This is a genomic window from Mycobacterium sp. 852002-51613_SCH5001154 (assembly GCF_001667425.1).
Classification (GTDB): Bacteria; Actinomycetota; Actinomycetes; order Mycobacteriales; family Mycobacteriaceae; genus Mycobacterium.
Genome location: NZ_LZII01000080.1, coordinates 1 through 57671, shown reverse-complemented (window position 1 = coordinate 57671; position 57671 = coordinate 1). Strand labels below are relative to the sequence as shown.

The window sequence follows — 57671 nt, the reverse complement described above, 5'->3', positions numbered from 1 at the left end:
CTCGCGCCGGATGGCCCACAGCGTTCCCTTGCAGATGGCCTCTTTGATGGACGCGCCGGTCCGGCCGCCCAGCGCCATGTTCACCGGGGTGTCGTCGGTGCGCGACAGCTGCACCGTGCCGTAGGTGCGGCCGAGGCTGATGCACTGACCGACGAACGCCTGACTGAGCGGGGCCGGGGCGGTTCCGGCGATGCGGTTGAGCACGGTGTTGGCGGCTTGCGCGCCCAACGGCCCGGCGGCCTGGCAACTCATCCGCAGGGGCTGTCCCGACGGCGCGGCGGCGTCCCCCGCCGCGACGACGTAGGGGTTGTCCACACTGGTCAGCGTCTCGTCGGTGAGCAGCCGGCCCACCGCGTCCGTGCTCAGCCCGCTGCGCGCGGCCAGGTCCGGCACCGTGAATCCGGCCGTCCAGATGGTCGCCGCGCTCGGCAGCACGGCGCCGTCGGCGAGCACCACCGCGTCCCAGCGCACCTCGGTCACCATCGCGGATTCCAGCACGATGACTCCGAAGCCGCGCAGGCGCTTGGCGACCGAGCGCCTGCCCCGCTTGCTCAGCGACGGGCCGAGCGCGGCGCCGCACACCAGGGTCACTTGGCGGCCCTGTTCGGCCAGCTCGGCGGCCGTTTCGATGCCGGTCAGGCCGCCGCCGACGACCGTGACGGGCGCGGCCAGCGGCAGGTCGACAAGCGCATAGCGCAACCGCTGCGCGCTTTCCAGGTCGGACACCGCGTACGCGAAGTCCGCGAATCCGGGCACCGCCACCGGCGTCGCGCCGGTGCTGCCGACCGCATAGATCAGGTAGTCGTAGTCGAGCTCGGCGCCCGAGGACAGCAGGACCCGCCGCGCGGTGGCCTCGATGCGGTCGACGGTGTCGACGACCAATCGGATGCCCTCGCCCAGCAGAGTGGCGTAGTCGGCGGTCGCGGCGCCGGTGTCGGCCACCAACTGATGCAGGCGGATTCGCTCCACGAAGACGGGGCGGGAGTTCACCAGGGTGATGTCGATGTCCGGACGTTGACGTAGATGGTTGGCGGCCAGTGTTCCGGCGTACCCGCCTCCGACCACGACGACATGAATTTTCTGGGCGGTCACCTCGGTCATTGCTGTCTCCTGTTCTCACGGGCCTGATGCCCTCGAGACACCGCAGGCCGGCCGAGCGTGACAGGCCCGCCCACATTGTGACGCGTCTCACGGGAGCCGCCTCCCGGGCAGGACCGCACTGCGTCGGACCGGGGGCGGCCCAGGCCGTGCGTGTTACGCTGCGCTACGCCAATTCGTGACCTGCCCCGCGTCGGATACACGCACCGGAAAACCCAGGCAGTATGGGCCCACTTCAGTGAGCACCGGTGTGTGTTGGGAGAAGCAAGCGTGAAGACGAGGAAGAGCGCGCTGGCCGCTGTCGCGTGCACGGCGATGGTGCTGAGCGGATGCGGTGGCAAAAGCGACCCCGGCCCGCTGTCCGCGATGGTCAGCCCGCCCATTCCGCCCACCGCTCAGGAGATCCCCAACCCACTGCGCGGCCAGTACGAAGAAGGCTTGAATCCGCTTTTCCCACAAGGCAATTCGGCGCAACAACGGTACGCTGCCTGGCCCGCGTCGGATGACGCCAGCTTGCGGGTTTCGTGGCGGCAGTTGCAGCCGGTCGACCCGCGCACGCTGCCCCCCGACGCTGCCGACGATCGCAGGTTCGACTTCAGCGTGATCGACGACGCGCTGACGAAGCTCGGCAGCCGGAACATGCGGCTGACCCTTGGCGTGTACGCCTACAAATCCTGTTGCAACGATTCCTATCCGGACAACACCAACATCGCGATTCCGGACTGGATCCGCTCCGCGGCCACCAGCTATTCCGGCGCACCGAACGGTTCCGGACCCGGTGTGGCACAGGTGGTCCCGAATTGGAATGACGCCGCCTACCTGAACGGTTTCGAGCAGCTGCTCGCCGCGCTCGGGCGGCGCTACGACGGCGATGAGCGCCTCAGCGTGTTCGAGTTCTCCGGATACGGTGATTTCGGCAAGACCAGCCTCGCGTACGTGCGTGACGCGCTCGGTGCCCCCGGACCGGCGCCGGACGACAGCGTGCCGAAGTTGGGCTATTACAGCCAGTTCCGTGATCAAAGCATCACCAAAGCGTCCATCGGGCAACTGGTCGCGGCGAACGTCGGCGCGTTCCCCCATACCCAACTGGTGGTCACCGGCGAGAATCCGGAGATCGTCCGCGAGTTGTTCGCCGACGACGTGACGAAAAAGCTGTCCGCACCGATCGGCGTCCGCGCGGATTGTCTTGGGGTGCAGTCCCCCCTGCCGGAATGGGCCGAGTCCAGCGACTCGCACTACGTGCGGTTCAACGACGCCGCCGTCAACGCGATCAAGCAGCGGCTCACCTCGGCGCTGGTGATCAGCCAGTGGTGCCGGTTGCCTAACGGGACCGACCCGCGGTCGTACTACGAGAAGGCGCTGCACGACGTCGTCAGGTATCACGTCTCGATGACGGCGAGCGCCGACTTCCCCGACCGGGATGCGACGTCGGCGATGGACCCCAAGCTCTACCTCCTGTGGGCCAAGGCGAACACCTCGGCCGGTTACCGGTATTCGGTGGAGGCCAAGCCGGGATCGCAGTCCATCCAGGGCAAGGTGGCTTCCATCTCGGTCGTCTGGACCAACTACGGCTCGGCGGCGGCCACCGAGCAATGGGCACCCGGTTACAAGCTGGTCGATTTCTCGGGAGCGGTGGTGCGCACCATTCCGGCGACGGTCAATCTCAAGACGCTGTCGCACGACGACTCCAGTCAGTCACGCGAGGAGGCGGTTCCGGAGTCGTCGACCGAGTCGGTGCGCGTCGACGTCACGGGCCTGGCGCCCGGGCACTACACGCTGCGCGCGTCCGTGGAATGGCAGCAGCACAAGCCGGGCGCCTCGCACGTGGTGAACTACACGCCGATGGCGCTGGCCCGCGACGGCCGCGACGGTTCCGGCCTGTATCCGATCGCCACCCTGGACATCGCGAGCGACGCCTCCGGTCAATGACGCGCAGCGGCCCCGCGAGGACCGCCTTTGTCACCGTCAACCAGCGCCGCGGGAAGTTGCTCGTTAGCCCGGATGCCACGGGTACTGCGTGATACGTTTTGCTGACTGAAACCGATCGTGACCTGCCCGGGTCCGCGTAAACACGGGATCCGCCCCGAGACCGTCCCCCGCCCGGCTGGGATGCATGCCCGTATCGGAGGAGACCGTGCCGCGCAGCCTGGACCTGGTCGTCACCTCCGTCGCCACGCAGCTGATGGAAGCCACGGCAGCCACGGCCACCCTCGTCAGCCAGAAGGTGCTCGCGCAACTCGTCGAGCAGTTCGACGTGGACGCCAGCTTCCTGCGTCACCACGACCCGCAGACCCGGGCCTCGGCGCTGGTCGCCGAGTGGCCACCCAGGACGGACGCCGCGGATCCGGATCCGACGACCTTCGCCCAGCTGGACATCGCGGAGTCGGTCCTCGCGCAGTGCGGGCACGGCCGCAAACCGGTGGTGATCCGGCCGGCGCAGTCGAAACGCTATTTTCGGCGCCGGCCGGGCAGCGCCAAAGTGGCCGCCTCGCCCTCGGTGGCCGCCGCACCACTGGTCTCGGGTGAGACCACCACTGGCTTGCTCGGCTTCGTCAAGTTCGGCGCCCGCAAGTGGGAGCAAGATGAGATCAACACGCTCGAGGCCGTCGCCGCGCTGTTCGCACAGGTGCAAGCGCGCATCGCGGCCGAAGAAAAGCTCCGCTATCTCGCCGAGCACGACGATCTGACCGGCCTTTACAACCGTCGTGCCCTGGTCGCGCACCTGACCGAACGGCTGTTGGCGGGAAACCCGGGGCCCGTGGCAGTGCTGTACCTCGACCTCGACCGGCTCAAGCCGATCAACGACTACCTCGGGCACACCGCCGGTGACTGGTTCATCCGGGTCTTCGCGCAACGCATCCGGATCTGCGCTCCCAACAGCACGATCGCCCGGTTGGGCGGGGACGAGTTCGTCGTCGTGCCCGACCAGCCGATGACACCGGAAGCCGCGGAGTCGTTCGCCCGTCGCCTCTCGGCGATGCTGTGCGAGCGCCTGGCCGTCGGCGGCCACGTGATCAGCCGGACGGTCAGCATCGGGCTGGCGGTGGGTGCTCCGGGGCTGGACAACTGCACCGACCTGCTCCGCCGGGCCGACGAGGCGGTGCTGACGGCGAAACGCGGTGGCGGTAACCAGATTGCGGTGTCCACCGACGACATGTCCCTCAAACGCGCGTTCCGCAACGACATCGAGCTGCATCTGCAGGGCGACATCGGCAGCGAGGCGTTGCTGCTGCACTACCTGCCGGAGGTGGACCTGTCGACGGGCGCCATCGTGGGCGCGGAGGCGCTGGTGCGGTGGCGGCACCCGATTTGGGGGCTGCTGCTGCCGGATTCGTTCATCGGGATCGCCGAATCGACCAACCTGGCGATGGAGTTGGGCCGCTGGGTGCTGCGCAGCGCATGCGCCGAGTTCAGTCGCTGGCAGGCCAACGGTGTCGGGCGGGAAGCCGTCATGCGGATCAACGTGTCGCCCATCCAGCTCATCAGCCGCGGGTTCGTGCGCGACGTCGCCGACACCATCGAGGAGTTCGGCATCGAAGCCGGCTCGATTTGTCTGGAGATCACCGAGCGCGCCGTGGTCCACGACATCGATACCACTCGAAAAACCCTGGCGGAGCTCAAGGAAGTCGGGGTCCAGCTGGCCATCGACGACTTCGGCACCGGTTATGCGGTGTTGTCGCACCTGAAATCCCTGCCGGTCGACATGCTCAAGATCGACACCGGATTCGTGCGCGATCTGGGCAACAACGCCGGTGATTTGGCGATCGTTCGCGCGATCATCGGGCTGGCCGAGGCGTTTGGCCTGGAAGTGGTGGCCGAGGGAGTTGAAACACCGGACGCGGCAATGATTTTGATGCAGCACGGGTGTCGCCGGGCGCAGGGTTTTCTGTTGTCGCGCCCCGTCCCCGGCGATGAGATGGAAGCGCTGCTGGCCGCGCGGTGGCTGCCGATGCCCTTTTTGGCCGACCTCAAGGCGTTGCCGACGAGCGCCATCTAGCATCGCACCGATGGTCGGAAAACTGAGGAACTGCGCGGCGGTGATCGTCGCGTGCTCGGCGCTCGTGCTGAGCGGCTGCGGTGGCCGCAGCGACCCCGATCCACTGTCTGCCGTGATCAGTCCCGCCATCCCGCTCAGCGTTCAGGAGGTACCGAATCCGCTGCGCGGGCAGTACGAAGACCTGATGATGCCGCTTTTCCCGCAAGGCAATTCCGCGCAGCAGCGGTATCCGGCGTGGCCGGCGTCGTACGACGGCAGCTTGCGCGTCTCTTGGCGGCAGCTGCAGCCCACCGACCCGAACACGCTGCCCGCCGACGCGCCCGACGATCGCAAGTTCGACTTCAGCGTGATCGACGATGCGCTGGCGAAGCTCGCGAGCAGGAACATGCGGCTCACGCTTCGCGTGTTCGCCTACAACTCCTGTTGCGACGCCACCTATGCGAACAACACGAACATCGCCATCCCGGACTGGATGCGCTCCGCGTCCACCAGCTACACGGGGCCGCAACGATACTGGTGGACACCCGGGGTGGCGCACGTGGTGCCGAACTGGAACGACCCCGCGTACCTGAACGCCTTCGGGCAGCTGCTCGCCGCGCTCGGTCGCCGCTACGACGGCGATGAGCGCCTCAGCGTGTTCGAGTTCTCCGGTTACGGGGACTTCAGCGAGAACCACGTCGCCTATCTGCGCGACACGCTGGGGGCACCGGGTCCCTCCCCGGAAGAGAGCATCGCAAAGCTCGGTTACTACAGCCAGTTTCGCGATCAAAGCATCACCAAAGCGGCCATCGCACAGCTGGTCGCGGCGAACGTGAACGCGTTCCGCCATACCCGATTGGTGACCACCGCGCTGAATCCCGAGATCGTTCGCGAGCTGCTCGCCGACGATGTCACCAAGAAGGTGTCCGCGCCGGTGGGCATCCGCTCGGATTGCCTCGGCGTGTACGCGCCGTTGCCGGTGTGGGCGGAGTCGGATGGCTCGTACTACGTGCACACGAAAGATCCGGTCGTCGGCCAGCTGAAAGACCGGTTGGCCTCAGCATTGGTGATCACCGAATGGTGCCAGCTGCCCGATGGGACCACTGCGCAGTCCTACTACGAAAAGGCCCTGCGCGACGTGGTGAAGTACCACGTGTCGATGACGTCGAGTTTCAACTTCCCGGCCGTGGATTCGAACACCCCGATGGACCCGGCGTTGTACCTGCTGTGGGCACAAGCCAACGTGTCGGCCGGCTATCGGTACTCCGTGGAAGCGCGGCCCGGTTCGGAATCGTTCCGCGGCCGGGTGGCGACCATATCGGTGGTTTGGACCAACTACGGCAGCGCCGCGGCGGTCGAGAAATGGGTGCCCAGCTACCGGTTGGTGGATTTCTCCGGCGCGGTGGTCCGCACGCTGCCGACCACCGTGGCCTTGCCCAAACTGGTCCCCTCAGGGGAGAACTCGGGTAATCAACCTGTCCCGGCGTCGTTCACCGAATCGGTGACCGTCGACTTGGCGGGGTTGGCGCCCGGGCACTACACGCTGCGCGCATCCGTGGATTGGCAACAGCACAAGCCGGACGCGTCGCACGTGGTGAACTATCCGCCCATGCTGCTGGCACGCTCCGGACGCGACGAATCCGGGGGGTATCCGCTCGCAACCCTCGACATCCCGCGCGAGGCGCTGACTTCCGCCCCGCGCCAATGATCGTGGGCGCCAGCAAATGCCTCCAAGCGTGGGGCGAGAACGCATTGCGATTAGGACGATGCTGCGTGGCGAGTGCTGCATAATGTGCACTGGGCTTTGCGCGGCGGGTGTAAGGCAAATCAATTCGACGCTATTGGCATGGCGTCGCCCCAGAGAGGTTAGTGGATGGATTTCCGCACCTTTGTCCGGACTCTCCTCACGCATTGGAAACTCGCCTTGGGGGCATTGCTGGCGTGCACGATCGGCGCCGCGGCGGTCACGGCATTGCAGACGAAGCATTACCAGTCGACGGCCACCATCCTCATTTCCTTTCCCGGTGCCACCGACCTCACCGAGTTGTACAACGGCACGCTGACCGCGCAGGAACGGTTGTCGTCCTACGCGCAGATCGCGGGCGGCCGGACGGTCGCCGAGCGCGCGGTCAACCAGCTGCAAGCCCCGATCAGCGCGGACGCCCTGGTGACCCAAACCCAGGTGAAATACACCGCCAAGTCCCAGCTTTTCACGATCACCGTCAAGGACACCGACCCGAACCGCGCCGCGGCCCTAGCGGGAGCGATGGCCGATCAGTTCGCCGCGCTGGTGCCCACGCTCGGCGCGACCACGGGTCCGAACGGCCGGCCCGTTCCGGTGACGCCCGGTTCGCGGCCCGACGTCGGCGAGCCGAATCCACCCGCGGCCCCGCCGTCGGAAGCGCCCGGCCAACCGGCGGCCAAGCCCATGCCGGTGGCCAGAGCGCGGGTGGTGGAGGCGCCGCGGGTGCCCGACCACCCCGTGACGCCGGTGCCGGTGCGCAACATGGCGATGGGATTTGTCGCCGGAATACTGCTGGCCATCGCGGTTGCGGTGGCCCGCGAGGCCAGCGACCGCACCGTGCGATCCCGGGAGAAGCTGGAACAGCTTTCGGGACTGCCGACTTTGGCCGAGCTACCCGGCAGGCGCGGGAACACCCCGCGGTTCGGCGTCGACTCCGCCCTCGATGACGCCGTACGGGGCTTGCGCGCCCGGCTGCTCAGGGCGATGGGCTCCGACGCCCGCCGAGTGCTGGTGGCGGCGCCGTTCGGTGGGGAGGGGACCACGACCACGGCACTGAACCTGTCGCTGGCCCTCGCCGAGATCGGCGAGGACGTCCTGCTTGTCGAGGGCGATACGCGCCGGCACGTGATCGCCGGTCTGCTGCGGGTCGAGTCGGGGGAAGGGCTGGCCAACGCGCTGGCCAGCCCCGAGATCGCCGCGGAAGCCGTGAAGCCGACGCCGATCGCCAAGCTGTTCATCCTTGCGTCCCGGTCTGCCCGCCGCGAGACCCCGCCCTGCAGCGCGTTTCTGCCGGAGGTGATCGACAGGGTGATGCTGGACTTGTCGTCACGCTTCGACCGGATCGTGGTCGACGGGCCGCCGGTGCTGGCGACCCCGGACAGCGGCCTGCTGGCGGGCGCCGTGTCGGCCACGGTGCTGGTGGTGCGGGCGCGCCGGACCACCGTCGACGAGCTCAACGACGCGCTGAGGGCATTGCGCTCGGCCGGTGCACAGGTGGTCGGCACCGTGCTGACCGACGCCCGTCCGTCGCTGCACATCAGGGCCGCGGCCAAGACCTATCGGACGAAGGTCGGCGGGCCGGCGTGATTCCCTACCTGCCCGGTCGCCCCCGCCTGGCAGTAGACGGCGTCCTGCTGACGGTATTCCTGTTCGGCTGCTTCGTCTTTGGCGTGCTCTCGGTGCGCCGAACCACCGAGGGAGTGTTGCTCATCGCGGCAACGTTCTGCCTGGTCGTCTACTGGGTGAAGCGCGAGGCGCTGGCGGGGGTGACGCTGTTCCTGGCGTTCGCGGCGCTGCCGGAAGGATTGCACATCGGCAAAGTGATCGGGCCCGCGGCGATCTATGCGTACCAGGTGGCCGCGGTGCTGGCGATCGGCTACCTCATGCCGATCGTCAGACCGCGGTTCAAGGATTTCCTGCTGCCGGGGATGTTCGTGCTGACGGTCGTGTACTTCACCGCGGTCGGGTTTCAGATGGGACATGACGCCACGATGGTGCTACACGAATCGACGACTTTGATCGAGATGGTCATCGGGTTCGTGCTGGCGCTGTTGATCGTGTACGGCGGCTACCTGAAGTTCTGCATGCGCGTGATGGTCGTGACGCTGTGGTTCTCGGCGGCGATGGCGATCTTCAGTTCGTTGCATGCCATCCGACTGGCCGGCCGGGCCGAAAGCCTGGAGGGCGCGACGGGCGCAGGTCAAGCCCTCCGCATCGTCCTATCCACCCAGACGCCGGCCACCGCCGCGCTCACCGCGCTGGTCGCCGCGTCGATCATCGGTCGCGTCCGGCCGATGACGTACCTCGCCTTCGGCCCGCCCGCGCTGATCATCTCGCTGCTGGCCTTCTCGCGGAACACGCTGATCGCCGTGGCGGTGGGTGCGACCGTCGCCTTCTTCGCCAATTTCGGCTGGCGGGCCCTGCGGCGGACGTCCGCCGTGGCCGCTGTCAGCGCGGGCGTGGCCGCGCTGATATTGCCGGGGTCGCTGTTCCTGCTGCAGCAGTCGGAGGCGGGGTCGTGGCTCAGCGACCAGTTCACCGCGTTCAATCAGCGAGTGTTCGGCGGGGTTTCGGCCAGTGCGCTCGCCACCGACGAATCGACACTGGACCGGCTGCGGGAAGTCGCGCGGCTCAACGCCGCAATCGCCCAGGCGCCGGTGTTCGGCCACGGCCTGGGTTACGCCTACCAGCTGCCGTCCGGCAACGATCCGAAGGCCTTCGCCTGGACGCTGGGTCCCACCTACTCCCACCTCTTCTACCAATGGTGGCTGGCCAAGGCCGGGGCCGTGGGCATGGCGGCGTTCGCGTGGATCGCGTTGACACCGATCGTCCGGGCGCTGCGCTGCGCGACGATGCCGGCGAAGATCAGCGCCGCGGTCTGCGCCGGTCTGCTCGCGATATCCGCGGTCTGGCCACTACCCGAAATGCCCATGGACGCACTGGCTTTGGGGCTGGCACTCGGAACGGCCATGGGATTCGCCGGCCTACGGCACAGGAACTCCGAAGCGGACCAGGCGGACGCCGACCCGGCGCCGGCGCTGGCCGCTGCCGGCGGAAAATGATTGCGGTCACTCACGTCGGGCCCGACATATACAGCTTCGGCGGCACGCAGTCCGTGATACGAGTCATCCGCGACAACAGGATCGGTGCCGACGAAATTCGCGTCCTGTCGACGTGGAACGGGCGCCACCACGCCAAAAATCTGTGGCTCACCGCGCGTGCGGGGGCCGCGCTGGCTAGGGCGCCGCGCGGGAGCGTCGTGCACTTCCACATGTCGAACGGCGGCGCCTGGCTGCGCGAAGGGCCGCTGATCCGCCTCGCGCGGGCGCGAGGCTTCCGGGTCGTCGTGACCATCCACGGCTCCGACTTTCCGCAATTCTCCCGGTCGCACCCCCATTTCGTGGGGTCGACGCTGACGAAGGCGGACCATCTCATCGTCTTGTCGGAGGAAGCGCGTGCCGCCGCGAAACGGGTTGCACCCGGGGTGCCGGTGTCGATCGTGGCCAACCCGGTCGTCATCGATCGAGACGCGCCCGGGGCCGGCTCGACACCGCCCGTCGTGCTTTTCGCCGGCACCATCGGTCGCCGCAAGGGCGTCGACACGCTGGTCTCGGCCTGGCGGCTGCTGCTGGCCGAGGGCGTCGAAGGGCGTTGCCGCATAGTCGGTGTCGTCGACGACTACACGCCGCCGCCAACGGAGCGCCTCAGCGTCGAGCCCCCGGTACATCCGGATCGGGTCCGCGAGCTACTCCGCTCGGTCCGCGTGGTGACGCTGCCGTCGTTCGCCGAGGCAATGCCGATGATCCTGACCGAGGCCCTCGCCGGCGGGCGGCCATTCGTGGCGACCCCGGTCGGCGGCACACCCGAGATCGCCTCGGACCCGGGCATGCTCGTCCCCGCCGGTGACGCGTCCGCGTTGGCGGCGGCGATCGGCCGGTACCTGCGCGACCCGGAGCTGGCCGAGCGTGACGGGCGTCGCGGTCAGGAACACATCGCCGCGACACGGAGCCCGCGGATCATCGACGCGGAGCTGCGCCGGATTTACGAGGGTTGCGGTGTTGGAGCAAGTTGAGCTCGACGGGCCGCAGCTGAGAGTGAGCGCGGTGGGCTTCGGATGCGGCGGTCTGATGCAGTCGCCGTCCCGCCGGGAACGGATGGCCGTGCTGGGTGCCGCGGTGCACAGCGGCATCACGCACTTCGACACCGCACGGATGTACGGCCTGGGCAGGGCGGAGGCCGAGCTTGGGGCGTTCCTGCGGACGGTCCCGCGCGACACCGTCACCGTCGCAACCAAATTCGGCATCAACGTCGGAGGGATGGCCAGGCGCCTCGGCCAGTTTCAGGCTCCGGCGCGGGCGCTGCTGCGCAAGGCCCCGGCGCTGCGGCGCGCCGTCAAGCGGCAGCAGGCGACACCCGAAACCGCCCGCCTGTACGACGCGGCCACCGCGGCCCGCAGCCTCGACGAGAGTCTCGCGGCGCTGGGCGTCGACTACGTGGACATCCTGTTCCTTCACGGCCCGCGGCCGGGGGACACCGTGGCCGGCGGCGAACTTCGCGAATTCTTCGAACGCGCTCGCCAGCAAGGCAAGATACGCGCCTGGGGTGTCTCACAGGACGAGGGGCTCGACACGGACTTCGCCGCCTCCTTCGCGCCGGAAGGGGTGAGCCAGGTGCGCGCCGACCTGTTCCATCCCCCGCCGCGCCCAGCGGATCTCGCATTCGGCGTGTTGCAACGTTCGTACGCGGTGCTCTCGAACGCTTTGCGGGCCGACGCGGAGTTGGCGCGGCGCTGGCGCCAGACCCTCCACCTCGATCCGCTCGCTCCCGGGGCGCTGCCCAAGCTGATCCTCGGCTCCTCGGCCGTCGCAACAGGTTGCCGCGCAATCCTTTACAGCACCACCGACCCGCTCCGGGTCGCCGAGGCGGCCGGCGCGGTCTCGGCGCCGCCGGACCCGGAGACCCTGGCGCGGTTCCTCGCTCTGGTGGCGGAGGTGCCCGGGGGTGCTGCCGCGTGATCCGTGGACCCCGAGAGTTCGCCCCGAACACGACGATCCGGACCGACGTCGTGGTCGTCGGGGCCGGCGCGATCGGCATTGCGACGGCGCTGGAACTCGCGCGATCCGGCGTCCAGGTGGCGTTGATCGAGAGCGGCCTGGAACGCAAAGACGAAGCGGCCCAAGAGCTGTCGGCCCTAGATTCCCGGCAGGACGACGATCTCCATGCGCGTAGTGAGCTGATGATCCGCCGGCAGGTTGGCGGGACAACGGCGCTCTGGGGTGGTCGCTGCGTCAAGTTCGACCCCATCGACTTCGAGGACCGCCCGCTCACCGCGCAGGCGCCCTGGCCGATCCGATACGACGACGTCGAGCCCTACCTGCAGCGTGCCTGTGATTGGGCGGCGTGTGGCCGGGCGGCATTCAACGCGCGGGAGGTTCCGGAGCTTGCGCACCGCGACCTGATCGCCGGGCTGCCCGACGGCGACGTGCGCACAACCGATCTCGAGCGCTGGGCACTTCCAACGCGTTTCGGCCACGAGTACCGGGCGGCGCTGCGCGACGCGACTTCCCTGATCGTGTGGACCGGACTTACCTGCACCGAGATCGTGACGACACCGGCCGGTGATTGTCTTGACCACCTCGTGGTCAAGACGCTCGACGGCCGGCAGGGGAGCGTGGTCGCCGCGGACTACGTCATCGCGACCGGCGGCTTGGAGGCGACCCGCCTGCTGCTCGCCTCGGACCGCCATCACCCGGCGGGTCTGGGAAACTCGGGCGGCCACCTGGGCCGCTGGTACATGTCGCACGTCGAAGGCCGGGTCGCGCGCGTGCAATTCGCCACCGATCAGGTCAGCTACGCCTACGAGCGGGACGGCGACGGGGTGTACGTGCGCCGGCGCTTCACCCTCGATCCCGGCCTGCAGCGCGACGCCGCGTTGCCGAATGCCGCTGTGTGGCTGGTCAATCCGCCGATCAGCGACCCCGGGCATGGAAGCGGAATCCTGTCCGGCGTCTATCTCACCCTGATCTCCCCGATCGGCCGCTTCCTGCTCGCGGAGGCCATTCGTGCGAAGCACACCCAAACCGACGGTCCGCCGCGGATACTCGCGCACCTGCGCAACGTCGTGCGGGACCTGTTCCCGTCGATCCGGTTTGCGATCACGTTCTCCTATGCCCGCTTCTTCCGCAGGGGCCGCAAGGCGCCGGGCTTTTTCGTGAAGAGCGCGGACAATCGATATCTGCTGCACTACCACGGCGAGCATCTTCCGCACTGGGAGAGCCGCGTCGAGCTTGCCGACGACCGCGACGCCCTCGGCATGCGCAGGATCCGCACCCATATCCACTTCTCCGACGACGATTACCAAAGCGTGCGCAGGGCCATCGCCGCGATCGATGAACACCTACGTCGCCACGGCGCCGGACGCGTGGAGTGGCTGACCGACGATGTCGAGGGCGCGGTGCGCGAGTTCTTGGCCGGGCACGCCGGCTACCACCAGGCCGGAACGACGCGCATGTCGCACACGCCCGATGGCGGCGTCGTCGACCCAGACCTACAGGTTCACGGCGTGCGTGGGCTGTACGTGGCGAGCACGTCGGTCCTGCCGACGTCGAGCCAGGCCAACCCGACGCTGGTGGGCATTGCACTGGGTGTCCGGCTCGCCGATCGCCTTAAGAAGGCTCGAATGGCCTGCGAGCGTTCAGATCCCAAGATGGCGTAGTAAGTCAGCGCCGACTGGCCAGCACCCGGGCGATGACATCCAAAAAGCGCTCCGCGACGATGTCGACGTCGCAATGCTGCGCGTAGTAGCGCGCCGCCTCGACGCCGCGCTGCGCCGCGACCGACGGGTCGGCCAGCAGGTCGAAGGCGGCGGCGAGCCCGGCGACATCGTCGATACCTATCGGGGGACAGCCGGGCGGCTGGTACTCGGGCAGGCCGCCGGACGTTGACACGATCGGCATCACCCCCAGCTGCATGGAGAGCACCTGCACGCCGCTTTGCGACGCGCGCCGGTAATGCGAGACCGAACCTTTCGCGGCGGCCAGGACCGGGATGACGTCGGCGTAGCGGTAGCTGCCGTTGCGCCAGCGCGTGTGTTTGGGCAGGGCGGCGGGGTCCAGGGGCCCGTCGCCGATGAGCACCAGGTTGTCACCGCGCCAGCAGCCGCCGCCGATATGGCGCTGCCACGCCTCGAGCACGACGTCGACGTTCTTGTACGGGTTGAGCCGGCCGAACATGACGAAATCCCGGCGTCCCTCGGGCGCCACGAATGGTGGAACGCGTTGCGGGTCAATATCACTGGCGAGCGGCACAACATACACGGGCGTGCCGGCGACGTCGCGGCGCGCGGCGACGGCCGTCGCGACGTACTCGCTGTAGGTAATGGTGGCCGCCGAACGGGCGCCCCACCGGTCGAACACCGCGCGTTCGTAGGACGGGACCCGTTCGCCGGGGTCGTGCGGCCGGTCGTCATGCACCACCTGGATGCGGGGAACCCGCCCGGCCAACGCGATCCAGCGCGGATCGCGGACGATCTCGGCGATCACGACGTCGGGTCGAAACTCACGGATCCGGCGCCACGCCTTGAAGGTCGGGAGCCAAGTCGCGGCGGTTTTGAACCGCGGGTCGAGCACGAGCTCGTACTCACGGGCGGCGTCCGACTCGGGGTGCCGGTCGGAGGTCACCAGCAACACGTCGGCTCCGCGCCGCAGCAGCCCCTCGGCCTGCACGCGCACCGCCGGTCGTGTCCACGGCGAAAGCCAAAGCACCCGGGGCGATTTCATTGCTCGTCGGCGGCCTTCAGGAAGACGTCGGCGTCGGTCCACATCCGGGTCTGAAGCGCGCGTCGCGGCAGGCCCTCGAGGAGGCCGGTGATGCGGGGCGAGGCCAGCAGCCGCCAGGCCAGCGGATTGATTTTCGCCCGGGTCCAAATGTGCAGACCCATGCCCCCGAGCTGCCACCACCGCGTTTTGGAGGTGTGGAACTGCATGCCGAATTGCTCTCCAATGAGGGCCAACGTCGATTTCTGATAGAAGGTGATGTGCTGGCCGGTGGCAAACGCGTAGTACATCCAGTCCTCCGGGGGCGGGGGCCGGCCGTCGAAGAGTTCGGTCGTAAACACGATGGAGTCGGTGCCCGTGGTCTCCAGCAATTCGGCGACGAATCCGACCGGGTCGGCGAGATGCTCCATCACCTCGAAGGCGGTGACCACCGTGTACGGCGGGCCCGGACCCGCGTCCGCCTCGAAGCCTTGCGCGGTCAGGTTGGGGGAGTGCTTGTCGGTCCAGTAATAGTCGAAGCCGATGTCCCGCATCAGGCGGGTGAAAACGCCGTAGCCCCCGGCCGCGTCGAGAAACCGGCCGCGGCGATCGAAGAAGAAGTACAGCAGCACCGACATCGCCCGTGCAAGATACTGATTGCGCCACAGCATGGTGGTGTCCGCCGCCGCGATGGGGCTGGCATAGGCTTCGTCCAGCCAATGCGGCTCTTCGGTCTGCAGGCCGCCGCAGTTGTCGCAGAAGTAGTACTTGCAGTCGTATTTGGCGAGGATCTGATGCGTGAACGCCAGACTGGTGCTCGAATTGCAGATGCGGCACAACACGCCTATTCAACCCTCCCGAGCATGACCCGCGCCTTGAGCAAACACCGGGACAATGGAGAACCTACGGCACCTGCAACGCTATCGGCAAGCAAATCGGGGCCGAATTTCGGCGCGGACGTGCGTTGTGCAGCACCGCTATTCACCGAATGCCGGGAATAGTCGCGCGGGGCCGTGATAGCTTTGGTCTCCAATGGCCAGAAGCGCTACACCGCCGCCGAAAGAGAAGCTCCGGCAGAAGGTCCGGCGCATTCTCGGCAGTGAAACGCGGGACCAGCTCAAGGATCTGATCCTTTTCGATCATTCCCAGTCGCTGAAGGCGAACCATCCCAACCCGCTCAACCGCGCCGGCAAAAAGTGTTTTTCGGCGACCGACGAGGACGGAATAACGCTCGAGATCCTGCGCCGCATCGGCCGGCTCGACAGCGGTGTCTTCGCGGAGTTCGGCGTCGGCGACGGGACGGAGAACAACACCCTGATCCTTGCGGCCCTGGGCTGGAAGGGCTTCTGGGTCGGGGGACAGGAGCTGGCCGTGGCCGTCGAAGGCCACCCGCGGTTCGCCTACGAGAAGGCGTGGATAACGGCGGACAATATCCTTGCGCTGGCCCGGTCCTGCCTGCAGAGGATCGACGCCACCGAGGTCGACGTGGTCTCCCTCGACTTGGACGGCAACGACATCTACCTGGTCGAGAAGCTCCTGGCCGATGGCATCCGTCCCAAACTCTTCATCGTCGAATACAACGGGAAGTTCCCCCCGCCGGTGAAGTTTCAGATCGCATACGACCCCGAGCACGTGTGGCAGTCCGACGACTATTTCGGGGCGTCGCTGAGCAGTTATGCCGAGCTGTTCGCCCGCTTCGACTACCGCCTGGTCTGCTGCAACTCCCACTCCGGTTCCGACGCGTTCTTCATCGATACCGCCCTGTCCGAGTCCTTCGCCGATGTGCCGACGGACATCGAGCAGCTTTACGTGGAGCCAAGGTATTTCCTGTACAGCGGGTTCGGGCAGCACAAGACGTCCCCCCGCACGGTGGCCAAGATCCTGCGATACGAGCGGTAGGGCCTTGCGCGAGAGTCATTGCCTCCAGCACGCATTCACAGCACCGCATTGATCGCGTCGAGGTAGGCGTCGGTCATCGCCTCGACCGTGTAGTGCTTGCGCATCCGTTCGAAGCCCCGTCGCCCGACCGATGGCAATGCGTCCGGGTCCGCCAGGATTCGGGCGAGGCTGTTCCGCCATCCCGCCACCGACACGGGCTCGACCAGGAATCCCGCCCTGCCGAAATCGAGCATTTCCGGCACGGCGCAAATCGCCGACGCCGCAACGGGAACCGCCCGGGCCATCGCCTCTAGAATCACCAGCGGAAACGCCTCTGACCGGCTCGGGACGCACAGCAGGTCCGCATCCGCCAGCGCGGGCCCTGGCCCGGCGGACCATCCCTGCCACTGCACCCGATCGCGCAAGCCGGCCGGGGTAAGCGCCTCCAACCTCTCGCGATCCGGGCCGTCACCGAAAACCGAGAGCCGCCAAGGCAAATCGGGCAGCTCGCCAAGCGCATCGATCAGCAGGTGCGGGTTCTTGTGCTCGACGATGCGCGAGAGCATGACCAAGTGCAGCGGCTCACCGGCCGTGCGGACCCGGGGCGCCGGGTCACCGGCGAGGGCGACGCCGTTGGGCGCAACGAAGCGCCGTCCCCCTAACCGATGCTGGGCGACCAGCATGTCCCAATGCCGTTGGGCCAACACGATTAAACCGTCGGCGCGGCGCATGGCGGCGGTCAGCGGCCGCGAGTAGATGGGCCGGTCCTGCTCGGGAGGGACATGCGGAGCCACCAACCACCGCCGGCCGCGAGCGCCCGCACGCCACAGTGAGGCGAATCCCGCCTCCGTGTTGGTGTCGGCGGTGATCAGCACCGCCGGGCCTTCAGGGATATCGACGGCGGGCGCCCACCACGGCTGGCGCACCACGCGCACGGTGTCCGGAATCTCGGAGATCATTGGGCCGAACCGTTGCACGCAGACGATCGTGACCGAATAGCCCCGGCGATCCAACTCCGTTGCCAGCAGAGCCTTTTGTCTTTCGGCACCGCCGTAGACCAGGCGGTTGGTGGTGATCAAAATCGCGGGCAGGTCCTTGCGGCGGCCGCGGTGAATGGTCCGCCGCGACCGCAGCAGGGTGGTACCGGCCAGATACGCGTCGGCGTGGTGCACGCTGCGCTGATGCTCGAGCAGCAGCGCGGTATCGGCTCGCGCCAGATCTCGCTCGCGGCGGCGCTCGGCGGCGGTGCCCGCGTCGTCGCCGACACCGGCACGGTCGACGCCGATCTCGTCGGCCAGCAGCATCCGCCAGCCCGCCGCGCGGGCCCGGGCCTGCCAGTCCGCCGCCGCTGCGGCCGCGAGAAACTCTTCGTCGAAGCCGCCGACGGTGTTCCACGCCGCGCGGTTGATCGCCAGGCAGATGGCACCTAATTCCCCGTCCACGCCTTGTGATTCGGCCGGTTGGCGGGCATAGCGGCATGAAATCGGTGAGCCGCGCCGCCTGCCCGCGGCCAGCTCGCGAGCCAGGGTTCGGCGCCGCGTTGCGATGTCCCACGGCCTCCAGCCCGGTGCGGTGTCGTCGCGCGCCATCGGTGAAACCGCGGCCACCCGAGGCTGGCGCAGCAATTCGCGGGTGCGGGTCAACGGTCCCAGCAGGCGGACTCTGGCGTCGAGCAGCAGCAGATCCGCGTCGCTCGGGGCGCGCTCCACCAGGGTGTTGAAGGCCTCGGCGAAGCCAACTTTCGCCGCGCCCGACACCCAGTGAACGCGCGGGTGTCGGGCCGTCAGTTCCTTACAGTCGCCGGGCTCGTAGACATAGACCGGCGACCCGGGCAGCTGCTCGGCGACGGCGGCGAGGCACCTCTCGAGCGCATGGTGGCCGCAACCGGCCACGATCAGCACGGCGATCGACCGGATGGGCGGCAGCGCGGCCGCGTCGCCGACCGGACTCTTCAGATATTGTCGGTCCAATTCGGGCTTCATGCCGCCAGCTGATTTCGGCGCAAGGAGGCCAGGTCCGACCAGCGCAGCGGGCCGGCCGCCGCGCTGGTGGCCAGGTAGACAACGGCGGCGACCGCGAGGACGAGAACCACGTGGTGACCCCGGAGCAACAGCGCCGCCGCGACGCTGGCTCCCGTCGGTATCAGCACTCGCAGCAAGAACATCACGGGCGTACGGAAACCGCAGTGCCGGTGCAGCCACCAGCTGCTGACCACCAGGTTGAAGAACTCCGTGCACACCAGCGCGATGCCGGGGCCGACGGCGCCGAACCGCCCGGCGAGCGCGACGTTGAGCGCGACGTTGAGCACGAGGGTGGCGACCGTCAGCCAGAGCAAGACCCGCTGGTGGTGGCTGGCGACCAAACCCTGGCCCAGCGTGCCGCTGACGAATCGCAGGGCCGCCGCGACGAACAGCAACGCCAGCGTCGGCGTCCCGCGGGCGACGAAAGCCTTGTCGCCGAACAGTCCGATCAGCGGTCCGGCCAACAGCGCGCCGACAACCGCGACGGGGACCGCCACGAAGTACATCAGCTCCACGCTGCGACGCAGGAAGGCGGCGAACGCGGCGACGTCACGCGCGAACAGCTCGGTGGCCGTCGACAGCGTCGACTTCAAGAAGACCAGCGACACCACGATGGTGTTGAACGCGATCGTGAAGGCCAGCCCGTACACGCCGACCTCGGAGTGGGTGCTCAGCAGGGACAGGATTACCCCGTCGGCGCGGCAGTACAGCAGGCCGACGACCAGAAACCCCATCAACGGCAGGCTTTCCCGCAACAGATCCGCGGCCTCTCGCGGCGCGAAGACCGGGCGCACCGAAATGTGCCGCATCGCCGCGGTGCCCTGGATCACCAATTGCAGGGCGGGCGGAATCAGTTGCGCGACAGCGAACCAGATGACGTCCGCCCGCGCCGCGACCAAGCAGGCGACCATGGCCAGCGCGGCCAGGCGCCCGGCGACGTCGGAGATGGCCACCGCGGAGAACCGGACGGTGGCCAAGAACACCGGCTCGAACCGTGTCGTCATGGTCTGCATCAGCAGCGCCCCGGACAGCACGACGAGCATCACTCGGATGTCGGCGTCGTGATAGATGAGCAAGCCCGACCCGGCCGCCAACAACGCCAGCGGAACACAATAGATCAGGGCCATGCCGCTGTTGACGCGCACCAGACGCTCGAGGTCACCCTGGCCGGAGGTCACGCGGCGCACGATCACGGTCGCGATACCGAGATCGGCCATGCTGGTCCACACGGCGATGAAGAGCACCGCGATGGAGAGTTGGCCGTAGCGGCCGGGACCTAGATAGCGCGCCGTCATCGCCACCGAGACCACCGAGGCCAGCATCCCCAGTGCCCGGCAGATCAGTTGAATCGAGAACGCGTGAGCCATCCGCGAGAGCGGCACCGATGGGACGACCGCACCAGGGGTCGTCGGCTCAGTCATGACTCCCTAGTATGCGCCGTGACTGGTGAGAACGGCCTTAATCGTCTTGGCGATGATCATGAGATCACCCGACATCGACCAGTTGTCGACATAGGACAGGTCCAACCGCACCGACTCTTCCCAGGACAGGTCGGATCGGCCGCTCACTTGCCACAACCCGCTGACGCCCGGCTTCACCAGCAGCCGCCGCTTGACGTCACCGTCGTAGTTCTCGACTTCGCGCCGCAACGGTGGGCGTGGGCCGACGACGCTCATCTCGCCTTTGAGCACGTTGATGAACTGCGGCAGCTCGTCGATGCTGAACCTGCGCAGAATCCTGCCGACTGGAGTGACCCGCGGATCCTGGCGCATCTTGAACAGCATGCCGCCGGCGCCTTCGTTCAGCGCCAAGAGGTGCTCGATCTGTGTGTCAGCACCGTCGATCATGGTCCGGAACTTGAGCATTCTGAACGGCTTGCCGTCGATGCCGATCCGTTCGGATTGGTAGAACACCGGACCCTTGCTGGTGAGCTTGACGGCGATAGCCGCCGCGATGAGAATGGGCGCCGTCCCGATGAGGGCCGCCAGCGAGAAGAGGAAATCGAAGACCTGCTTCTGAAAGCGTTGCGTCCCCTCGTATTGCGGCTTCTCGACATGCAGCAACGGCATACCGGCGGTGGGCCGAAGGGTCAACCGCGTCTCCGCCACGTCCATCACCCCGGGCGACACCACGACATCGACGTCCATCGTCTCCAACTGCCACATCAGCTCCCGGATCCCATGCATCCCAAAGTGATCCGTCTGGGTGACCGCCACGGTGTCCGCGCCGCAGTGCCGGATCGCGGCCACCGCGTCGGTGACGTCACCGAGAATCGGCACCACGCGGCCGCCGAGGGTGAGGGTATTGCCCCGCGGTCTCCCATAGCCGGGAATGCAGACACCGACTACGACGTAGCCGTCCAGCGGGTTGCGCGTCAGTTCGTGGGCAAGGTGGGAAACCGCCTGGCGGTCCCCGATCGCCAGGACCGTCGTCTGGCATTGGCCGTCCACGCGCATCTGGCGGATGTGCTTGCGCCACAGGCTGCGACTCCCCAGCAAGCCCATGGTTCCGACGGGAAGCGCGATGGCGAGATAACCGCGGGCCAGGTCGACCTTGGCGAGCAAGGTCACCATCGCGATGATTCCGAACGTCCAGAATGACGCGCTGCCGATCCGCCGGTACTCGTCGATGCCGGCACCGATGACTCGCGGTGAGCGCGTTTGGAATACCGCCAGCGATGACAGCCACAGCGCCGCGAACAGCAATGACAACATCGTCATCACGACGTCCGAATAACCCGAGGTGTTGGCGATTTCGCCGAATCGGACGTACTGCGCGAGCAACACCGACACGCACACGATCACGGTGTCACTGATGCGCAGATGCTGCGAATACTGGTGCTGCCAGCGCCGGACGGCATTCCCCGCGGGGGAGGGCGCCGAAGCGGCGGTGACCGGTAAAGCGCTGGTTTGGGGGCGAGCCAACGGCATCATGCCGGCGGGTCTCCGCTTGTGCGGCCCCGGTTCCGCGGGCACGACGTCCACCAATTCCCGGGTCATCAACGGCTTAGACATGACGCTGCCCTCTCGATTGGCGTGAAGGTCGGCGTTCGCGATGGCCAACTGGCGTCTCGCTCGGAAATGACCGTGACCGGCAGCGGCCACACAATCCCGAATTCCGGGTCGTTCCAGTGGAATCCCTGCTCGTCGGACGGCGCCCGCTCACCGCTGACGTGGTAGCTGACCTCGGTGTCGTCGATGAGGGTTTGGAAGCCGTGCGCGACAAACGGCGGCAGGAACAGCGTCCGGTAGTTGTCGGCGCTCAACTCGACCATCACGTGGTCGCCGTAGGTCTGCGACCCGGGGCGGATGTCTACCGCAACGGCGGCGATCGCGCCGCGGGTGCAGCGGACCAGTTGGGTTTGGGCGTACGGCGGCACTCGGTGGTGCAGACCCCGCACGGTGCCACGGGTGTAGTTGAAGAAGATATTCGTCTGGGTGACGTCGAAAGTCAGCCCGCGGCTGGCGAATTCGTCGGCGCAGAAGGAACGGGAGGAGAAGCCGCGGTGGTCACGTTGCGGTTCGAGGTCGATGATCGTCACGCCGGCGATCTGGGTGGGCGTGTACTTCACTCACCGCTCCTTCCGTAACGAGTGCTTGGTCGGTTCATGTGCTGGCCTATGCGTATCCACCGGACGGCGGGCGTGTCATCACGGTCGGGATGACTCCATACCGGGGCCCAAGGTTCTTGCCCGACGCGGCGGCCAGACGCGGCAGCGACCCCATGATGCTGGGCGGGGTATTGGCACCGGCGAGACTGATGGTCGGCAAAGCGGAAGCGGCACTGTGCGCCGCCGGGATGATGCTGGTCCAACTGGCCGGCACCGCCAGCGGGCCCAGCGAGGCCGCGCTGCCCAGGCTGCCGATCACGCCGGATCCGAGCGAGCCGAGCGCCCCCGCGCCCGCGCTCGCCGCACCCGCGGCCGCGCTCGCGGCCCCCGAGGCGGCAGCGCCCGCGGCGTTGGCGGCAGCCATCGCGCCGTTCGCCAGACCCTGCCCGGTCTGGGCCATGCCGAGGATGGAGGACATCCCGTACAGCGGGGTCGCTGCGGCCATGAAGTAGGTGGGAATGGAGCTGGGGAGGCTGGATACGAGGCTCGACATCAGCGACGAACTGGCCGAGTTGGTCACGGTGCTCGCGGTGCCGGCACCGGCGTCGCTGAGGGTGCTGGCGATCAGCGGCGACGAAAGCCCGTGCAGGGCGTTGGGCACCGAGGACACCACGTTCGAGAGCGACGTGTGGGTTGCCGTCAACGTTTCGGCCTGGGCGAGGGCGCTGCTCTGGCCGGCCAGCCCCGCCGGGCTGGTGACGTCGGGCGGCGGGCTGAACGGGGTGACCTCGCACGCGGCAGCCGAACCCGCGGCGTAGGCGTACATGGCCGCGGCGTCCTGCGCCCACATCTCGCCGTATTCGGCCTCGGTGGCCGCGATTGCCGCGGAATTCTGGCCGAAGAAGTTGGTGGCGATCAGCGTCGCGAGCTGGACCCGGTTAGCGGTGACGGCAGGGGGAGGAACGGTCATCGTGAAGGCGGCTTCGTAGATTTCGATAGCGAGCCTGGCCTGACCGGCCGCCTCGGCGGCCCGCGCGGCCGCGCCGGCGGTCCACGCCATGTAGGGAGCGAAGGCGGACGCCATGGTCAACGACGAGGGCCCCATCCAGCGCCCGGTCGTCAATCCCGCGATCACCGACCGGTAACAGCTTGCCGCGGAATGCAATTCGGCGGCCAGACCGTCCCAGGCCACCGCGGCGGCCACCAGCGAGACGGGACCGGGACCGGCATACATCCGCGCGGAGTTGAACTCCGGGGGAAACGCGCCGAAATCGATCACTTCAGGCCCTGCCCTTATCGGCGGGCCCGCTCGCCGCGCGCGAAGCCCCGCTGACTCCGGACGGAGGAAGACCGGCCTCGGCGGTGGGCGCACCGTACTGCAGCACCGGCAATCCGCAACTAAACATACTCAAAGTATGGAATAGGACCATACCGCTAGCGAAGAGTATTTCGCCTACGGCGGCGAAGGCACTTAGTCCTTTACCTGGTGGTCCACCTGTTGCCGCTGCCCGCGCACGTGGCCTCGTGGTCACGACCGGCATCTAGTTCTCCTCACAACCTGCAGGTGGCCCGGGACCGGGCGTATTGGCTGCTCAACTGCCTGAACCGTGGGTTTGGGGCGTTCCAGGCTACAAACTGACAAACTAATAATAGCGTATAAAGCATACTAATAGTTTGTAAAGGTGCTGTGATCCGCACTACAGGTATTTACGGGACCGTCAAGGCGGGCGCTTGCGGCTGCTAACCTCAGAAGCGGCCCAAGTACTGCCCGGGGGTGGCCGGTCGGTTTGCTTCAGACCGCCGAAGAACCGAGGTGTATGCCCTGCTCATCAACCTGATGGCGATCGACCAGGTCAGGGTCGCAACCCCCGACGAGGACGCTCGCGTTGCCCGGCCGACGTGGGAGGCCCCGGCATTCCTGCCGGGTTCCCGCCTTCACATGAGGGCCGCGTCTTCGCGGTCGACGAGAACTGAGCTGGCATCCCGATGACGACCCACTCGACCGATGGACGCGCCGACGCGACGCGGCGACAGATCCTGCGGGCCGCCTCGCATCAGTTCGCGCGCCGGCCGTATCACGACGTCGGTCTCGACGACATCCTGGCCGAGGCTCAGCTGACCAAAGGCGCGATGTATTTCCACTTCAAGTCGAAACACGCCCTGGCGGTGGAGCTCATCGACAAGCAGATCGCCGCGGCCACCGTAGCGGTGGAAGACCTGTTGACGAGGGGGCTTTCGGGCCTGGAAACCCTCATCGACTTCTCGTACCTGATCGCCGTTCAAGACATCAAGACGGATCTGGTCAGGGCCGGCCTGAATTTGATCGAGTCGGTCGGGCAGCCGGAGGGCCTGCAGGACACGTTGCTAAGCGGATGGGTGGAAGCCCTGTCGGGGGTCGTCCAGCAGGCCATCGACGAGGGCGACATCGGCGACAGCTGCGATCCCCACGACGTCGGCCGCCTGATGGTGTCCCTGCATATGGGGCTTCGGAAGACCAGCAATCTGGACGAACCGGAAAGATTCCTGCTCGACCTGGAGAAATGCTGGATGCTCATCCTGGGCGGCATCCTGCAACCGGACCGAACTGATTACTTCCGCCAATTCCTAAGGCGGCGTGCGGCGCTCGCCGTCAACGCCAGCTCGACCGAGGAAGATTCGCCGTAACCGCAGCGAGGCCGGCCGGACGGCACGCTCGCGGCTGCTAACCTTGGACGTCTTGGCGGTCGATGTGAGACCACGGTGACGACGTCCTCGCACCCATCGCGGATCTGGAGGAGCAACACGATGCCGCGCCAGGTCCGATCCGAAGCCACTCGTCGCAAGATTCTCGATGCCGCGATCGAGGTGTTCGGCGAAGTCGGATATGCGGCCGCCGGTTGGGGGGCGATCATCGAGCGGACAGGGATGACCAAGGGCGCCCTGTATCACCACTTTGATTCGAAGGAATCGCTGGCGTCGGACATCCTCAAGGAGGGCTCCGCAGCTCTTCTCACCGCTTTCCGGAACGTATGTGGGCCGTCGTCGCCGGGGCTGGAGAACATGTTGCACGGCGCCTTCACCATCGTCGAAGTGCTGAATTCGGACAAGATGGTTCGCACCGCCGAGCAATTGGCCTCTGCCTTAAGCGGATTGAACGAGGCCGCCGCGGGCTTCTATGCCGACCTGGCTGCGAAGATCGCCGAGGAGGCCAGGAGAGCGATCAGCGAAGGAGACCTTCGCCAGGATGTCGACCCCGAAGTGCTCTCCGAGTTCCTCGTCGGGGCGATGTTCGGAACGCGGTTGGTATCCAATGCGATAGCGCGCCATGACACGAACAGGGGCGTCGGTGTCGACATCGCCGGGCGCCTGCGCCAGATCTTGGAACTCCTGCTGCCCGGCACCGTCACGGAAGCGTCGCTCCCTTATTTCCGGCAATTCCTTGGTCGCGAAATGATGCGCCACGCCCCGGCCGTCGCCGCCCGCACCGACGCCTCCACGGAGGCCTGATCGGCTGGTGCTCCGCGTGCCGAAGGTCGGGCCGGATGTGCCACACCCTCTTTCGCGGTCCTCTAGACGGTGATCCGGTAAGTGGGGCTTGACGCGCACCCAACGATGCATACTGTTTCGGTGATGTACCCGAGACGTCTGGGCAAAGCGGTTGCGCTGGCCGCTGTGGCTGGGTTTTTGGTGATCAGCGCCCCGGCATCGTGGGGTGCGCCCGGCGACCCGGCGACGGCGGCCGACTCGCCGACCCTGTCGCTGACCGACATTGGGTCCGCGCCCACCCTGGAGTTCTGGGGCCTGACGAGCAGCCAGCAGCTGACCGTGCCCGTGCTGCACGGGCTGACACCGACAGCGGTGAACACCACCGTCGAGCTTCCGATCAACTTGCGGTCGGGATTGATCACCGTGACGCAGGGCGAGCGCACCATCGCGCGACTGAATCTGCCCTCCGCCGATCAGGCGCCGCTCGTCATTCCGCTGGCCGGAGCGGAAGTCAACGACAACTGGCTGACGGTGACACTGCGTTCCTACCTGGTGCCGCTCGACGGGTATTGCTTGTACCCGGAGAGCCCGCTGCGCCTGACCAACGGGTCGATCACCTACACCGGGGTCGAACTGCCGCCCACCACGGTGGCCCATTTCCTGCCCCCGGTGCTGCGGAAGCTGTCCATCTTCCTGCCACAATCGCCGTCCGCTAACGAATCCGACACCGCCATCCAACTGGCCGCCTCCGTGGCCAGTCACTACGGCAGGCAGACTCCCGAGATATCCGTGACGCCGTTGCCCGAAGGGCAGGCGGCGCCGCCGACGCCGCCGCAGGCGCTGGAACGTCAGATCGTCGTCAAAGAGGGCCCCGACAACGGGCTTTCCCTGCAGGGCGCCGCCGGTGTGCCGTGGCTATTGATGTCGGGCCCGCTCGGCCAGTCCGACGAATCGAACACTGCCGTGCTGTTCAACGACGTGTCGCAGCTGGCCCTGTCTTCCAAGGCGGCGGTGGAACAACTGAAGCCCAGCCTGCAGCGGCCCGGCGACAGCGTCGCGCTGCGCGAATTGGGGCAGCCCGTCGTCAACGCCACATCGCTACAACCGCGGCTGTCAATCGGACTGGACCAGACCAGGTTCGGCAGATCCGTGCACGACCTGCGCGTCCATCTCCAGGGCTCCTACACCCCGACACCGGGCAATGTCGCCGGCCAGATTGCCGTGGCGGTCGGCCCGGAGACCATCGACCACTGGCCGACCGACGGCCATGGCACCATCGACCGCTGGGTCGACGTGCCGGACCGACTGCTGCAGCGGTACACCAGCCTTGACCTCGTTCTCGACGTCGCGGCCAACGTCGGACATTGCGGTGACTTCTACACTGCCGGTCCCGGCAATCAGCTCCTCACGCTGAACATCAACGGCGACAGCACGATACAGAGCAGTCCCGCCGCACCGCCGGTGCCGGACGGCTTTCAGTCGGTGCCGCAGTCGTTGATGCCCCGGGTGCAGGTGGGCATCGAGCCGCACTCGTTGATCGACACCGTGCGGGCGATCAATCTCGTGGTGGGTCTACAGCGAATAAGCTCTGTGCCGATCTACACCACGGCCACGAGTGTGCAGCAGGCGATCGACTCGTCGGATCCCGCGATATTGATTTCCGCCGACGGGTGGAACCACTCCAATGTTGTGCTGCCGGTGTCCGCGGGGCCCAGCGGGCCGATCACCGTCAACGCCGTCCAATCGGACGGGAAGCCCGCCAAGCTCGCCCTGGACCCGAATCTTCGGTTCGCCTCTCTCCAAACGATTTTCGACCGGGGCAGGTCTCTGTTGGTGGCGACGTCGAACGGCGCGCCGGGGCAGCTCGACGAGCTGCTGCGGTGGCTCAACGCCGATAACAAGCGCTGGCAACGACTCAAAGGCGTCGCGGTGGTGTCCGCACCGGGGGGCCAGGACCCGGTGACCGTCGAACACTCGCCCATGGCCAGCCCGGCCGCGGGCTCGCAGAGCCACTCCGATCTCGGCTGGTTGTGGTGGTTCGGCGCAGGCTGGATCGCCGTAGCCATCGTCGGCGCAGGCGTGATCGTGTGGCGTACCCGGCGCGAATCATGGCGGCGCCGCTGAAGTTTGGCGCCTGATGGTACGGGTGAAAGGCTTGGCGACGCGCCCGGCCGTCAAGAACGTGGCGGCCGGACTGCTCTGCGCCGCCGGCGTGCCGGCGTTCGCGCGGCGGCGGCACCGCGATGCGGTCGCCATCGTGATGTTCCACGGGGTGGAAGACGAACCGCTTTCACCGGTCTGCCGGCACGTGCTCGACTCGAGGCTTTACCGCCGTCAATTGGATTACATCCGTAAGCATTTCAACGTTCTTCCGCTGGAGGAGGCGCTCGATCGGCTTGCCGAGGGAACGTTGCCGCCGCGCGCGCTGGCGATCACGTTCGACGACGGCACCCGCAACCTCGCCACGCACGCGGTCCCGGTGCTGCGCGAGCTGGGACTGCCCGCGGCGGTGTTCGTGGCGACCGGCCCGCTGGACAGCGGCGGAACCTTATGGCCTGACCGGCTTTGGCTCGCGATCGCCCGCACCGCCGCGAGCGAGATCGACCTTGCCGCGTTAGGACGCGGTGTTTGTTCGCTGGACGGAAGCGCGAACCGCGGGAAGGCCTACGCCGCCGCGGTTGAGAGATTGAAAGACTTGGCCGACGCGGACCGCATCGCCGCCCTGGACGGGATTCTCGGCGCACTGGGGTACCGCGACGACGGCGACGGTGGTCCTTTCCGGATGCTCACCTGGGACGAAGCGCGGGCTATGGTCGGCGACGGCCTGGTGACGTTGCATCCGCACTCGGTGACCCACCCGATCCTGGCCCGCTGCGACGACGACAAGGTCGAGCGTGAGATCGCTGCTTCCTGCGCGGCGCTCGAACGCGAGACCGGTTGTGCGGCGAAGGTTTTCGCTTACCCCAACGGTCGACCGCAGGACTTCGACAACCGGGCCAGGGATGTGCTGCGCCGTCGCGGCATCCGCTGGGCGTTGTCCACCACGGCGGGCTTGGCGGATCGCCAGTGCGACCCGCTGGCGTTGCCGCGGCTGGCGGTGGCCAGCGACGCGTCGTTCGGCCACTTCCGGCTGATGGTCTCCGGCGGCCTGCCGGGCCGCTACCGGGGACGGCGCGGCACGGCCGCCGCGACCGGCCGCTGAAGGGCTAGCGGTCTTCCTGCCACAGCTGCTCGGTCAGATCCTGGAAAGCCGCGAGGACGAATTGGTCGTCGGCTCGCATCGCTGCCGACTTGCTCATCAGGGCCCGCACGACCGAGCCGTCCTTGTGCGCCAGTTCGACGACCATGTTCGCCAGGGAGTGAACGACCGATAACAACGAATCCGAGGCCGGCGCCTGATGGAAGATCTGATGGAACCGGAGGGACAAGACCTCCTCGGGCTCGTAGCCCATCATCTCGGCGAACGCGGCGTTGGAAAACAGGATGGCGCCGTCATGTTCGATGGCCAGCACGGGAATCGGGATCCGCTCGAGCACAACAAGTGCCGGCAGCTGCTTCAAGGTCGTCATCGGCGAATCCCCATGTTGCCGATTACGTCGTCGCTCCACCGGCCGATTATGGCGCATAACATAGGCTATACACGAGGTCTTCGCCCAGATGAGCGCGCCGAACGTGGCGGGCCGTCCCGTTTGGCCACTCGATCCGGAACCTGCGACGGCGTCCAGAGCAGGCGTGACCGCCTCACCTCGCCGGTGTGCCGGCGTCGCAGAATCCGCTGATCAGCATGTCGACGCGGCCGGCGTGCTGGTCCGGGCGCAACCGGCCGCTGCGGTCGAGGGTTACCAGGCCGTGCAGCGCGGCCCACACCACCTCGGTCAGCGTGTCGGGGTCCCGTGTGCCCGCGATCATGTCGACCGCCGCCCGCAGTTCCGCGAAGGCCGCGGTCAGCTCGGCAGGGGTGTCCGCGGCGGCGAACTGCAGCGTCGTCGTACGGGTGAACATCGCGTCGAAGAGTGCGGGATTGTCACGGGCGAAGCCGATGAACGCGTGCGCGACTCGCGCCAGGGCGTCCCGGCCGTCGGTGGCGCCCCGGCGGGCGGTGCGGAGCGCGTCCGCCAGTTCACCGAATCCCTCGACGGCGACCGACGCCGCGATGTCTTCCATGCCAGAGAAGTGTTTGTAGAGCACCGGTTGGCTGTATTCGATCTCGGCGGACAGCCGGCGGGTGGTGACGGCGTCCCAACCTTCCTGTTCGGCCAGCTTGCGCGCCGTGGCGGTGATCAGCCGACGGCGGGCGGCCCGTTCGCGTGCCCGGCGGTCTTCGATAGCCATACGTCCATGCTAGCGCCGATATGAGCGCTAGCGTTGCTATTGGCGCAAACGCGAGTGGAAGTCGGTGTCGCTGTCAGCCGCCGGCGGCGGGGCGGCTAGTCGACTTGGTAGCGCGGAAAGACGCCGGTGGGCGCCGGCAGTGCGGTGCCGGGGGCCAGCCGGGTACCGATGGCGTCGAAGGTGCGCCGCTCGGACGGTTGGCCGAGCAGATCGAGGAGCTTGCCCCCCGAGCCGGGCATCACCGGCTGGATCAACAGCGCCGCGATGCGAACCGCTTCGCACGTGGTGTAAAGCACTGTCGCGAATCGCTTCTGGTCCGCTTCCGACTCGCTCTTGCGCAGCACCCACGGCTGCTGAGCCGAGAAATATCTGTTGGCCGCGCCCAGCATCAGCCAGATCGCCTCCAGCGCCAGATGCATTGCCTGGCTGTCGAATTCGGCGCGAACCCGTTCGAGCAGGCCGTCGGCGATGTCGAGCAGTTCAGTGTCGTCGGCAGTGAATTCGCCGGGGACCGGCACCATTCCGTCGAGGTTCTTGGCCACCATGGACAGCGAACGTTGGGCCAGGTTGCCCAGCTCGTTGGCCAGATCGGTGTTGATCCGGGTGATGATCGCGTCTTCGCTGTAGCTGCCATCCTGGCCGAACGGGACCTCCCGCAACAGGAAGTAGCGGAGCTGGTCCACGCCGAAGGTATCGATCAGGGCAACGGGGTCAACGATATTGCCCACCGACTTGCTCATCTTCTCGCCACGGTTGAGCAGGAACCCGTGCGCGAAAACCCTTCGCGGCAAATCGATCCCGGCCGACATCAGAAACGCGGGCCAGTAGACGGTGTGGAACCGGATGATGTCCTTGCCGATCATGTGCAGATCGGCGGGCCAGTAGCGCCGAAACAAATCCGACTCGGTGTCGGGGTAGCCCACCCCGGTCAGGTAATTGGTCAGCGCGTCGACCCAGACATACATGACGTGGTCGGGATGATCGGGGACCTTCACGCCCCAGTCGAATGAGGTGCGCGAGATCGACAGGTCGCGCAGGCCGCCGGAGACGAAGCTGACCACTTCGTTGCGCCGTACCTCGGGCGCGATGAAATCCGGGTTGGCGTCATAGTGGGCCAACAGTTTGTCGCCATACGCCGACAACCGGAAGAAGTAGGTCTGCTCCTCGGTCCAGGTCACCGGCGTGCCGGTCTCGACGGCGACACGGGTCCCATCGACCAGGGCGGTCTCGGATTCGACGAAGAAACGCTCGTCGCGCACCGAGTACCAGCCGGAGTAGCTGTCCAAATAGATGTCGCCCGCCGCCTCCATCCGGCGCCAGATCGCCTTGGACGCTTCGTGATGGTCGGGGTCGGTGGTCCGGATGAACCGGTCGAAGGAGATGTTCAGCTTCTCCTGAAGCCGTTGGAACGCGTCGGAGTTGCGCCGCGCGAGCTCGGCGGTCGGTATGCCCTCGGCGGCCGCCGTCTCGACCATTTTGAGGCCGTGCTCGTCGGTGCCGGTCAGGAAACGTACATCGAAGCCGTCGAGTCGCTTGAACCGGGCGATGGCGTCGGTGGCGATGTACTCGTAGGCATGCCCGACGTGCGGATCGCCGTTGGGGTAGGTGATCGCGGTCGTGACGTAGAAGGGCTTCATCGAGAGTCCACCTTATTGTGTGCGCGTGAGCTCCAACCGACGAGAACGAGAAGCCCCGCCCGCGCCGGAGCCGCTGGCGCCCCTGGTCGACGCCCACACCCACCTCGACGCCTGCGGTGCGCAGGACGCGGCGGACGTGCGCGCCATCGTGGACCGCGCCGCGGCGGTCGGGGTGGGGGCGGTGGTCACCATCGCCGACGACCTGGACTCGGCGCGGTGGGTGACGCGGGCCGCCGAATGGGATCCGCGGGTGTATGCCGCGGTGGCGCTGCACCCGACCCGCGCCGACGCGCTGGACGAGGGCGCACGCGCCGAGATCGAGCGACTGGTGGCGCATCCCAGGGTGGTAGCCGTCGGCGAGACCGGCCTGGACCTGTTTTGGCCCGGGCGGCTGGACGGTTGCGCGGCCCCGGAGACGCAGCGGGAAGCCTTCGCATGGCATATCGACCTGGCCAAGCGCTGCGGGAAACCCCTGATGATCCACAACCGGGACGCCGACGCCGAGGTGCTGGACGTGCTGGCGGCCGAGGGCGCCCCCGACGCCGTGATCTTCCACTGCTTCTCGTCGGATGCCGCGATGGCCCGCCGCTGCGTGGACGCCGGATGGTTGCTCAGCCTGTCCGGGACGGCGAGCTTCCGCAACGCCCGCGACCTGCGGGAAGCCGTTCCGTTGATACCGCTGGAGCAGCTGCTGGTGGAAACCGATGCGCCGTACTTGACGCCGCACCCCTACCGCGGGGCGCCGAACGAGCCGTATTGCCTTCCTTATACTGTGCGAGCGGTCGCAGAACTGGTCGGTCGTCCAGCCGAAGAGCTGGCACAGGCCACCACGAACAACGCTCGGCGGGTCTACGGACTGGCTCACGGTTAACACGCCGAACTTGGCGATTCCGTAAACAAACTCGCGCCGGAGTTGCTCAACATTGGCCGGTTCGTTACCGTCTTGTGATCGAAAGGGTGGGGCCTACGGGCCCTTATTTGTCGCTTGGTGCTGATTAGGTCGTTGGAGTTGCTTGCTGTGGTCGGGATAGACGCGCGTTGACTGTATTAACAAAACTTCATCAGACCCCATCTCCGATGTTGCGGCTCGTTGTCGGAGGACTGCTGGTAGTTCTGGCATTCGCCGGTGGGTACGCGGTCTCCGCGGCTAAGACCGTGACGCTGACCGTCGACGGGATCGCGATGCGGGTCACGACAATGAAGTCGCGGGTGATCGACATCGTCCAGGAGAACGGCTTCGCCGTCGACGAGCGCGACGACCTGTACCCCGCCGGAGACGTCAAGGTGCACGACGCCGCCAACATCGTGCTCCGGCGCAGCCGGCCGCTGCAGATCTCGCTGGACGGCCACGACACCAAGCAGGTGTGGACGACGGCGTCGACCGTCGACGAGGCGCTGGCCCAACTCGCCATGACCGACACCGCCCCCGCCGCGGCCTCCCGTGGCAGCCGGGTCCCGCTCGCCGGGATGGCGCTGCCCGTCGTCAGTGCGAAGACGGTCCGCATCAACGACGGCGGCGCGACCCGCACGGTCCACCTGCCGGCGCCGAACGTCGGGGGGCTGCTCAGCGCCGCCGGCGCGCCGCTGCTCGAGGGGGATCAGGCGGTGCCCAACGCGGCGTCGCCCATCGTCGACGGCATGGAAATCCAGGTGACCCGTAATCGGATCCAACGGGTAACCGAGCGGATGCCGTTGCCGCCGAATGCCCGTCGGGTCGAGGACCCGGACATGAACATGAGCCGCCAGGTGGTCGAAGACCCGGGCGCCCCGGGCACCCAGGACGTCACGTTCGCGGTGGCCACGGTCAACGGGGTCGAGACCGGCCGGTTGCCGATCGCCAACACGGTGATCACCCCGGCCCGTGACGCCGTGGTGCGGGTGGGCACCCGGCCCGGCACCGATGTGCCAGCGGTCACCAACGGCTCCATCTGGGACGCGATCGCGGGCTGCGAGGCCGGCGGGAACTGGGCGATCAACACCGGCAACGGCTACTACGGCGGTGTCCAGTTCGACCAGGGCACCTGGGAGCGCAACGGTGGGCTGCGGTTCGCGTCGCGCGCCGACTTGGCCACCCGCGAAGAACAGATCGCCATTGCCGAGGTGACCCGAGCACGCCAGGGTTGGGGCGCGTGGCCGGTGTGCAGCGGAAGAGCTGGTGCCAACTGACCATCCGGCTGCTCGGTCGCACCGAGATCAGGCGGCTTGCCAAAGAACTTGACCTTCGGCCACGGAAATCCCTCGGGCAAAACTTCGTTCACGACGCCAACACGGTCCGCCGGATCGTCTCGACTTCCGGGATAGGCCGTTCCGACCACGTCCTCGAGGTGGGCCCCGGACTGGGCTCACTCACGCTGGCCCTGCTCGACCGCGGCGCCATCGTCACCGCCGTCGAGATCGACCCGGTGCTGGCCGATCGGCTGCCGCAAACCGTCGCCGAGCATTCGCGCAGCGAAATCGACCGGCTCACCGTGCTCAACCGCGACGTCCTGACCCTCCGGAAAGACGAGTTGGCCGCCCAGCCCAACGCCCTCGTCGCCAACCTGCCTTACAACGTCGCGGTGCCCGCGATCTTGCATCTGCTCGCGGAATTCCCGTCCATTCAGACCCTGACCGTCATGGTGCAGGCGGAGGTGGCCGAACGGCTGGCCGCCGAACCGGGCGGCAAGGAATACGGCGTGCCAAGCGTCAAGGTCCGCTTCTTCGGCGCGGTTCGGCGGTGCGGCATGGTGTCGCCGACGGTCTTCTGGCCGATTCCGCGCGTCTATTCCGGGCTGGTTCGCATCGACCGCCACGCCACCCCGAGGTGGCCCACCGACGAAGCCTTCCGGCGTCAGGTATTCCAGCTGGTGGACATCGCGTTCGCGCAGCGGCGCAAGACGACTCGCAACGCGTTCGCGGAGTGGGCCGGCTCGGGCAACGAGTCGGCGAACCGGCTGTTGGCCGCCAGCATCGACCCGGCCCGTCGCGGCGAGACCCTGTCCATCGAGGACTTCGTGCGGCTGTTGCGGCGATCGGCCGACCCGGCCGACACCGCCACCGCCGGGCCGCCCGCGGCCGAACAGCAGCCTTCCCGGAGCTGACTGTGGTTTCTTCGGGGCGCCGCTGCGTGTAGTTGACCGGCGGCAGCGATAGTCTGCTGCGGTGTCCGCATCTGACGGCAATACCGCCGCCCAGTGGGTGCCCACCGGGTCGGTCACCGTTCGGGTGCCCGGAAAGGTCAACCTCTATCTGGCGGTCGGCGACCGTCGCGAAGATGGCTATCACGAGCTCACCACCGTTTTCCAGGCCATCTCCCTGCTCGACGAGGTGACGGTCCGCAACGCCGACGTGCTGTCGCTCGAGCTCGTCGGCGAGGGCGCCGACACACTGCCCACCGACGAACGCAACCTCGCCTGGCAGGCCGCCGAACTGATGGCCGAACACGTTGGCCGGGCGCCCGACGTCTCGATCATGATCGACAAATCCATCCCGGTGGCCGGCGGGATGGCCGGTGGCAGCGCCGATGCCGCCGCGGTGCTGGTCGCGATGAACTCGTTGTGGGAGCTCAACGTGCCCCGGCGCGACCTGCGCATGCTCGCCGCACGGCTGGGCAGCGACGTGCCCTTCGCGCTGCATGGCGGCACCGCGCTGGGCACCGGCCGCGGCGAGGAGTTGGCGACCGTGTTGTCGCGCAACACCTTCCACTGGGTGTTGGCCTTCGCCGACGGCGAGCTGCTGACCCCGGCGGTGTTCGTCGAGCTGGACCGGCTCCGGGAAGCGGGGGACCCGCCGCGGCTTGCCGGCCCGGGCCCGGTGCTGGCTGCCTTGGCCGCGGGCGACCCGGAACAGCTGGCGTCACTGCTGGGCAACGAGATGCAGGCGGCCGCAGTGAGCCTGAATCCGAAGCTCCGCCGGACCCTGCGCGCCGGAGTCGAGGCCGGTGCGCTGGCGGGCATCGTGTCCGGCTCGGGCCCGACATGCGCCTTCCTGTGCCGGTCGGCCGCCTCGGCGGTCGACGTGGGCGCCCAGGTGTCCGGGGCGGGCGTCTGTCGCACGGTACGGGTCGCCAGTGGGCCGGTCGTGGGTGCGCGTGTGGTGCCGACGCCCACCGAAGTGTGAAAAGCAACCCAAAACTTGCATTCGTTTGGGCTGTTCCCTAAGAGGAGTTTAAGATATGCGCGGTGACGAGTCGCGCTGAGCAAGACCACTCATTATCGTCGTCCGCCGGGGTCTCCGGCGGGCGACTGATGCTTCGGGCCCACCGGCGGTTTTCGGGCCCGCTTCGCGCTCATCGGCCGGCCGAACGGCAGGTGGCCGACTCATCGCCGATTCGAGACCTAACCGCTGCCCGACTGTGTTTGCGCGCCTGTTCCGAAGCGTTACCCAGTGGGCGGAATATGAAATCCCGGGCGTTGGGCCAAGCGCCGGAACCGAGGAGGTTTGCGTGAGCAGGTTTACCGAGAAGATGTACCGCAATGCCCGCAACGCGACGACGGGCATGGTCACCGGTGAACCGCACGAACCGGTCCGGCACACCTGGGGCGAGGTCCACGAACGCGCCAGTCGCATCGCGGGCGGCCTGGCCGCCGCCGGCATCGGGCTGGGCGACGCGGTCGGTGTCCTTGCCGGCTTCCCGGTGGAGATCGCCCCGACGGCGCAGGGCCTCTGGATGCGTGGGGCCAGCCTGACGATGCTGCACCAGCCCACGCCGCGGACCGACCTCGGCGTGTGGGCCGAAGACACCATGAACGTCATCGGCATGATCGAGGCCAAGGCCGTCATCGTCTCCGAGCCGTTCCTGGTGGCCATCCCCGTGCTGGAGGAGAAGGGGATCAAGGTACTCACCGTCGCCGACCTGCTGGCGTCGGAGCCGATCGACCCCGTCGAGGTCGGCGAGGACGACCTCGCGCTCATGCAGCTGACGAGCGGCTCCACCGGATCCCCCAAAGCCGTCCAGATCACCCACCGCAACATCTACTCCAACGCCGAGGCGATGTTCATCGGCGCCGAGTACGACGTCGACAGGGACGTCATGGTCAGCTGGCTGCCCTGCTTCCACGACATGGGCATGGTCGGCTTCCTGACCATCCCGATGTACTTCGGCGCGGAGCTGGTCAAGGTCACGCCGATGGACTTCCTGCGCGACACGCTGCTGTGGGCCAAGCTGATCGACAAGTACAAGGGCACCATGACCGCGGCGCCCAACTTCGCCTACGCGTTGTTGGCCAAGCGGTTACGTCGCAACGCCAAGCCCGGCGATTTCGACCTGTCCACCCTGCGTTTCGCGCTGTCGGGTGCCGAGCCCGTCGAACCCGCCGACGTGGAGGACCTGCTCGACGCCGGCAAGCCGTTCGGCCTGCAGCCGTCGGCGATCTTGCCGGCCTACGGCATGGCCGAGACGACGCTGGCCGTGTCGTTCTCGGAGTGCAACGCCGGTCTGGTCGTGGACGAGGTCGACGCCGACCTGCTGGCCGCACTGCGCCGCGCCGTGCCCGCCACCAAGGGCAACACCCGCAGGCTCGCGACGCTGGGCCCGCTCCTGCGGGACCTCGAGGCGCGCATCATCGACGAGAACGGCGACGTGATGCCGCCGCGCGGCGTCGGCGTCATCGAGCTGCGCGGGGAGTCGCTGACGCCCGGCTACCTGACCATGGGCGGTTTCATCCCGGCGCAGGACGAGAACGGCTGGTATGACACCGGAGACCTCGGCTACATGACCGAGGACGGCCACGTCGTGGTGTGCGGCCGCGTCAAGGACGTCATCATCATGGCGGGCCGCAACATCTACCCCACCGACATCGAGCGGGCCGCCTGCCGCGTCGAGGGGGTGCGGCCCGGCTGCGCCGTCGCGGTGCGCCTGGACGCCGGCCACTCACGCGAGACCTTCGCCGTCGCCGTCGAGTCCAACACCTGGCAGGACCCCGCCGAGGTGCGCCGCATCGAGCACCAGGTCGCCCGCGAGGTGGTGGCCGAGGTCGACATGCGCCCGCGCAACGTCGTGGTGCTCGGGCCGGGCACCATCCCGAAGACACCGTCGGGCAAGCTGCGCCGGTCGCACTCCGCCACCTTGGTCACCTAGGCCGCGCCGTTTACCAGGCGTGGACCCGGTTCTGCGCCGGCTCGAGGCCCAGCTCGACAAGCAACTCGGTGGCGTCCGCGGCCTGCTCGCAAATGGTGGGGACCTCGCCGCGCTCGGCGGCGGTGAAGTTCTCCAACACGAACGCCGCCGGATCTTTGCGTCCCGGCGGTCGGCCGATCCCGATGCGGACCCGCTGAAACTCCTTGGTGCCCAGCGCGGACGCCACCGAGCGCAGCCCGTTGTGGCCGCCCTCGCCGCCGCCGATCTTGAGTCGGATGCGGCCGAAGTCGAGGTCGAGGTCGTCGTGGACGACGACGAGGTCGGCCGGCGTCACCGAGTAGAACTTCGCCAACGGCCCGACCTGGCGGCCGGACTCGTTCATGTAGCAGCGCGGCTTGGCCACCAGCACCGAGCGTCCGGCCAGCCGGCCGCTGACTACTTCGGCGCCGGAACGCTTGTGCACCTTGAACTTTGAGCCGAGCCGGTCGGCGAGCAGGTCGGCGACCATGAACCCGAGGTTGTGCCGGGTGCGGGCGTAGTTTTCTCCGGGATTGCCCAGGCCGACCACCAGCAAGGGCTCGGCCACGTTGCGGTCCGCCTACTCGGACTCGTCCGCGGGGGCCTCGGCCTCGGCGGCTTCCTCTTCCGCGGGGGCCGCTTCGGCCTCGGCGACCTCGCCCGCGCCCTCTTCCTCGAGGTCCTCGGCGGTCGGCGCGGTAACGACGTTCACCACCAGCATCTCCGGGTCGGAGATCAGGTTGACGCCCTTCGGCAGGGTGATCTGCCCGGCGGTGATCTGGGTGCCGGGTTCGACGTCCTCGACGGACACCGTCAACTGCTCGGGAATCGACATGGCGTCGGCCTCGATCTCGATGGTGTTGGTGTCCTGGGTGACCAGGGTGCCGGGGACGGCGTCGCCCTCGATGACCACCCGGACCTCGACGACGACCTTCTCGCCGCGGCGCACGACCAGCAGGTCGGCGTGCTGGATGCTCCGGCGGATCGGGTGGATGTCGAGCGCTTTGGTCAGCGCCAGCTGTTCCTTGCCGTCGATGTCCAGGGTCAGCACGGCGTTGGTGCCCGCGTGGCGCAGCACGGCCGCGAAGTCGTGTCCGGGCAGCTCCAGGTGCTGCGGGGCGGCGCCGTGGCCGTAGAGGACGGCGGGAATCTTGCCGTCGCGGCGGGCCCGGCGGGACGCGCCCTTGCCGGTCTCGGTTCGCACCGTGGCGGTGAGTTGGTTGCCTGCGGACTTGGCCATCGTGTCGCTCCTGTGTGCTCAATGCCTGAGTGTGGGGGCACGGCGAGGTTCGCGACAGTTCGTCGGTCTCCGTCGATAACGGTGCTGGCTGGCCAGCCACCCTCGCCGTGACGCCCGGTCAGGTTAGCGCATGCGCACCTCAGAGCGGAAATTTGGTCCCGGCGGTGTGTGTCACATCCGTCACTCCATTACCTGGCCCGGGCGATGCCCGAGTTGCCCGCCTCCGAGCGACAGCCTTCGTGACGCGGGGACTGTCGCTGTGAGGCGGGCAACTCGTCGGCCGTCCGACCTAAGGGACCAGTGTGGTTGGTGGGGCTCAGAGCGGAAATTTGGTGCCGGTGAGCTGCTCGGACAGCTCCCACAGCGCCACCGCCATCGCCGGGTCCTGCGCCCGACGGCTCCGCCGGACCGGTTGGCTGCGGCCGGTCTGGCCGAACCGCGGGCCGACGAATGTGTCGCCCGGCAGGTCCTGCGACGCCGCGTACAGCGTCTGCCGGGCGCCGAAGTCGGCATCGGTGGCCACCACGCGGGTGACGGCCGACATCAGCGCGTCGCCCAGCTTGCGGCCGGAGGCGCCCTGCAGGTTGGTGTGCGAGTAACCGGGGTGGGCCGCCAGCGCCCGCAGCGTGGCACCGGCCGCACCCAGGCGTCGCTGCAGCTCGCTGGTGAACAGCAGGTTCGCGAGCTTGGACTGGCTGTAGGCCAGCCAGGGCGAGTATCGCCGCCGCTCCCAGTTCAGGTCGTCGAGGCTGATCCGCCCCGCCCAGTGCGCCATCGACGACACCGTGACCACCCGGTCGGCGAGCTTGGGCAGCAGCAGGTTCGTCAGCGCGAAGTGACCGAGGTGATTGGTGCCGATCTGGCTCTCGAACCCGTCGACGGTCCGGGCGTACGGCGCGGCCATGATGCCCGCGTTGTTGATCAGCACGTCGACCTTGTCGACACCCGCGGCGAAATCCCGCACCGACGACAGATTCTGCAGGTCGAGTGGGCGCACCTCGACCGGGCCGGTGTGCGAACCCCGGATTTGCAGCGCGGCCTTCTCGCCCTTGCGAACGTCGCGGACCGCCATGACGAGCGTGGCGCCCCGTCGCGCCAGCTCGCGGGCCGTCACCGCGCCAAGCCCGCTGTTGGCTCCCGTGACGATCACGGTGCGCCCGGCGAACGACGGCAGGTCTGCGGCGGTCCAGTTGGTCATGGCTGACGAGCCTAATAGGACTCCCTCAGTGCCCGGTGTCGAACTCCAGCGGCACCGTGCTGGGCCCGGTGATGCCGGTGATGGCCCTCCACTGCGCGGGGGCGGCCGCGCGGGGATGGGGCATGCGCTGGGTGATGACGCGAAGCGCCTCCGTCAGTTCCAAGCGCGCCAGGTGAGCGCCGAGGCAGTAGTGCACGCCCCCGCCGAAGGTGAGCATGGGTGCGGCGCCCTCGCGGGTGATGTCGAGGTGGTCCGGGAGCTCGTAGACACTCCGGTCGCGGTTGGCCGCGGCGGTGTTGGCCAGCACGAGCGTGCCCGCGGGGATGCGAATCCCGGCCAGGTCGACGTCTTCGGCGGCCCGGCGGATGGTGCCGAAAATGATTGGCCAGTAACGCATCAGCTCGTGGACCGCGTTGGCCGCCAGCTCGGGATTCCGGGCGAGCAACGCCCATTGGTCGGGGTGCGCGCAGAGCGCCTGCACCGCCGCGGCGAGCTGGTTGCGCGTGGTGTCGGTGCCGGCTCCCAGCAGCGTGCCGCACAGCATGAGTAGCTCGTCGTGGGTGAGCCGATCGCCGTCGTCCTCGGCGCGAATGAGGTCGGAGACGAGGTCGTCGGTCAGTTTTGCGCGCCGGCGGGCGACCAGGTCTTCGAGGTAGGCGTCGAGCTGGTCCCAGGCGGCCAGGATCGCCGGGCCGTCCTCGGCGACGTTCCAGTCGAACAGTTTCTTGATGTCGTCGGTCCAGTCGGAGAACATCTGCCAGTCCTCGGGCGGCGCGCCGAGCAGGGCGCAGATGATCGGGGTGGGGTAGCGGCGGGAGATGTCGGAGACGACGTCGCAGTGCCCGACCTCCGTCAGCGGATCGACCAAGCCGTTGATCACCTCGACGATCAGCGAACGCAGCCGCTCGGCACCACGCGGCGCGAACGCCTTGGATACCAGCCGGCGGAGCCGGTGGTGCTGGGCACCGTCGAGTCCGAGGATGTTGGCGGTCGCCCTGTCCCACAACGGGCCGGAGGTGACGCCTTGCAGGTCGAGTCCAAGGCCGTGGGCGGTGACGAAGCGGGGGTCCCGCAGCACCTGGTGGACCAGTTCGTAGCTCAGCACCTCCGGCCCCCGCGGCCCCATGGCGATCGGGGACTGCTCGCGGGCGGCGGCAATGGCGCGGTGCGCCTCGTCGGGATCGGTGAGGTGGTCATAGCAAAAGAAGGGCACCCCGGCGTCGAACACGCTCGGGCACTCGCTGGTTTGGACGGTGGTCATCACGGTCTCCTCGGTCGGCGTTGAGTCGACTATCGGGGAGCGGGAGACGAAGACCATCCGCCGCAGCGCGTAAATGTGCGCGGTCGACCGCGTAGGTTCCGGCCGCGCGTTCAGGGAAGATCTACGCGCTGTGGCCGATGTTTGCGTGCTGCGCACACACGATGCTGGCTACCATGAGCCAACACGCGGAGATGCCGTCGCTGAACTGGAACGAGTTGGGCGTGAGCGAGTTGCTGCCTACTGGCACGGTGACGTTGCTGCTGGCCGATGTCGAGGGCTCGACGCGGCTGTGGGAGACCCAGGCCGAGCAGATGGCCGCGGCGCTGGCCCGGCTGAACAAGACGGTGAACGACGCCGTCGACGCGCATGGCGGGGTGCGTCCGCTCGAGCAGGGTGAGGGCGACAGCTTTGTGGCCGCGTTCGCCCGCGCGTCCGACGCGGTGGCGTGCGCGCTTGCCGTGCAGCGTGCCCCGCTGGCGCCCATTCGGCTGCGGATCGGGATACACACCGGCGAGATTCAGTTGCGCAACGGCGCCAACTACGCGGGCCCCACCATCAACCGCACGGCCCGGCTACGCGATCTCGCGCATGGTGGGCAAACGGTGCTGTCGGGCGCGACCGAGTCGATGGTGGTGGACCGGCTGCCCCACGACGTGTGGCTCGCCGACCTGGGCAGCTACCCGCTGCGGGATCTGCCACGCCCGGAACGCGTCGTGCAGCTGTGCCACCCCGACCTGGCCAATGAATTTCCGCCACTGCGCGTCCGTGGGGTCGTGGTGTCCCATAATCTTCCGGCGCAGCTGACGAGTTTCGTTGGGCGCCAAGCCGAAATCGCGCAGTTGCGGCAGGTCTTGACCGACAACCGCATGGTTACCCTGACCGGTGCCGGCGGTGTGGGTAAGACCCGGCTCGCCGTCGAGGTCACCTCCGGTTTGATCGACCACTTTCCCGACGGGCAGTGGTACGTCGACCTCGCACCAATCACCATTCCCGCCGTTGTTCCCGTGGCGGTCGCGCGCACGCTGGGCCTGCCCGACCAGCCGGGGCGTTCCACCACGGAGCTGCTGGTGCGGTTCTGCGCGCAGCGGAACATGTTAATTCTACTGGACAATTGCGAGCACTTGCTCGACGCCTCCGTGGCGCTGACGGATGAGCTGCTCAAGGCGTGCCCGCGATTGACCATCCTCGCCACCAGCCGCGAACCGCTCGGCGTCCCGGGCGAATTCGGTTGGCGCGTGCCGTCGTTGGGCCTGGCCGACGAGGCGGTCGAGTTGTTCGCTGACCGCGCTCGGCGCACGCGCCCCGACTTCTGTGTCGGGGAAGCAAATCGCGCGCCGGTTGAGGAGATCTGCCGGCGCCTGGACGGCATGCCGTTGGCGATCGAGCTCGCCGCGGCACGAGTTCGGGCGCTGTCGTTACAACAGATCCTCGACAGCCTGCACGATCGATTTCGGCTCCTCACCGGGGGCGCGCGCACTGCGGTGCGCCGCCAGCAGACGCTGCGTGCCTCGGTTGATTGGTCGCACGCGCTGCTCACCGAACCCGAACGAATCTTGTTCCGCCGCTTGGCCGCTCTCGCTGGAACTTTCGACCTCGAAGCGGCACAGGCAGTCGGCGCCAGCAGCGAGGTCGAAGGCTACCAGCTGCTCGACCAGCTGAGCCTGCTGGTCGACAAGTCCTTGGTGGCCGCCGATGAGACCGCCGCCGGGATGCGCTACCGGTTGCTGGAGACGGTGCGCCAATATGCGCAGGAAAAACTCGGTGAGTCCGGTGAGTCCGATGATGTGCGCACCCGCCACCGCGATTACTACACCGCGAAGGCCGCAGAACTGGAGTCAAAGGGCCATTCCCGCGATGAGCAGCTGTTGCATCGGGGAGAAACGGAAGTCGACAACCTGCGGGCCGCCTTCGGTTGGTGCCGCGAGAATTCGGACCTGGAGACCGGGCTGAGGCTTATCTCGCTACTCCGGCCGTTGTGGCTGCGAGGTGGCCGCACCCTCGAGGGCATCGCCGGACTGGACGCGATCCTCAATGAAGTGGGCCGTTCTGAGATTCCTCCGGCGGTGTGGGCGGGAGCAGTGGTCGAGCGGCAGGTCCTCGCGGCATGGATAGGAATCCCAACGGAGTTGGGCCCCGCCGAGGACGCCCTGGGGATAGCGAGACAGCTCGATGATCCGACGCTGCTCACTCGGGCGTTGATCGCATGTGGCATGAGCGCCGTTTTCAGTCCCGAGGTGGCGCAGCCCTACTTCGCGGAGGCGATCAGCCTCGCCCGCGCCGCCGGTGATCGCTGGAGCCTGTGCCAGATCTACAGTCACCAGGCAACAGTGGGCGCCTTTGCCGGGCAACCAATCGAGGCGCGTGCGGCCGCCGAGATGGGGCGTGGCCTGGCGGACACGCTGGGCGACCGGTTCTTCTCGCGGAATTGCCGAACCTGGCTCACCATCGCGCTGATGATGCAGGGACATCTCGCCGAAGCCGAGGAAGTTGGCAGATCCTTGGCGGAGGAGGCTGATGCGGCCGACGAGGTTGTCATGAAGATCTACGGGCACACCGTCCACAGCGTGGTGCTCGCGCGCCTTGGGCGGGCGGCTGACGCGCGGGCCGCGGCGGAATCGGCGCTGGTGGCCGCGGAGGCGGTGGGCGGGGCGGCCGAAGACACGGTGCACGCCATGCTCGCCGATGCCGCGCTGACCGCCGGCGACGGCGCCGCGGCGCTGCGATTCTGTGAGACGGCTTGGCAGCGCACCAGTCCGCCGCGTGAAGTGTTCACCAGAAGCGTCAACCCGATCGCCGAGGCCGCTCTGGCGTGCGGTGAGCTCGAGGTCGCTCGCCGCTGGGCGGACGAGAACGTCGCCATCGTTCCGGGATACCAGCAGATGGTCGCCCTGGTTGCGCGCGCCTATGTCGTGCTCGCACAAGGCGATTACGGCCAGGCCGAGCGCGACGCCCACGACGCCCTCGCGGTCGCCGCCCGGGTGCAGGGGTATCTGCGAGTGCCCGACGCCCTGGAATGCCTGGCACGCCTTGCGGCGGACGTGGGCAACAACGCGCACGCGGCACGCCTGCTCGGCGCGGCGAACGGCATGCGCCAGCGGACGGGGGAGGCGCGGCGCCCGACTTATGAGCCCGGCCATCAGGCCACGCTGGTGAAATCCCGAGAGGCGTTGCTGGACAACGACTTCGATGCAGCCTGGACGGAAGGCGCGGCGCTGTCCACCGAGGATGCCGTCGCCTACGCGCAGCGCGGCCGCGGCGAGCGTAAGCGCCCCGCCAGCGGCTGGGGATCGCTGACCCCCATGGAGCAGGACGTGGTGCGTCTGGCCCGGGAAGGTTTGGGCAACAAGGACATCGGCGCGCGGCTTTTCATCTCACCGCGCACGGTGCAGACCCACCTCACCCACGTTTACGCCAAGCTCGGCATCTCTTCGCGGGTGGAGCTCTTCAAGGACCAGCGCTCAACATGATTTCGCTGAGATTGCAGCCGTTCGGGAGTCGAGCACGACCCTGGCGGCAATTTCGCCGGGCTCGAAGGACTGAAATCACTTCGCCGCGACGACGAACCCTCGCATGATCGCCTCGATGTCGGACGACTGCGTGACCGCCTCGTTGGCCAGGCCGGTAATGGTGAGCTGAACCAGGTACCGCTGCTTGGCGGGCGGCGAACCGGTGGCGATGACGATCCGGTTGAAGCTGTGCAGCCGCGTGCCATCCAAGTCGTAGCTGCCCTCGATCATCGACGAGGGGAAGCCGTTGTAGGGCGTCGTCGAGGCGTCCAGCTGCTTGAAGTTCTCGAACAGTTGGGCGTCGTCGTTGCCGTGCTGGATCACCTGGGCGGCATCGAAATCGCCGTGCAGCACGAACACCACGAGTCGGGCGGTCGGATACTTGCCGCCCTTGGAGATCATCAGCGTCTTCGGGGAGATGTGCGGATTGTTGGCCGCCGACCAGCCCGGGGGCGTCGGTATCGACACCGTCAGGTCGGGCAGGTTGCCCGGCGCGACTTGCTCGCCGGTCACACCGATGTTCTGCAGGTATTGCGACAGCGGCACAGGCTTGGCGACCCGTGTCGTGGTGGTCGTGGTTGTCGGCGTCGTGGACCAGATCGTTTGATAGTCGGGCGTTTTCGGGCCGCACGCCACCGCGGGCAGCGTCAGCGCAATGGCCGCGGCCGCGCAGGCACGTCTCACAGAATCTCGCGGACCGTGTCGACCGGCCGAGCCAGCCGGGTGCCCTTCCGGGTGACGACGAACGGTCGTTCGATCAGGATCGGGTGTTCGACCATGGCGTCGAGCAACTGGTCGTCGGTCGCATCGGCGAGGTTGAGCTCGGAGTACAGCGATTCCCGCTTGCGCACCGCGGTGCGCACATCGATCCCGGCGTCGTCGATCATCTTGATCAGTTCGTCGCGGGACGGGGGGTTCTTCAGATATTCGACGACCGTCGGCTCAAACCCGCTGTCGCGCAACAAGTCCAGCGTCTTGCGGGACGTGCTGCACTTGGGGTTGTGATAGATGACGGTATCGGCCATCTAGGCATCCCCGTCGAATAGCCCCGTGACGGAGCCGTTTTCGAAGACGGCGCGAATGGTGCTGGCCAACAGCGGCGCGATGGACAGGACGGTGAGCTGGGGGAAGCGCTTCTCCTCGCCGATCGGCAGAGTGTTGGTGACGATCACCTCGCGAGCACCCGAGGCCGCGAGCCGCTCGGCGGCCGGGTCGGACAGCACCCCGTGGGTGGCCGCGATGATGACGTCGGCGGCGCCGTCATCGCGCAACAGCTGCACAGCGCCGGCAATGGTGCCGCCGGTATCGATCATGTCGTCGATCAGCACGCAGGTCCTCCCCTGCACCTCGCCGACGACGCGGTTGGACACCACCTGGTTGGGCACCCGAGGATCACGGGTCTTGTGGATGAAGGCCAGCGGGACGCCACCCAATGCGTCGGCCCACTTCTCGGCGATGCGCACCCGGCCCGAGTCCGGGGAGACGACCACCATGTTGCCGTCCGGGTAGTTGTCCCGGATATAGCCGGTGAGCAGGTTCTGCCCGCGCATGTGGTCGACCGGGCCGTCGAAGAAACCCTGGATCTGGTCGGTGTGCAGGTCCACGGTCACGATCCGGTCGGCGCCGGCCGTCTTGAGCAGGTCGGCGACCAGTCGCGCCGAGATCGGTTCGCGGCCGCGATGCTTCTTGTCCTGGCGGGCGTAGGGGTAGAACGGCATGACGGCGGTGATCCGTTTGGCGCTGCCCCGCTTGAGCGCGTCGATCATGATCAGCTGTTCCATCAGCCAGTCGTTCACCGGCGCCGGGGCCGACTGCAGGACGAACGCGTCGCACCCGCGGACCGACTCATGGAACCGGACGAAGATCTCGCCGTTGGCGAACTCCCGCGCCGTCTGAGCGGTGACGTGGACGTCGAGCTCCTTTGCCACCTGCTCGGCCAACTCCGGGTGTGCACGGCCGGAGAAGAGCATCAGGTTCTTGCGGTTGTCGGTCCAGTCGTGGCTCAACGCGCTGCCCTCGCCGTTCGGATCAGAAGTGGATGCCAATCGTACGTAGCGAATGGTACGGAAATGTGGCCGGGTTACCAGATACCAAAGTCACGATGTCGATTCGGGCTCGGATGTGTCGTCGTTGAGCTTGACCGCCTTCTCGGCCGCTTCGGCGGCCGCGCTGCCCGGCCGTTTGCGCTGCACCCAGCCCTCGATGTTGCGTTGCGGACCGGCGGACACCGCCAGTGCGCCCGGGGGGACGTCGTCGCGGACCACGGTTCCCGCGCCGGTGTACGCGCCGTCGCCTACCGTCACCGGGGCGACGAACATGGTGTCCGACCCGGTGCGCACGTGCGAGCCGATCGTGGTGCGCCGCTTGCTGGTGCCGTCGTAATTGACGAAGACGCTGGACGCTCCGATGTTGCTGTGCTCGCCGATGTCGGCGTCGCCGACGTAGGTCAGGTGCGGAACTTTCGTGCCGGCGCCGATCGTCGAGTTCTTGGTCTCGACGAACGCGCCGAGCTTGCCTTCGTCGCCCAACACCGTCCCGGGCCGCAGGTAGGTGAAGGGGCCGACCGTGGCGCCGGCGCCGATGGCCGATGAGGTGCCGTGGGTGCGCACCACCGATGCGCCGTCGCCGACGGTGACGTCGGTGAGCGTGGTGTCCGGGCCGACGACGCAGTGGCCAGCGATCTGGGTGCGGCCCAGCAGTTGCGTGCCCGGGTGGATGACGGTGTCGCGCCCGATCGTGACGTCGACGTCGATCCAGGTGGTCGCGGGGTCGACGATGGTCACCCCGGCCATCTGGTGGGCGGCGACGATCCGGCGGTTGAGTTCGGCGCCCAGTTGTGCGAGCTGGACGCGGTTGTTGACGCCGGCGACCAGGGCGCTGTCGTCGACGCGCTGGGCATGGACGGCCTGCCCGTCGCCGCGCAGGATCGAGATCACGTCGGTCAAGTAGAGCTCCCGCTGGGCGTTGTTGGAGCTCAGCCGGCTGAGCGCGGAGCGCAGCGCGGCGACGTCGAAGGCGTAGACGCCGGCGTTGACCTCGCGGATTTCCCGCTGGAAGGGTGTCGCGTCGGCGTGTTCCACGATCGCGGTGACCTCGTTGTCCTGGGTGCGCAGGATGCGGCCGTACCCGGTGGGGTCGGCAAGCGTCGTGGTGAGCACGGTCGCGGCGGCCGACCCCGCGTTGTGGGTCGCGATCAGGTCGGCCACGGTGTCGGAGTCCAGCAGCGGCGTGTCACCCGAGGTCACGACGACCACGCCGGCGTAGTCCTCGGGCAGCGCGGACAGGCCGCACAACACCGCGTGGCCGGTGCCGAGCGGCCGGTCCTGCAGGGAGACCTCGATGCCGCGCCCCAGGTCGTCGGCCCACTCGGCGACCAGCGGGGAGATGCGCTGGTGGTCGTGTCCCAGGACCACCACCAGGTGTTGCGGCGCGACCTTGGTGATCGCGTGCAGCAGGTGGGACAACATGCTGCGACCGGCGAGCGTGTGCAGCACCTTGGGGGTGTCCGACCGCATCCGGGTGCCGGGCCCGGCCGCGAGCACCAGGACCGCGGTATCACCACGAGACGCCATCAACTCTCCTCAACCCCGGCGTGCGCGCTGGCACGACGACACGCCGTCAAGCGTGGCACTTCACCTGATGTTGACGCAAAGACCGCGCCCCGGGCGATCACTGCCCTCAGTATGGAAACCGCCGCCTCGAATTCGTGCATAGGCCCCACACTCGAAGCCAAGCTCCGTCGCCAGGACTCGAACCTGAACTATCTGAACCAAAATCAGAGGTGCTGCCGATTACACCACGACGGATTGCCGGCCCTTTGGGCCCGCGCCACCAACAGACTTTAGACGGTATGCGGGCCGATCGCGGCGCCGAGGGAAAGACGGGCGGTTCGGTGCGGGCGACCCTATACGCTGATTGACGTGGCTGTTCTCGATAAGGAGCCGGACAAAGAGGCACGCGCGCCGCGCGCCCGGATGACCGGTACCGAGCGCCGACAACAACTCATCGGCATCGCACGCTCGCTGTTCGCCGAACGCGGTTATGAGGGCACCTCCATCGAGGAGATCGCGCTCCGCGCCAACGTGTCCAAGCCGGTCGTCTACGAGCACTTCGGCGGCAAGGAGGGGCTGTACGCCGTGGTCGTCGACCGCGAGATGTCGGCACTGCTGGACGGCATCACCTCGTCGTTGACCAACAACCGTTCCCGGGTCCGGGTCGAGCGAGTCGCGCTGGCGCTGCTCACGTACGTCGAAGAGCGCACCGACGGCTTCCGCATCATGATCCGCGACTCACCGGCCGCGATCAGCTCGGGCACCTACTCCAGCCTGCTCAATGACGCCGTCAACCAGGTCAGCTCCATCCTGGCCGGCGACTTCGCCCGCCGCGGCCTTGATCCCGAGCTGGCGCCGTTGTACGCCCAGGCGCTGGTGGGCTCGGTGTCGATGACGGCGCAGTGGTGGCTCGATACGCGTGAGCCCAAGAAAGAAGTGGTCGCGGCGCACCTGGTCAACCTGATGTGGAACGGGCTGACCCACCTGGAAGCCGACCCCCGGCTGCAGGACGACGGGTAGAGATTCGCCCGGCGGGCGTGACGTCACGGCGGTTCCCGCCTGGGGAGTTTATTCGGTCAGCGTCACACCCACCGCGACAATCGGCCGGGGAAATTGCTCTGCGGCGCAAGCTTCGTCGAGCGCATCCTCGATGACGGCGGCCAGCTCGTCGACACCGAGTTCCGAATCGCCAGCAACGTACGGGCCGGCCTGGTCACCGCCTACGTGCACTTCGGTCAGGATGAGGCCGTGCCGGGCGCGGACGTCCGCCATGGCGGCAATCGTCCGGCGGATTTCCCCGCCGTAGCGGGCCCGGGCGCCGTCCCGGGGACCGGGAGAATCCAGCCGGCAGTACAGGCCCACCAGGTCGAAGGTGGGGCGCGCCCGGCCCCGCCGTCGTGGGCCGGCGACGTGGGGAGCCGCGAGGGGAGAGTCCAGCACGATACGCCCGACACCGACGCCCACCGCGTCGCGCAACAACTCGGGCGATCCCGGGTGCGCGACGATGCGTGCCGGGTCCGTCCCCGCGGCGAGGGCGACCGCCAACTCGGCGCCCGAGCGGACGCTGATACCGAGGCGCTCTTTGCGCGCCATGCGCGCGACTTCGATGGTCAGCGGCGACCGTCCGAAGTGGACGACGCGCGCACCCCGCAGCGTTTTGCGCCAACGGCGGGCGCGATCGCGGAAATCGGCCTCGGCGGCCACGCCGGCCGGGGCGTGCGGTCCGGCGCCGGCGCACAGCGGGGGCACCGCGTCACCGATGGAGGGCAGGAGGTCCAGCAAAGTCATGAGTCCAACGTGCGCCCGCGTCGGGTCGGGGGCGCTCTTCCTAACGATCCCTTGACGGCGGCAGGCTCAAAATTGACGAATTCTGGCGCCCCTAGAATGGATTCATCATGACCGCACCGGGGCCTGCTCGCCCAGAACTCCCGATCGCGGGGCTCGTTGAATTGGCGCTCACCGCGCCGACCTTCCAGCAACTGATCGAAAGCGCGGCCGAGCGACCGGCCGAGCTGCACCTGGTGGGTCCTGCCAGCGCGCGGCTTTTCGTCGCCAGCGCGCTGGAGCGGTTGGGTCCTCTGCTGGTAGTCACCGCGACCGGGCGTGAAGCCGATGACCTGACCGCCGAACTGCGCGGCGTCTTCGGCGACGCCGTGGCGGCCTTCCCGTCCTGGGAGACCCTGCCGCACGAGCGGCTCTCTCCGGGAGTCGACACCGTCGGCGCCCGGCTGACGGTGCTGCGGCGGCTGGCTCATCCCGACGACGCGCGGTTGGGCCCACCGCTGCGCGTCGTGGTGACCGCGGTGCGCTCGCTGCTGCAGCCGATGACCCCGCAGCTGGGCCTGCTCGAGCCGGTGACATTCAGCGTCGGCCAGGAGATCGCCTTCTCCGAGGTCGTCGCCCGGTTGGTCGAGCTGGCCTACACGCGGGTCGACATGGTCGGCCGGCGCGGTGAATTCGCCGTGCGCGGCGGGATTCTCGACGTCTTCCCGCCGACCGCCGAGCACCCGGTGCGCATCGAGTTCTGGGGCGACGAGGTCAGCGAGATGCGGATGTTCTCCGTCGCCGACCAGCGCTCCATACCCGAGATCGAGGTGGAGACGGTCATCGCGGTGGCCTGCCGCGAACTGCTCCTGACCGACGACGTGCGGGAGCGGGCCGCCGCGCTGGCCGCCCGGCATTCCGGGGCCGAGCCCGCCATCACCGGCAGCGTCACCGACATGCTGGCCAAGCTGGGCGAGGGCATCGCGGTCGACGGCATGGAGGCGCTGCTGCCGGTCCTGCGGCCCGGCGAACACGTGCTGCTGACCGACCAACTGGCCGAGGGCACTCCGGTGCTGCTGTGCGACCCGGAAAAAGTGCGCACCCGGGCCGCCGACCTGATCAAGACCGGCAGCGAGTTCCTCGAGGCGTCCTGGTCGGTCGCGGCGCTGGGCACCGACGCCCCCGTCGACGTCGCGCAGTTCGGCGGGTCGGGGTTCGCCGAGCTGGACGACGTGCACGCCGCGGCGGCGCGCTCGGGTCATCCCTGGTGGACGTTGAGCCAGTTGTCCGACGAGTCGGCGATGGAGCTGGACATTCGGGCGGCGCCGTCGGCCCGCGGGCATCAGCACGACATCGACGGGATCTTCGCGATGCTGCGCGCCCACGTATCGACCGGCGGCTACGCCGCGGTCGTCGCCCCTGGCGCCGGCACCGCCCATCGCGTCGTCGAGCGGCTGGCCGACTCCGACACCCCCGCGGCGATGCTGGAACCGGGCGCGGCCGATACCACGCTCAAACTGGGGATCGTCAGCGTCCTCAAGGGCCCGCTGCACGACGGCGTCGTGATCCCGGGCGCCAACCTGGTCGTCATCACCGAGACCGACCTGACCGGCAGCAGGGCCACCGCCGTCGAGGGCAAGCGGCTGGCGGCCAAGCGGCGCAACACCGTCGATCCGTTGGCGCTGACGGCCGGGGACCTGGTGGTGCACGACCAGCACGGCATCGGCCGGTTCGTCGAGATGACGGAACGCACGGTCGGCGGTGCCCGGCGCGAGTACCTGGTGCTCGAGTACGCGTCGAGCAAGAGGGGCGGTGGGTCCGACAAGCTGTATGTGCCGATGGACTCGCTGGACCAGCTGTCCCGGTACGTCGGCGGGCAGGCGCCCGCGCTGAGCAAGCTGGGCGGCAGCGACTGGGCCAACACCAAGACCAAGGCCCGCCGCGCCGTGCGCGAGATCGCCGGCGAGCTCGTCGCGTTGTACGCGAAGCGGCAGGCCAGCGCCGGGCACGCCTTCGCCCCGGACACCCCGTGGCAGGCGGAGATGGAGGACGCGTTCGGCTTCACCGAGACCGTCGACCAGCTCACCGCGATCACCGAGGTCAAGGCCGACATGGAGAAGCCGGTCCCGATGGACCGGGTGATCTGCGGCGACGTCGGCTACGGCAAGACCGAGATCGCGGTGCGCGCGGCCTTCAAGGCCGTCCAGGACGGCAAGCAGGTCGCCGTGCTGGTGCCGACCACGCTGCTGGCCGACCAGCACCTGCAGACATTCACCGACCGGATGGCCGGCTTCCCGGTGACGGTCAAGGGGCTATCCCGGTTCACCGACAACGCCGAGTCCCGCGCCGTGATCGAGGGCCTGGCCGACGGGTCGGTGGACGTGGTGATCGGCACGCACCGGCTGCTACAGACCGGGGTGCGCTGGAAGGACCTGGGCCTGGTCGTTGTCGACGAGGAGCAGCGGTTCGGCGTCGAGCACAAGGAACACATCAAGTCGCTGCGCACCCACGTCGACGTGCTGACCATGAGCGCCACCCCGATCCCACGCACGCTGGAGATGAGCCTGGCCGGGATACGCGAGATGTCGACCATCCTGACCCCGCCCGAAGAGCGCTATCCCGTGCTGACCTACGTCGGGCCGCAGGACGACAAGCAGGTGGCGGCCGCCCTGCGGCGCGAGCTGTTGCGCGACGGGCAGGTCTTCTACGTGCACAACCGGGTGAGCTCCATCGACCGGACGGCGGCCCGGATCCGCGAGCTGGTGCCGGAGGCGCGGGTGGTCGTCGCGCACGGGCAGATGCCCGAGGAGCGGCTGGAACGCACCGTGCAGGGGTTCTGGAACCGCGAATACGACATCCTGGTGTGCACGACGATCGTGGAGACCGGGCTGGACATCTCCAACGCCAACACGCTGATCGTCGAGCGCGCCGACACCTTCGGGCTTTCGCAGCTGCACCAGCTGCGCGGCCGGGTGGGGCGCAGCCGCGAGCGGGGTTATGCCTACTTCCTGTATCCGCCGCACGCCCCGCTGACCGAGACGGCTTACGACCGGTTGGCGACCATCGCGCAGAACAACGAGCTGGGCGCGGGCATGGCGGTCGCGTTGAAAGACCTCGAAATCCGTGGCGCCGGCAACGTGCTGGGCGTCGAGCAGTCCGGCCACGTCGCCGGGGTCGGGTTCGACCTGTACGTGCGGCTGGTGGGTGAGGCCGTGGAGGCCTACCGGGCGGCGGCTGACGGCCAGACCGTCACCACCGCCGAGGAGCCCAAGGATGTGCGGATCGACTTGCCGGTGGACGCCCACCTGCCGCCGGACTACATCGCCAGCGACCGGCTGCGGCTGGAGGCCTATCGGCGGCTGGCCGCGGCGGGCTCGGACGGCGAGATCGCGGCCGTGATCGAGGAACTCGTCGACCGCTACGGTGCGTTGCCCGAACCGGCCCTGCGCCTGGTGGCGGTCGCGCGGTTGCGGCTGCTTTGCCGCGCCGCCGGCATCACCGAGGTGTCGGCCCCGTCGGCGGCGACGGTGCGGCTTTCGCCGATAACGCTGCCCGATTCGGCCCAGGTGCGCCTCAAGCGGATGTATCCGGCCGCGGGCTACCGCGCCACGACCTCGACGGTGCAGGTGCCCATCCCGCGGGACGGGGGCGTCGGTGCGGCACGCATCCGCGACGTGGAGTTGGTGCAGATGGTGGCCAACCTGGTGACGGCGCTGCAGGGTAAATCCCAGATAGAGATTGGTATAACGGGTTCACAGTCGGCACCTATGTCCGGGGAGGAGCGACAGGCGCGATGATCGTCGTCTTGTTCGACCCCCGTCGCCCGTCGCTGGTGCCGGTCGAGGCCATCGAACACCTCAGCGGTGAGGTGCAGTACACCGAGGAGATGCCCGTCGCGGTGCCGTGGTCGCTGCCCGCGGCGCGTCCGGTGCATGCCGGGGACCCCGATGATCCAGCGCCGGTGTTGCTGTCGTCGGACCCCGAGCATCCCGCCGTCACCGCCCGGCTGGCGGCCGGCGCCCGGTTGATCTCCGCGCCGGAGACACCGCGCGGCGAGCGACTGGTCGACGTGGTGGCCATGATGGACAAGCTGCGCACCGCCGGGCCGTGGGAGAGTGAGCAAACCCACGACTCGCTGCGCAGGTTCCTGCTGGAGGAGACCTACGAACTGCTGGACGCGGTCCGCAGCGGCAGCGCCGACCAGCTGCGCGAAGAACTCGGCGACGTGTTGTTGCAGGTGCTCTTTCACGCGCGCATCGCGGAGGACGCCCCGCAATTTCCCTTCACCATCGACGACGTCGCCGTCACGCTGATGCGAAAGCTGGGCAATCGGGTTCCGGGTGTGCTTGCGGGTCAGACCATTTCGCTCGAAGAGCAATTGGCCCAATGGGAAGAGCGCAAGGCGGCCGAAAAGCCGCGCAAGTACGTGATGGACGAGGTGCATACCGGTCAGCCGGCGTTGGCGTTGGCCCAGAAGGTGATTCAGCGTGCCGAGAAGGCCGGCCTGCCCGCCGATCTCATCCCCGCCGAGATCACCTCCATCGCGGTGTCGGCCGACGGTGATGCGGAAAGCGCGCTTCGCACGGCGGTTCTGGAGTTCGTGGACACGGTCCGCGCGGTCGAGCGGGCGATCGCCGCGACGCGCCGCGGCGCGGGTGTTCCGGAGGAATTCGACGTCACCCCGCTCGGCGAGGTCACCGAAGACGAGTGGCGTGAGCACTGGCCGTCGGACGAGGTGGTCGACGAGTCTGCGACCGGTGCGGTCGCCGACGACGCCTGACCGCCAAAGCTGCGTCAGCTAACCGATAATTAGCGGAAATCCTGCGCTCGCGCCCCGATACGGCCGGGCAGCACCGCGACCCATGGGACGATGGTTGTGCGAAGTTGGTGCAGGGGAGTCGAGGGAGCTTTAACCAGCATGGTGTCGCCGAGGCGTTGGTTGCGCGCGGCCGCCGTGATAGGCGCGACCGCGATGCTGCTGGCCTCCAGTTGCACGTGGCAGCTCAGCCTGTTCATCCCGGAGGGCGTCCCGCCGCCTGCCGGGGCTCCGGTGCCGCCGGTGGACACGCACGCCAGCGGTAGACCCGCGGACCAGCTTCGGGCCTGGGCCGAACAGCGCTCCCCGACCCTGGAGATCCCGGTGATCGCGCTGGAGGCCTACGCCTACGCCGCCCGGGTCGCCGAGGTCGAGAACCCGAAGTGCCACATCGCGTGGACCACGCTGGCGGGCATCGGGCAGGTCGAGAGCCACCATGGCACCTATCGCGGCGCGCGGCTGGCGCCCAACGGTGACGTGAGCCCCCCCATTCGCGGTGTCCGCTTGGACGGCAGCGGGGGCACCCTGCGCATCGTCGACAGCGAGGAACCGGTGACCGACGACGACGGGGTGGTGCGGGCCATGGGGCCGATGCAGTTCATCCCCGAGACCTGGCGGTTGTACGGCGTCGACGCCCACAACGACGGCCGCGTCAGCCCCGACAACATCGACGACGCCGCGCTCGCGGCCGCGGGTTACCTGTGTTGGCGGGGAAAGGATCTGGGGACGCCGCGCGGCTGGATTACCGCGCTGCGGGCCTACAACAACTCCGGCGTCTACGCGCGAGCGGTGCGCGACTGGGCGACCGCTTATGCGGCGGGTCACCCGCTGTAGCAGGATGTATCAGGCTCTACGCTAACGGCGGCGAGGCCGGCACCAGCTACAACGCAAGGAGAAACTCAGTGCCGATTATCGAGCAGGTCGGGGCCCGCGAGATCCTCGATTCCCGCGGTAACCCGACGGTCGAGGTCGAGATTGCCCTGATCGACGGAACTTTTGCCCGCGCGGCGGTGCCGTCCGGCGCGTCGACCGGTGAGCACGAGGCCCATGAGTTGCGCGATGGCGGTGAGCGTTACGGCGGCAAGGGCGTGCAAAAGGCGGTGCAAGCCGTTCTCGACGAGATCGGCCCGGCGGTGATCGGGCTCAACGCCGACGACCAGCGGCTGGTGGACCAGGCGCTCGTCGACCTGGACGGCACCCCCGACAAGTCCCGGCTGGGCGCCAACGCGATCCTGGGCGTCTCCCTGGCCGTCGCCAAAGCGGCCGCCGACTCAGCCGAGCTGCCGCTGTTCCGCTATGTCGGCGGACCCAACGCCCACATCCTGCCGGTGCCGATGATGAACATCGTCAACGGCGGTGCGCACGCCCACACCGCTGTCGACATCCAGGAGTTCATGGTGGCCCCGATCGGCGCCCCCAGCTTCACCGAGGCGCTGCGCTGGGGCGCCGAGGTGTACCACTCACTCAAGTCGGTGCTGCAAAAGCAGGGGTTGAGCACCGCCCTGGGTGACGAGGGCGGCTTCGCGCCCGACGTGGCGCACACCAAAGCCGCCCTGGACCTGATCTGCCAGGGCATCGAGTCGGCCGGCCTGAAACTCGGCGCCGATGTGGCGCTGGCCATCGATGCGGCGGCCACCGAGTTCTATAACAAGGGCACCGGATACATCTTCGAGGGCAGCACCCGCAGCGCCGAGCACATGGCGGAGTTCTACGCCGATCTGCTCGGCTCCTACCCGCTGATCTCGATCGAAGACCCGCTCTCCGAAGACGATTGGGATGGCTGGGCGGCGTTGACGGCGGCGATCGGCGACCGCGTGCAAATCGTCGGCGACGACATCTTCGTCACCAATCCGGAGCGCCTCGAAGAAGGCATCGAGAAAGGTGTCGCAAACGCGTTGCTGGTCAAGGTGAACCAGATCGGCACGCTGACCGAGACTCTCGATGCGGTTGCGCTGGCGCACCACAGCGGGTACCGCACGATGATGAGCCATCGCAGCGGCGAGACCGAGGACACCACGATCGCCGACCTGGCGGTTGCCGTCGGCAGCGGGCAGATCAAGACCGGTGCACCCGCCCGCAGTGAGCGTGTCGCCAAGTACAACCAGCTGCTGCGGATCGAGGAGGCGCTGGGCGACGCTGCTCGTTACGCCGGCGACCTGGCGTTCCCGCGGTATGCGCCGGAGGCCAAATAGCTTGCCCGCCAAGCCGGATCCGAAACGGCGCTCCCCGGCATCGCGTCCGGGGAAGGCCGGGGATTCGGTTCGGCGCCGCCGCACGGCCAAGCCGTCTTCCAAGCCGTCCCAAACCGCGAAGCAGCCCGGCGCGAGGTCGGTCGAGCATGTCGTCGAGCCCATCAAGCGACAGGCGGTCGAATCGGTCGAACAGCGGTCCGAGCAGCGGCTGGGATTCACCGCGCGGCGGGCGGCGGTGCTCGCCGCGGTCGTCTGCGTGCTGACGCTCACCATCGCCGGCCCGGTGCGGACCTACTTCGCACAGCGCACGGAGATGAATCAGTTGACGGCGAGCGAAGCCGCGTTGCGCGCTCAGATCGCCGAACTCGAGCAGAAGAAGGCCAAACTCGGCGACCCGGCCTACATCGCCGCGCAGGCCCGCGAGCGGCTCGGCTTCGTGAAGCCGGGCGACATCCCCTTCCAGGTCCAGCTGCCGCCGACCGCGGCGACACCTTCCGAGCCCGGAAGCCAGGCGGCGAAACCCGCCAACACCGATCCCTGGTACACGTCGCTCTGGCACACCATCGCCGACGCGCCACACCTGCCGCTGGCCAATGTTCCCCCGGCCGGAGG

The 57671-nt window shown here is 68.0% G+C and carries 44 protein-coding genes, 1 tRNA gene and 1 pseudogene (1 of these 46 running past the window's edge); 25 read left to right on the top strand and 21 right to left on the bottom strand.

Translation table 11 applies throughout. The features are described from left to right. A protein-coding gene (locus tag A5750_RS20665; protein ID WP_067265394.1) for an NAD(P)/FAD-dependent oxidoreductase crosses the window boundary here: on the bottom strand, nucleotides 1-1101 show its 5' portion. The gene continues 81 nt to the left of window position 1, outside the view; 1101 of the gene's 1182 nt are visible here — the first part of the coding sequence; the start codon lies at nucleotides 1099-1101; its stop codon lies beyond the left edge, outside the window. Between the two features lie 312 nt (nucleotides 1102-1413). On the opposite strand from A5750_RS20665, the gene A5750_RS20660 reads away from it, so the two are divergent. The 8 genes from A5750_RS20660 to A5750_RS20625 all read left to right on the top strand — a co-directional run bounded on the left by A5750_RS20660 (nucleotide 1414) and on the right by A5750_RS20625 (nucleotide 13533). After that, nucleotides 1414-3027 carry a hypothetical protein gene (locus A5750_RS20660; protein ID WP_066957788.1) on the top strand — a complete coding sequence of 538 codons (1614 nt, stop codon included), beginning with the start codon at nucleotides 1414-1416 and terminating at the stop codon, nucleotides 3025-3027. 205 nt (nucleotides 3028-3232) lie between these two features. Continuing rightward, on the top strand, nucleotides 3233-5095 hold the full coding sequence (locus A5750_RS20655; protein WP_066957787.1) for a bifunctional diguanylate cyclase/phosphodiesterase: 1863 nt from the start codon (nucleotides 3233-3235) through the stop codon (nucleotides 5093-5095). 10 nt (nucleotides 5096-5105) lie between these two features. Beyond that, nucleotides 5106-6782 (top strand): hypothetical protein, encoded by a 1677-nt coding sequence (locus A5750_RS20650; RefSeq protein WP_066957389.1) that lies wholly within the window; start codon nucleotides 5106-5108, stop codon nucleotides 6780-6782. 165 nt (nucleotides 6783-6947) lie between these two features. After that, the gene (locus A5750_RS20645; protein WP_066957388.1) at nucleotides 6948-8405 is read left to right on the top strand and encodes a polysaccharide biosynthesis tyrosine autokinase; all 1458 of its coding nucleotides are present in this window, start codon (nucleotides 6948-6950) and stop codon (nucleotides 8403-8405) included. Continuing rightward, nucleotides 8402-9880, top strand: a complete 1479-nt coding sequence (locus tag A5750_RS20640) for an O-antigen ligase family protein (protein ID WP_067265391.1) — start codon at nucleotides 8402-8404, stop codon at nucleotides 9878-9880. The genes A5750_RS20645 and A5750_RS20640 overlap by 4 nt, the downstream gene beginning before the upstream one ends. Beyond that, nucleotides 9877-10890, top strand: a complete 1014-nt coding sequence (locus A5750_RS20635; protein ID WP_066957386.1) for a glycosyltransferase family 4 protein — start codon at nucleotides 9877-9879, stop codon at nucleotides 10888-10890. The genes A5750_RS20640 and A5750_RS20635 overlap by 4 nt, the downstream gene beginning before the upstream one ends. 16 nt (nucleotides 10891-10906) lie before the next feature. Then, nucleotides 10907-11833, top strand: coding sequence for an aldo/keto reductase (locus tag A5750_RS20630; RefSeq protein ID WP_067265550.1), 927 nt, complete (start codon nucleotides 10907-10909; stop codon nucleotides 11831-11833). After that, complete coding sequence (locus A5750_RS20625) at nucleotides 11830-13533, top strand: FAD-dependent oxidoreductase (protein ID WP_067265387.1); 1704 nt, start codon at nucleotides 11830-11832, stop codon at nucleotides 13531-13533. The genes A5750_RS20630 and A5750_RS20625 overlap by 4 nt, the downstream gene beginning before the upstream one ends. Before the next feature lie 4 nt (nucleotides 13534-13537). On the opposite strand, the gene A5750_RS20620 is transcribed toward A5750_RS20625, so the two are convergent. Both A5750_RS20620 and A5750_RS20615 read right to left on the bottom strand, forming a co-directional pair. After that, the gene (locus A5750_RS20620) at nucleotides 13538-14581 is read right to left on the bottom strand and encodes a glycosyltransferase family 4 protein (RefSeq protein ID WP_197505493.1); all 1044 of its coding nucleotides are present in this window, start codon (nucleotides 14579-14581) and stop codon (nucleotides 13538-13540) included. Nucleotides 14582-14592: 11 nt separating this feature from the next. Continuing rightward, a complete protein-coding gene (locus A5750_RS20615; RefSeq protein ID WP_067265382.1) occupies nucleotides 14593-15414 on the bottom strand; it encodes a class I SAM-dependent methyltransferase in 822 nt (273 codons plus the stop codon). A 190-nt stretch (nucleotides 15415-15604) separates the two neighbouring features. Between A5750_RS20615 and A5750_RS20610 the strand changes: the two genes are divergently transcribed. Next, nucleotides 15605-16471: a hypothetical protein gene (locus A5750_RS20610; RefSeq protein ID WP_067265380.1), complete on the top strand. Its 867-nt coding sequence runs from the start codon at nucleotides 15605-15607 to the stop codon at nucleotides 16469-16471. A gap of 35 nt (nucleotides 16472-16506) precedes the next feature. Here the strand turns inward: A5750_RS20610 and A5750_RS20605 are convergent, their stop codons facing one another. Genes A5750_RS20605 through A5750_RS20585 form a run of 5 tightly spaced genes read right to left on the bottom strand, consistent with a single transcriptional unit; the run spans nucleotide 16507 to nucleotide 23300 of the window. Then, entirely contained in the window at nucleotides 16507-18432 is a 1926-nt protein-coding gene (locus A5750_RS20605) for a glycosyltransferase (RefSeq protein ID WP_067265376.1), read from the bottom strand. Further along, nucleotides 18429-19892, bottom strand: coding sequence for an oligosaccharide flippase family protein (locus A5750_RS20600; RefSeq protein ID WP_067265373.1), 1464 nt, complete (start codon nucleotides 19890-19892; stop codon nucleotides 18429-18431). The genes A5750_RS20605 and A5750_RS20600 overlap by 4 nt, the downstream gene beginning before the upstream one ends. A 6-nt stretch (nucleotides 19893-19898) precedes the next feature. Next, a complete protein-coding gene (locus A5750_RS20595; protein ID WP_067265547.1) occupies nucleotides 19899-21485 on the bottom strand; it encodes a sugar transferase in 1587 nt (528 codons plus the stop codon). Continuing rightward, nucleotides 21470-22042: a dTDP-4-dehydrorhamnose 3,5-epimerase family protein gene (locus A5750_RS20590; protein ID WP_066957783.1), complete on the bottom strand. Its 573-nt coding sequence runs from the start codon at nucleotides 22040-22042 to the stop codon at nucleotides 21470-21472. Before A5750_RS20590 ends, A5750_RS20595 begins: the two co-directional genes overlap by 16 nt. Before the next feature lie 46 nt (nucleotides 22043-22088). Beyond that, on the bottom strand, nucleotides 22089-23300 hold the full coding sequence (locus A5750_RS20585; protein WP_067265370.1) for a PPE family protein: 1212 nt from the start codon (nucleotides 23298-23300) through the stop codon (nucleotides 22089-22091). Nucleotides 23301-24007: 707 nt separating this feature from the next. Here A5750_RS20585 and A5750_RS20580 point away from each other — a divergent pair. The 4 genes from A5750_RS20580 to A5750_RS20565 all read left to right on the top strand — a co-directional run bounded on the left by A5750_RS20580 (nucleotide 24008) and on the right by A5750_RS20565 (nucleotide 28688). Then, entirely contained in the window at nucleotides 24008-24685 is a 678-nt protein-coding gene (locus tag A5750_RS20580) for a TetR/AcrR family transcriptional regulator (protein ID WP_066957370.1), read from the top strand. Nucleotides 24686-24805: 120 nt separating this feature from the next. Further along, nucleotides 24806-25507, top strand: coding sequence for a TetR/AcrR family transcriptional regulator (locus A5750_RS20575; protein WP_066957368.1), 702 nt, complete (start codon nucleotides 24806-24808; stop codon nucleotides 25505-25507). 105 nt (nucleotides 25508-25612) lie between these two features. Next, a complete protein-coding gene (locus A5750_RS20570) occupies nucleotides 25613-27610 on the top strand; it encodes a hypothetical protein (protein WP_067265367.1) in 1998 nt (665 codons plus the stop codon). Between the two features lie 22 nt (nucleotides 27611-27632). Beyond that, on the top strand, nucleotides 27633-28688 hold the full coding sequence (locus tag A5750_RS20565) for a polysaccharide deacetylase family protein (RefSeq protein WP_067265543.1): 1056 nt from the start codon (nucleotides 27633-27635) through the stop codon (nucleotides 28686-28688). Nucleotides 28689-28692: 4 nt separating this feature from the next. Here the strand turns inward: A5750_RS20565 and A5750_RS20560 are convergent, their stop codons facing one another. From A5750_RS20560 to metG, 3 genes are all read right to left on the bottom strand, one after another. After that, nucleotides 28693-29055, bottom strand: coding sequence for a PAS domain S-box protein (locus tag A5750_RS20560; RefSeq protein WP_067265364.1), 363 nt, complete (start codon nucleotides 29053-29055; stop codon nucleotides 28693-28695). A gap of 172 nt (nucleotides 29056-29227) precedes the next feature. Further along, on the bottom strand, nucleotides 29228-29818 hold the full coding sequence (locus A5750_RS20555) for a TetR/AcrR family transcriptional regulator (RefSeq protein WP_067265360.1): 591 nt from the start codon (nucleotides 29816-29818) through the stop codon (nucleotides 29228-29230). Between the two features lie 95 nt (nucleotides 29819-29913). Beyond that, nucleotides 29914-31455 (bottom strand): methionine--tRNA ligase, encoded by a 1542-nt coding sequence (gene metG / locus A5750_RS20550; RefSeq protein ID WP_067265357.1) that lies wholly within the window; start codon nucleotides 31453-31455, stop codon nucleotides 29914-29916. A 19-nt stretch (nucleotides 31456-31474) separates the two neighbouring features. Between metG and A5750_RS20545 the strand changes: the two genes are divergently transcribed. From A5750_RS20545 to A5750_RS20525, 5 genes are all read left to right on the top strand, one after another. Beyond that, entirely contained in the window at nucleotides 31475-32326 is an 852-nt protein-coding gene (locus A5750_RS20545; protein WP_066957357.1) for a TatD family hydrolase, read from the top strand. A gap of 167 nt (nucleotides 32327-32493) precedes the next feature. After that, the gene (locus tag A5750_RS20540; RefSeq protein WP_197505484.1) at nucleotides 32494-33621 is read left to right on the top strand and encodes a resuscitation-promoting factor; all 1128 of its coding nucleotides are present in this window, start codon (nucleotides 32494-32496) and stop codon (nucleotides 33619-33621) included. After that, nucleotides 33585-34535 (top strand): 16S rRNA (adenine(1518)-N(6)/adenine(1519)-N(6))-dimethyltransferase RsmA, encoded by a 951-nt coding sequence (gene rsmA / locus A5750_RS20535; RefSeq protein WP_067265351.1) that lies wholly within the window; start codon nucleotides 33585-33587, stop codon nucleotides 34533-34535. The genes A5750_RS20540 and rsmA overlap by 37 nt, the downstream gene beginning before the upstream one ends. A 61-nt stretch (nucleotides 34536-34596) precedes the next feature. Beyond that, nucleotides 34597-35553 carry a 4-(cytidine 5'-diphospho)-2-C-methyl-D-erythritol kinase gene (locus A5750_RS20530; protein WP_066957352.1) on the top strand — a complete coding sequence of 319 codons (957 nt, stop codon included), beginning with the start codon at nucleotides 34597-34599 and terminating at the stop codon, nucleotides 35551-35553. A gap of 325 nt (nucleotides 35554-35878) precedes the next feature. After that, nucleotides 35879-37513, top strand: coding sequence for a fatty acyl-AMP ligase (locus A5750_RS20525; RefSeq protein WP_067265540.1), 1635 nt, complete (start codon nucleotides 35879-35881; stop codon nucleotides 37511-37513). Between the two features lie 10 nt (nucleotides 37514-37523). On the opposite strand, the gene pth is transcribed toward A5750_RS20525, so the two are convergent. From pth to A5750_RS20505, 4 genes are all read right to left on the bottom strand, one after another. After that, a complete protein-coding gene (gene pth, locus A5750_RS20520; protein ID WP_066957350.1) occupies nucleotides 37524-38099 on the bottom strand; it encodes an aminoacyl-tRNA hydrolase in 576 nt (191 codons plus the stop codon). A gap of 12 nt (nucleotides 38100-38111) precedes the next feature. Beyond that, nucleotides 38112-38771: a 50S ribosomal protein L25/general stress protein Ctc gene (locus tag A5750_RS20515; RefSeq protein WP_066957348.1), complete on the bottom strand. Its 660-nt coding sequence runs from the start codon at nucleotides 38769-38771 to the stop codon at nucleotides 38112-38114. Between the two features lie 316 nt (nucleotides 38772-39087). Continuing rightward, complete coding sequence (locus tag A5750_RS20510; protein WP_067265347.1) at nucleotides 39088-39969, bottom strand: oxidoreductase; 882 nt, start codon at nucleotides 39967-39969, stop codon at nucleotides 39088-39090. 25 nt (nucleotides 39970-39994) lie between these two features. Then, a complete protein-coding gene (locus A5750_RS20505; RefSeq protein WP_067265536.1) occupies nucleotides 39995-41230 on the bottom strand; it encodes a cytochrome P450 in 1236 nt (411 codons plus the stop codon). A 173-nt stretch (nucleotides 41231-41403) separates the two neighbouring features. Here A5750_RS20505 and A5750_RS20500 point away from each other — a divergent pair, with 173 nt between their 5' ends. Then, nucleotides 41404-44697 (top strand): LuxR C-terminal-related transcriptional regulator, encoded by a 3294-nt coding sequence (locus tag A5750_RS20500; protein ID WP_156664379.1) that lies wholly within the window; start codon nucleotides 41404-41406, stop codon nucleotides 44695-44697. A 75-nt stretch (nucleotides 44698-44772) separates the two neighbouring features. On the opposite strand, the gene A5750_RS20495 is transcribed toward A5750_RS20500, so the two are convergent. From A5750_RS20495 to A5750_RS20475, 5 genes are all read right to left on the bottom strand, one after another. Next, nucleotides 44773-45420: an LpqN/LpqT family lipoprotein gene (locus A5750_RS20495; RefSeq protein WP_067265341.1), complete on the bottom strand. Its 648-nt coding sequence runs from the start codon at nucleotides 45418-45420 to the stop codon at nucleotides 44773-44775. Next, the gene (gene arsC, locus A5750_RS20490) at nucleotides 45417-45761 is read right to left on the bottom strand and encodes an arsenate reductase (glutaredoxin) (RefSeq protein ID WP_067265338.1); all 345 of its coding nucleotides are present in this window, start codon (nucleotides 45759-45761) and stop codon (nucleotides 45417-45419) included. The genes A5750_RS20495 and arsC overlap by 4 nt, the downstream gene beginning before the upstream one ends. Then, entirely contained in the window at nucleotides 45762-46742 is a 981-nt protein-coding gene (locus A5750_RS20485) for a ribose-phosphate diphosphokinase (protein ID WP_066957338.1), read from the bottom strand. A gap of 90 nt (nucleotides 46743-46832) precedes the next feature. Next, entirely contained in the window at nucleotides 46833-48308 is a 1476-nt protein-coding gene (gene glmU / locus A5750_RS20480) for a bifunctional UDP-N-acetylglucosamine diphosphorylase/glucosamine-1-phosphate N-acetyltransferase GlmU (protein WP_067265336.1), read from the bottom strand. Between the two features lie 162 nt (nucleotides 48309-48470). Beyond that, nucleotides 48471-48542: transfer RNA gene (locus A5750_RS20475), tRNA-Gln, on the bottom strand. Between the two features lie 168 nt (nucleotides 48543-48710). Here A5750_RS20475 and A5750_RS20470 point away from each other — a divergent pair. Next, nucleotides 48711-49307 (top strand): TetR/AcrR family transcriptional regulator, encoded by a 597-nt coding sequence (locus A5750_RS20470; protein WP_156622474.1) that lies wholly within the window; start codon nucleotides 48711-48713, stop codon nucleotides 49305-49307. Nucleotides 49308-49376: 69 nt separating this feature from the next. Here A5750_RS20470 and A5750_RS20465 read toward each other — a convergent pair. Further along, nucleotides 49377-50075 (bottom strand): annotated as a pseudogene (locus tag A5750_RS20465) (diaminopimelate decarboxylase); the annotation flags it as partial. Between the two features lie 107 nt (nucleotides 50076-50182). Here A5750_RS20465 and mfd point away from each other — a divergent pair. From mfd to A5750_RS20440, 5 genes are all read left to right on the top strand, one after another. After that, nucleotides 50183-53848, top strand: a complete 3666-nt coding sequence (mfd, locus tag A5750_RS20460) for a transcription-repair coupling factor (protein ID WP_067265332.1) — start codon at nucleotides 50183-50185, stop codon at nucleotides 53846-53848. Continuing rightward, on the top strand, nucleotides 53845-54831 hold the full coding sequence (locus A5750_RS20455; protein ID WP_066957329.1) for a nucleoside triphosphate pyrophosphohydrolase: 987 nt from the start codon (nucleotides 53845-53847) through the stop codon (nucleotides 54829-54831). The genes mfd and A5750_RS20455 overlap by 4 nt, the downstream gene beginning before the upstream one ends. Before the next feature lie 141 nt (nucleotides 54832-54972). Then, a complete protein-coding gene (locus A5750_RS20450) occupies nucleotides 54973-55701 on the top strand; it encodes a lytic transglycosylase domain-containing protein (protein ID WP_156622475.1) in 729 nt (242 codons plus the stop codon). 68 nt (nucleotides 55702-55769) lie between these two features. Beyond that, nucleotides 55770-57059 carry a phosphopyruvate hydratase gene (gene eno / locus A5750_RS20445; protein ID WP_067265329.1) on the top strand — a complete coding sequence of 430 codons (1290 nt, stop codon included), beginning with the start codon at nucleotides 55770-55772 and terminating at the stop codon, nucleotides 57057-57059. A gap of 1 nt (nucleotide 57060) precedes the next feature. Further along, nucleotides 57061-57671, top strand: a 611-nt coding sequence (locus A5750_RS20440) for a septum formation initiator family protein (RefSeq protein WP_067265326.1), incomplete at its 3' end; no start/stop codon positions are given.

Excerpts from the sequence above, each read along its gene's own strand:
- A5750_RS20660 (WP_066957788.1), top strand. The coding sequence starts at position 1,414 with ATGGTGCTGAGCGGATGCGGTGGCAAAAGCGACCCCGGCCCGCTGTCC.
- A5750_RS20650 (WP_066957389.1), top strand. The coding sequence starts at position 5,106 with ATGGTCGGAAAACTGAGGAACTGCGCGGCGGTGATCGTCGCGTGCTCG.
- A5750_RS20645 (WP_066957388.1), top strand. The coding sequence starts at position 6,948 with ATGGATTTCCGCACCTTTGTCCGGACTCTCCTCACGCATTGGAAACTC.
- A5750_RS20635 (WP_066957386.1), top strand. The coding sequence starts at position 9,877 with ATGATTGCGGTCACTCACGTCGGGCCCGACATATACAGCTTCGGCGGC.
- A5750_RS20610 (WP_067265380.1), top strand. The coding sequence starts at position 15,605 with ATGGCCAGAAGCGCTACACCGCCGCCGAAAGAGAAGCTCCGGCAGAAG.
- A5750_RS20605 (WP_067265376.1), bottom strand. The coding sequence starts at position 18,432 with ATGAAGCCCGAATTGGACCGACAATATCTGAAGAGTCCGGTCGGCGAC.
- A5750_RS20600 (WP_067265373.1), bottom strand. The coding sequence starts at position 19,892 with ATGACTGAGCCGACGACCCCTGGTGCGGTCGTCCCATCGGTGCCGCTC.
- A5750_RS20595 (WP_067265547.1), bottom strand. The coding sequence starts at position 21,485 with ATGTCTAAGCCGTTGATGACCCGGGAATTGGTGGACGTCGTGCCCGCG.
- A5750_RS20580 (WP_066957370.1), top strand. The coding sequence starts at position 24,008 with ATGACGACCCACTCGACCGATGGACGCGCCGACGCGACGCGGCGACAG.
- A5750_RS20575 (WP_066957368.1), top strand. The coding sequence starts at position 24,806 with ATGCCGCGCCAGGTCCGATCCGAAGCCACTCGTCGCAAGATTCTCGAT.
- A5750_RS20570 (WP_067265367.1), top strand. The coding sequence starts at position 25,613 with ATGCATACTGTTTCGGTGATGTACCCGAGACGTCTGGGCAAAGCGGTT.
- A5750_RS20560 (WP_067265364.1), bottom strand. The coding sequence starts at position 29,055 with ATGACGACCTTGAAGCAGCTGCCGGCACTTGTTGTGCTCGAGCGGATC.
- A5750_RS20555 (WP_067265360.1), bottom strand. The coding sequence starts at position 29,818 with ATGGCTATCGAAGACCGCCGGGCACGCGAACGGGCCGCCCGCCGTCGG.
- metG (WP_067265357.1), bottom strand. The coding sequence starts at position 31,455 with ATGAAGCCCTTCTACGTCACGACCGCGATCACCTACCCCAACGGCGAT.
- A5750_RS20515 (WP_066957348.1), bottom strand. The coding sequence starts at position 38,771 with ATGGCCAAGTCCGCAGGCAACCAACTCACCGCCACGGTGCGAACCGAG.
- A5750_RS20510 (WP_067265347.1), bottom strand. The coding sequence starts at position 39,969 with ATGACCAACTGGACCGCCGCAGACCTGCCGTCGTTCGCCGGGCGCACC.
- A5750_RS20505 (WP_067265536.1), bottom strand. The coding sequence starts at position 41,230 with ATGACCACCGTCCAAACCAGCGAGTGCCCGAGCGTGTTCGACGCCGGG.
- A5750_RS20500 (WP_156664379.1), top strand. The coding sequence starts at position 41,404 with ATGAGCCAACACGCGGAGATGCCGTCGCTGAACTGGAACGAGTTGGGC.
- arsC (WP_067265338.1), bottom strand. The coding sequence starts at position 45,761 with ATGGCCGATACCGTCATCTATCACAACCCCAAGTGCAGCACGTCCCGC.
- glmU (WP_067265336.1), bottom strand. The coding sequence starts at position 48,308 with ATGGCGTCTCGTGGTGATACCGCGGTCCTGGTGCTCGCGGCCGGGCCC.
- A5750_RS20470 (WP_156622474.1), top strand. The coding sequence starts at position 48,711 with ATGACCGGTACCGAGCGCCGACAACAACTCATCGGCATCGCACGCTCG.
- mfd (WP_067265332.1), top strand. The coding sequence starts at position 50,183 with ATGACCGCACCGGGGCCTGCTCGCCCAGAACTCCCGATCGCGGGGCTC.
- A5750_RS20455 (WP_066957329.1), top strand. The coding sequence starts at position 53,845 with ATGATCGTCGTCTTGTTCGACCCCCGTCGCCCGTCGCTGGTGCCGGTC.